This window comes from Glycomyces tarimensis, from assembly GCF_054776215.1.
Map to the genome: position 1 here is coordinate 3,519 of NZ_BAAHCB010000010.1, position 45,588 is coordinate 49,106.

At 68.8% G+C, this 45,588-nt stretch carries 38 protein-coding genes; 14 read left to right on the plus strand and 24 right to left on the minus strand.

Features of this window, described 5'->3' with window-relative positions; translation table 11 throughout:
• Positions 1-47: 47 nt before the first annotated feature.
• From ACYVK3_RS10020 to ACYVK3_RS10035, 4 genes are read left to right on the plus strand one after another with little or no spacing between them, the layout of a single operon-like run.
• Positions 48-743 carry an AzlC family ABC transporter permease gene (locus tag ACYVK3_RS10020; protein ID WP_460497164.1) on the plus strand — a complete coding sequence of 232 codons (696 nt, stop codon included), beginning with the start codon at positions 48-50 and terminating at the stop codon, positions 741-743.
• Complete coding sequence (locus ACYVK3_RS10025; protein WP_460497165.1) at positions 740-1,051, plus strand: AzlD domain-containing protein; 312 nt, start codon at positions 740-742, stop codon at positions 1,049-1,051. Before ACYVK3_RS10020 ends, ACYVK3_RS10025 begins: the two co-directional genes overlap by 4 nt.
• Positions 1,052-1,092: 41 nt before the next feature.
• A complete protein-coding gene (locus tag ACYVK3_RS10030) occupies positions 1,093-1,782 on the plus strand; it encodes an AzlC family ABC transporter permease (RefSeq protein ID WP_460497166.1) in 690 nt (229 codons plus the stop codon).
• Positions 1,779-2,087, plus strand: coding sequence for an AzlD domain-containing protein (locus tag ACYVK3_RS10035; RefSeq protein WP_460497167.1), 309 nt, complete (start codon positions 1,779-1,781; stop codon positions 2,085-2,087). Before ACYVK3_RS10030 ends, ACYVK3_RS10035 begins: the two co-directional genes overlap by 4 nt.
• 104 nt (positions 2,088-2,191) lie before the next feature.
• Here ACYVK3_RS10035 and ACYVK3_RS10040 read toward each other — a convergent pair whose 3' ends face one another.
• The 4 genes from ACYVK3_RS10040 to ACYVK3_RS10055 form a co-directional block, all read right to left on the minus strand.
• The gene (locus ACYVK3_RS10040; protein ID WP_460497168.1) at positions 2,192-3,289 is read right to left on the minus strand and encodes an LPXTG cell wall anchor domain-containing protein; all 1,098 of its coding nucleotides are present in this window, start codon (positions 3,287-3,289) and stop codon (positions 2,192-2,194) included.
• 167 nt (positions 3,290-3,456) lie between these two features.
• Positions 3,457-4,731 (minus strand): RNA polymerase sigma factor, encoded by a 1,275-nt coding sequence (locus ACYVK3_RS10045; RefSeq protein WP_460497169.1) that lies wholly within the window; start codon positions 4,729-4,731, stop codon positions 3,457-3,459.
• A 29-nt stretch (positions 4,732-4,760) separates the two neighbouring features.
• Positions 4,761-5,129: a YciI family protein gene (locus ACYVK3_RS10050; RefSeq protein ID WP_460497170.1), complete on the minus strand. Its 369-nt coding sequence runs from the start codon at positions 5,127-5,129 to the stop codon at positions 4,761-4,763.
• A 144-nt stretch (positions 5,130-5,273) separates the two neighbouring features.
• A complete protein-coding gene (locus ACYVK3_RS10055; RefSeq protein ID WP_460497171.1) occupies positions 5,274-6,254 on the minus strand; it encodes a substrate-binding domain-containing protein in 981 nt (326 codons plus the stop codon).
• 393 nt (positions 6,255-6,647) lie between these two features.
• Between ACYVK3_RS10055 and ACYVK3_RS10060 the strand changes: the two genes are divergently transcribed.
• The 3 genes from ACYVK3_RS10060 (at position 6,648) to ACYVK3_RS10070 (ending at position 11,053) form a co-directional block, all read left to right on the plus strand.
• On the plus strand, positions 6,648-7,592 hold the full coding sequence (locus ACYVK3_RS10060; RefSeq protein ID WP_460497172.1) for an MBL fold metallo-hydrolase: 945 nt from the start codon (positions 6,648-6,650) through the stop codon (positions 7,590-7,592).
• Positions 7,593-7,677: 85 nt separating this feature from the next.
• Entirely contained in the window at positions 7,678-9,666 is a 1,989-nt protein-coding gene (locus ACYVK3_RS10065; RefSeq protein ID WP_460497173.1) for a vWA domain-containing protein, read from the plus strand.
• Between the two features lie 64 nt (positions 9,667-9,730).
• Entirely contained in the window at positions 9,731-11,053 is a 1,323-nt protein-coding gene (locus ACYVK3_RS10070; protein ID WP_460497174.1) for an extracellular solute-binding protein, read from the plus strand.
• Between the two features lie 11 nt (positions 11,054-11,064).
• Here the strand turns inward: ACYVK3_RS10070 and ACYVK3_RS10075 are convergent, their stop codons facing one another.
• Complete coding sequence (locus ACYVK3_RS10075) at positions 11,065-12,045, minus strand: aldo/keto reductase (RefSeq protein WP_460497175.1); 981 nt, start codon at positions 12,043-12,045, stop codon at positions 11,065-11,067.
• A gap of 95 nt (positions 12,046-12,140) precedes the next feature.
• Complete coding sequence (locus ACYVK3_RS10080) at positions 12,141-12,647, minus strand: MarR family winged helix-turn-helix transcriptional regulator (RefSeq protein ID WP_460497176.1); 507 nt, start codon at positions 12,645-12,647, stop codon at positions 12,141-12,143.
• Positions 12,648-12,778: 131 nt separating this feature from the next.
• On the opposite strand from ACYVK3_RS10080, the gene ACYVK3_RS10085 reads away from it, so the two are divergent.
• Positions 12,779-13,687, plus strand: a complete 909-nt coding sequence (locus ACYVK3_RS10085) for an EamA/DMT transporter family protein (RefSeq protein WP_460497177.1) — start codon at positions 12,779-12,781, stop codon at positions 13,685-13,687.
• Between the two features lie 72 nt (positions 13,688-13,759).
• Here ACYVK3_RS10085 and ACYVK3_RS10090 read toward each other — a convergent pair whose 3' ends face one another.
• From ACYVK3_RS10090 to ACYVK3_RS10130, 9 genes are all read right to left on the minus strand, one after another.
• A complete protein-coding gene (locus ACYVK3_RS10090) occupies positions 13,760-14,569 on the minus strand; it encodes an ABC transporter permease (protein ID WP_460497178.1) in 810 nt (269 codons plus the stop codon).
• Complete coding sequence (locus ACYVK3_RS10095) at positions 14,566-15,546, minus strand: DrrA family ABC transporter ATP-binding protein (RefSeq protein ID WP_460497179.1); 981 nt, start codon at positions 15,544-15,546, stop codon at positions 14,566-14,568. Before ACYVK3_RS10095 ends, ACYVK3_RS10090 begins: the two co-directional genes overlap by 4 nt.
• A 174-nt stretch (positions 15,547-15,720) precedes the next feature.
• A complete protein-coding gene (gene hrpA, locus ACYVK3_RS10100) occupies positions 15,721-19,614 on the minus strand; it encodes an ATP-dependent RNA helicase HrpA (protein ID WP_460497180.1) in 3,894 nt (1,297 codons plus the stop codon).
• A 66-nt stretch (positions 19,615-19,680) separates the two neighbouring features.
• Positions 19,681-20,232, minus strand: coding sequence for a hypothetical protein (locus ACYVK3_RS10105; protein WP_460497181.1), 552 nt, complete (start codon positions 20,230-20,232; stop codon positions 19,681-19,683).
• 46 nt (positions 20,233-20,278) lie between these two features.
• Positions 20,279-21,874: an ABC-F family ATP-binding cassette domain-containing protein gene (locus ACYVK3_RS10110; RefSeq protein WP_460497182.1), complete on the minus strand. Its 1,596-nt coding sequence runs from the start codon at positions 21,872-21,874 to the stop codon at positions 20,279-20,281.
• A gap of 257 nt (positions 21,875-22,131) precedes the next feature.
• Positions 22,132-22,929 carry a lytic polysaccharide monooxygenase auxiliary activity family 9 protein gene (locus tag ACYVK3_RS10115; RefSeq protein ID WP_460497183.1) on the minus strand — a complete coding sequence of 266 codons (798 nt, stop codon included), beginning with the start codon at positions 22,927-22,929 and terminating at the stop codon, positions 22,132-22,134.
• Between the two features lie 199 nt (positions 22,930-23,128).
• Positions 23,129-24,643 (minus strand): sodium-dependent transporter, encoded by a 1,515-nt coding sequence (locus ACYVK3_RS10120; protein ID WP_460497184.1) that lies wholly within the window; start codon positions 24,641-24,643, stop codon positions 23,129-23,131.
• Between the two features lie 66 nt (positions 24,644-24,709).
• Positions 24,710-24,826, minus strand: coding sequence for a methionine/alanine import family NSS transporter small subunit (locus ACYVK3_RS10125; protein WP_460497185.1), 117 nt, complete (start codon positions 24,824-24,826; stop codon positions 24,710-24,712).
• On the minus strand, positions 24,823-26,373 hold the full coding sequence (locus tag ACYVK3_RS10130) for a sodium-dependent transporter (RefSeq protein WP_460497186.1): 1,551 nt from the start codon (positions 26,371-26,373) through the stop codon (positions 24,823-24,825). Before ACYVK3_RS10130 ends, ACYVK3_RS10125 begins: the two co-directional genes overlap by 4 nt.
• A gap of 339 nt (positions 26,374-26,712) precedes the next feature.
• On the opposite strand from ACYVK3_RS10130, the gene ACYVK3_RS10135 reads away from it, so the two are divergent.
• A complete protein-coding gene (locus ACYVK3_RS10135) occupies positions 26,713-28,953 on the plus strand; it encodes a HelD family protein (protein WP_460497187.1) in 2,241 nt (746 codons plus the stop codon).
• A gap of 61 nt (positions 28,954-29,014) precedes the next feature.
• A complete protein-coding gene (locus tag ACYVK3_RS10140; RefSeq protein WP_460497188.1) occupies positions 29,015-30,814 on the plus strand; it encodes a Stk1 family PASTA domain-containing Ser/Thr kinase in 1,800 nt (599 codons plus the stop codon).
• Between the two features lie 11 nt (positions 30,815-30,825).
• Here ACYVK3_RS10140 and pyrE read toward each other — a convergent pair whose 3' ends face one another.
• From pyrE to ACYVK3_RS10165, 5 genes are all read right to left on the minus strand, one after another.
• Positions 30,826-31,368: an orotate phosphoribosyltransferase gene (pyrE, locus tag ACYVK3_RS10145; RefSeq protein WP_460497189.1), complete on the minus strand. Its 543-nt coding sequence runs from the start codon at positions 31,366-31,368 to the stop codon at positions 30,826-30,828.
• A 130-nt stretch (positions 31,369-31,498) separates the two neighbouring features.
• On the minus strand, positions 31,499-33,124 hold the full coding sequence (locus ACYVK3_RS10150; protein ID WP_460497190.1) for a serine/threonine protein kinase: 1,626 nt from the start codon (positions 33,122-33,124) through the stop codon (positions 31,499-31,501).
• 245 nt (positions 33,125-33,369) lie between these two features.
• Entirely contained in the window at positions 33,370-33,810 is a 441-nt protein-coding gene (locus ACYVK3_RS10155; protein ID WP_460497191.1) for a hypothetical protein, read from the minus strand.
• Positions 33,811-33,924: 114 nt separating this feature from the next.
• Positions 33,925-34,389, minus strand: coding sequence for an RpiB/LacA/LacB family sugar-phosphate isomerase (locus ACYVK3_RS10160; RefSeq protein ID WP_460497192.1), 465 nt, complete (start codon positions 34,387-34,389; stop codon positions 33,925-33,927).
• 11 nt (positions 34,390-34,400) lie between these two features.
• Positions 34,401-35,606, minus strand: a complete 1,206-nt coding sequence (locus ACYVK3_RS10165) for a DUF1015 domain-containing protein (RefSeq protein WP_460497193.1) — start codon at positions 35,604-35,606, stop codon at positions 34,401-34,403.
• 540 nt (positions 35,607-36,146) lie between these two features.
• Between ACYVK3_RS10165 and pepN the strand changes: the two genes are divergently transcribed.
• Together pepN and ACYVK3_RS10175 are read left to right on the plus strand one after the other, a co-directional pair.
• Entirely contained in the window at positions 36,147-38,726 is a 2,580-nt protein-coding gene (gene pepN, locus ACYVK3_RS10170; RefSeq protein ID WP_460497194.1) for a M1 family aminopeptidase, read from the plus strand.
• 128 nt (positions 38,727-38,854) lie between these two features.
• Positions 38,855-39,778: a hypothetical protein gene (locus tag ACYVK3_RS10175; protein ID WP_460497195.1), complete on the plus strand. Its 924-nt coding sequence runs from the start codon at positions 38,855-38,857 to the stop codon at positions 39,776-39,778.
• Positions 39,779-39,835: 57 nt separating this feature from the next.
• Here ACYVK3_RS10175 and ACYVK3_RS10180 read toward each other — a convergent pair whose 3' ends face one another.
• The 3 genes from ACYVK3_RS10180 to ACYVK3_RS10190 all read right to left on the minus strand — a co-directional run bounded on the left by ACYVK3_RS10180 (position 39,836) and on the right by ACYVK3_RS10190 (position 41,251).
• The gene (locus ACYVK3_RS10180) at positions 39,836-40,270 is read right to left on the minus strand and encodes a DUF5130 family protein (protein ID WP_460497196.1); all 435 of its coding nucleotides are present in this window, start codon (positions 40,268-40,270) and stop codon (positions 39,836-39,838) included.
• Positions 40,257-40,538 carry an aa3-type cytochrome oxidase subunit CtaJ gene (gene ctaJ / locus ACYVK3_RS10185; protein ID WP_460497197.1) on the minus strand — a complete coding sequence of 94 codons (282 nt, stop codon included), beginning with the start codon at positions 40,536-40,538 and terminating at the stop codon, positions 40,257-40,259. Before ctaJ ends, ACYVK3_RS10180 begins: the two co-directional genes overlap by 14 nt.
• 203 nt (positions 40,539-40,741) lie before the next feature.
• Positions 40,742-41,251, minus strand: a complete 510-nt coding sequence (locus tag ACYVK3_RS10190; protein ID WP_460497226.1) for an HNH endonuclease — start codon at positions 41,249-41,251, stop codon at positions 40,742-40,744.
• Between the two features lie 305 nt (positions 41,252-41,556).
• On the opposite strand from ACYVK3_RS10190, the gene ACYVK3_RS10195 reads away from it, so the two are divergent.
• Together ACYVK3_RS10195 and ACYVK3_RS10200 are read left to right on the plus strand one after the other, a co-directional pair.
• Complete coding sequence (locus tag ACYVK3_RS10195; RefSeq protein WP_460497198.1) at positions 41,557-42,552, plus strand: mechanosensitive ion channel family protein; 996 nt, start codon at positions 41,557-41,559, stop codon at positions 42,550-42,552.
• Positions 42,553-42,634: 82 nt separating this feature from the next.
• Positions 42,635-43,066, plus strand: a complete 432-nt coding sequence (locus ACYVK3_RS10200; RefSeq protein WP_460497199.1) for a globin — start codon at positions 42,635-42,637, stop codon at positions 43,064-43,066.
• 176 nt (positions 43,067-43,242) lie between these two features.
• Here the strand turns inward: ACYVK3_RS10200 and ACYVK3_RS10205 are convergent, their stop codons facing one another.
• The gene (locus ACYVK3_RS10205) at positions 43,243-45,066 is read right to left on the minus strand and encodes a tetratricopeptide repeat protein (RefSeq protein ID WP_460497200.1); all 1,824 of its coding nucleotides are present in this window, start codon (positions 45,064-45,066) and stop codon (positions 43,243-43,245) included.
• Positions 45,067-45,588 lie beyond the last annotated feature (522 nt).

Sequence of the window (45,588 nt, forward strand, 5' to 3'; positions counted from 1 at the left end):
GCCCTGAACGTTTGGTCGGGCAGTTTCGAGCGAGGCATACTCGTCCGGTGCTCACGACCCTCCTCCGGCGCATCGGTCCGGACCTCCTGCGCGACGTCGGCGCCCTCGCCGCCGGCATCTTCATAGCCGGCGCCTCCTTCGGCGCCATCGCTTCCGCCCAAGGCGTCCCGTGGTGGCAGTCGAGCGCCATGTCGGTGTTCGTCTTCGCCGGGGCCTCGCAGTTCGCCACGATGGGCATCATGACCACCGGCGGCGGCCTCCTCGCCGGGGTCGCGGCCGGGCTCGTGCTCAATATGCGGCACGTCCCCTACGGCATGGCCGTCGGCGGCATCTACTGGACCAGCCTGCGCTCGAAGCTGCTGGGCACGCACGTGCTGATCGATCAGACCACCGCCTTCGCGCTCGCCGCCGGGCACGACCGGCGCCGCGCGAAGACCGCGTTCTGGACCGTCGGCGCCGCGCTGTTCCTCAGCTGGAACATCGGGACTATCGTCGGGGCGCTGGCCGGGCAGTTCATCGCCGACCCCGAGACGCTCGGGCTCGACGCGGCCCTCCCGGCGATCCTGCTGGCGCTCGTCATCCCGGCGCTGCGCGACAAGGAGACGCTGCTGGCCGGCCTCGTCGGATCGGTGATCGCGCTCGCCTCCAGCTTCGTCCTGCCCGCGGGCGTCCCGGTGCTGCTGGCGCTCATGGGGCTGGTCGTCATGTGGCGCCGGCCCTCACGCGAGGAGGCGGCGGCATGATGATGCTCGTGGGGATCATCGCCTTGGCGGTGGGCACGTACCTCATCCGGCTCTCCGGTCCCCTGCTGCGAAACCGCATCACACTCTCGGACCACACCGAGAAGGTCGTCAAGGCCGGCGCGACCGTGGTGCTGCTGGCGCTCACGGTCACCTCGACATTCCTGATCGACGGCGCCTTCGCCGGCTGGGCGCTCCCCGCCGGGGTGCTGGTCGGCGGCGTCCTGGCGTGGAGGAAGGCGCCGTTGGCGATCGTCGTGGTCGCCGCCGCGGCGACCACCGCGCTGCTGCGGCTCGCCGGGATCGCCTGAACGCAGGTGTAGCGGCGGCCGTTTCGGGCAACACTGCCGCGGTGTCGTCCAGATTCGCGAAGCTCGTCGGCCCGGGACTGCTGCGTGACACGGCGGCATACAGCGTCGGCATCGGCGTAGCCGGTGCCGCCTTCGCCGCACTCTCCACCGCTCACGGCGTTCCATGGGCGATCACCATGGGCATGTCGGTCTTCGTCTACGCCGGGGCCGCGCAGTTCGCCGCGCTGGGCGTCGCCACCGCCGGAGGCGGCGCGCTGGCCGTCATCGCGACCGGGCTCATCCTCAATCTCCGGCACATCCCCTATGGGATGGCGGTCGGTCACCTGTACTGGGACCGCTGGTGGACCCGCCTCCTCGGGACGCAGAACCTGCTCGACACGACCGCGGCCTTCGCGCTGGCGGTGGGCGACGACCTTCGGCGGGCCAAGATCGTCTACTGGACCACCGGCGCCGGGAACGCCATCGCGTGGGTGATCGGCAATGTCGCCGGCATCCTCGCGGGGCGCAGCATCGGCGATCCCGAAGCGCTCGGTATGGACGCGGCGCTGCCCGCGATCATCTTGGCGTTGGTGCTGCCGAGCCTGCGTCATTCCCGAACACTGCTGGCCTCGCTCACCGGTGCGGCGATCGCGCTGGCGACAAGCCCGTTCCTGCCTGCCGGGCTGCCGGTGATGCTGGCGCTGCTCGGGCTGGTCGTCGCGTGGCCCGAACCGGAGGAGGTGAGACGGTGACCTGGTTCGAGGTGGCCGTGCTGGCGGTCGGCACGTTTCTGATCCGGCTCTCGGGGCCCATGCTGCGCAACCGCATCACCCTGAACGAGCAGACCGAGGAGTTCCTCAAACGCGCCGCGACCGTCGTGCTCGTGGCGCTGGTCGCGACGACGACGATCGTGGTGAACGGCGGCTGGGGCGGGTGGGCGCTCGCCGCCGGGGTGGCGGTCGGCGGCGTGCTCGCGTGGTGGAAGGCGCCGCTGGCGGCGGTGGTCGTGGCGGCGGCGGCCACGACGGCGCTGCTGCGGCTCGTCGGCGTCGCCTGAGCGGCGGTGTTGTGTTCGAAGGACGTGAAAGGGGCCGCGCAGTCGAGCTGCGCGGCCCCTCATTTCAGATCAGCCGATAGCCGTGTCCCACAGACGGGATCGGTCTACCAGTCGGCGGCCGCACGACGGCGACGCGCGATGAAGAACAGCACGGCAGCCGCGAGAACCAACGCGGAGGCGGCACCGATCATGATCGTCATGGACGAACCGGTGGTCGGCAGCTGAGGAGCAGCGGACGGAGTCTCGGACTCGACCGGGGCCTCTTCGCAACCCTCAGGCTTGGTCCAGGGGACCTCGCCCTCGTAGAAGTTCTTGTCGTCCTCGATCAGGTAGGCCACGGTGAGCTCGTCGCCGGTGGCCACGAAGGTCACCGTTTCGGTCTCGCCGGGAGCCAGGGTCACGACGACCTCGTCACCCTCGGACGGGGTCAGCGTGTAGGTGGTCTCAACGCCGTCCTCGGGGATGGACAACTCGAACTCGAGACCTTCACAGGTGTCGTAGATGACGCCCCACTCGCAGTTTCCGCCGCCGTCCCAGGTGTAAGTCTCGAACTCTTCGCCGTCGACGTACACGGTGACGGACAAGCCGGCCTCAGCGTCTTCCACTGCGAAGTACTCGGTGTAGGCGTTGTCCTCACCGGCCTCCGGGGCCACGGTGACAGGCTCGCCGGTGCTCGGCTCGAGGGTGAACTCGGCCAGCGCATCGGGGTTGTGGTTGGCGACGACGACGTTCAGGCCGAAGCAATCGCTCCAAGCGGTCGCGCCGGCCTCCGGCGTAGGAGTCTGGCCGGGCGCACAGTCGGTCGGAGCGGAGACCGTAGCGGTTCCCTTGTCCTTCTTACCGTTGGGCCACTCGGCCCAGATCTCGAGCGTCACCTGCGTGACGTCGGCGCCGAACGTCTGCGTGCCGGTGAGCAGCGTGCCGCTGTTCAGCGGAGGGAGCGGAGTGCCCTCCGCGATGTCACCGACGATTTCGGCGTCGGGGGTGGAGATGATGTCGAAGATGACACCGGGGCCCATGTGCGACTGTTCGAACCAGTCCTGCACTTCCCAGTTCGCGACCCAGCCGTCGTCGGCGCAATCTGAAGAGCCTTCGATCTCGACGTGGTGGGCTTGGGCGGCCGAAGCGAAAGTGACTGCACCGGCGAGCCCGAGGGCGACGCTCCCGGTCAGTCCCAGCACCCGCTTGAGGGTACGGTTCATGATTCTCCTAAATGGTGGTATTGCTCAAAATGGGGGATTGGAGGGGCCTTGCGCGATCGGGGGCAGAGAACCGATCCGCTCAGGCACCGTACCAATCAAACACGCGGCAACCCGAAGGAAGGTCGCATAACGGTTTGATAACGGCGCAAGCTTGAAGCTCAAGGGTCTCAGGGAGCACTTCTGAGACCGGCCGCGCGCTGCCGCAACTGCTCTTTTTCGCGCGCATTGTCGGTCAGCTCAGCGGCGTGTTCGAACTCACTGCACGCCTCCTCGAACCGGCCCATGCGCTCGAGCATCTCACCGCGCACGGCAGGCACGAACTGGTAATCCTTCAGCGCGGGAAGGTCGGCGATCTCCTCGACCAAGGCCAGCCCGCGCTCGGGTCCGAACGCCATGCCGAAGGCCATCGCGCGGTTGAGCGCCACCACCGGGGACGGCTGCACGGTCAGCAGCCGCGAGTACAAGCCCGCGATGCGCACCCAGTCGGTGTCCTCGGGCCGAGTGGCACGCGCGTGAGAGGCGGCGATCGCGGCCTGGAGGACGTAGGGCCCCGCGTCCTCGCCCCACGCGCTGGCGCGGTGCAGCGTGGCCTGCCCGCGCCGGATGAGCAGCCGGTCCCATTTGGACCGGTCCTGCTCGGGCAGCGGCACCGGGTCGCCGTTCGCGTCGGTGCGGGCCCGCGAGCGGGACGCCTGGAAGTCGAGCAGCGCGGCGAGGCCCAAGACCTCGGGCTGGTCGGGCAGCAGCACCGTGAGGCGCTGCGCGAGCCGCATCGCGTCCTCGCACAGCTGCGGACGCATGAGGTCGTCGCCGCCGGTCGCGGTGTACCCCTCGTTGAAGATCAGGTAGACCACCTCGAGCACCGCATCCAGCCGCTCGCCGAACTCGTCGGCCGACGGCGCCTCGAACGTCACGCCCGCCTGCTCGAGTTTCCGCTTGGCGCGCACGATGCGCTGGGCGACGGTGGGCTCGGTGGTGAGATAGGCGCGCGCGATCTCACCGGTGGTGAGGCCCGCGGCGACCTTGAGGGTCAGGGCGGCGCGCGCTTCCAGGGAGAGCACGGGGTGGCAGGCGCAGAAGACGACGCGCAGCAGTTCGTCGCCGATGTCGTCGTCGAGTTCGGCGTCGGCCTCGGCGATGGGGTCCTCGGACTGGCCGGAGACCTCCAGTTGGCGGGCGATGTGCTCGTACTTGCCCTTGAGGTTCTGGTCGCGGCGAATGCGGTCGACCGCGCGCCGCTTGGCGGTGACCATGAGCCAGGCGGCGGGCCGGTCGGGCACGCCTTCCTGGGGCCACTGCTCGAGGGCCGCGACGACGGCGTCGGTCGCGAGGTCCTCGGCGAGGCCGACGTCGTTCACGGTCCGGGCAAGCACGGCGATGATCTTGGCGGACTCCATCCGCCATACCGTCTCCACCGCTTCGTGAACTCCGTCGGCCTTCACACCGCCAAGCTAAGCACATCGGCGCGGGATCAGTCCTCGCCGTCTTCGATCTTGCGGACCTCGTGGACGACGTCGAAGCCCGGGAAGTACTTCTGGTGCAGCTCGACCGACTGCCGGGCGTACTCGACGGCCTCGGCCTCGGACCGGACCTGGAGGACGAAGAATCCTCCGACCCACTCCTTCGATTCGGCGAACGGGCCGTCGATGACCTTGATCTTGCCGTCGTGCAGGTCGACCCGCTTGGCCTGCTCCATGCGGGACAGGCCGGCGGCGTCGACGAGGACGCCGTCAGCGGCGAGCTTGGCGACGAAGTTCCCCATCGCCTCGTGGAGCTCCTTGGGGACGGTCTCGGGGTCGGGCTCCGGTCGGTCGTGGACGACGTTGATGAGGTAGCGCATGGCCTTGCTCCTTCTTTGCTGTATTCGGCCCTCAAGGCGGTGCTTGCGAGCCTTGCCTTGGCCTTGATACCTCTGCGTCGATCGGGGCGACGCCGATTCGACACCTTCACCGAGAAAAATCTGGGGAATCTCCGAAGGCGGTTCCTAGGCCTCGTCCACGTCCTCCATGGTGAGGTAATCGCTCTCGATGAGCACTTCCTCCCAGTTCGACTGGTCGACGGCCACCGGTTCCAGGAGATAGGCGGGAACGAACTTGAAGCCGTTGTTGTAAGTGCCGAGGTCGTTGACCTCCGGCGAGCCGCCGTCCATGATCGCGGTGACCATGTTGAGGGCGACGTCGGCGAGGTTGCGGGTGTCCTTGAAGACCGTCTGGGTCTGCCCGGTCTCATCCCGGATGGCCTTGACGGAGGCCGCCTCGGCGTCCTGGCCGGTGACGATCGGGAAGTCGTCCGAGCCGGGAGTGTAGTCGGCGTCGACGAGGGCCTCGACGATGCCGCGGCTGATGCCGTCGTACGGCGACAGGACGGCGTGAAGCTCCACCTCGTCGTCGGAGTAGTAGTCGTCGAGCAGCTTGGCCATGCGCTCCTTGGCGATCTCGCCGTCCCAGCCGGCGGTGGAGGTCTCCTGCTGCTCGGTCTGCTCGGAGACGATCTGCACCCGACCCTCGTAGGTGTAGCGCTCCAGGGTGTCGAGGCCGCCCAGGAAGAAGTACTCGGAGTTGCTGTCCGCGGGGTCGCCGGAGAACAACTCGACGTTGAACGGCCCGGCGTCCGGATCGTCCTCGAGGCCGAGCCGGCTGATGATGTGCTCCGCCTGGAGCACGCCGACCTGGTAGTTGTCGAAGGAGGCGTAGTAGTCCACGTCAGGGGTCTGGAGGATGAGCCGGTCGTAGGCGATGATCGTGACGCCGTTGTCCTTCGCATCGGCGAGCACCGCCCCGAGGGAGCGGTTGTCGACCGCGGAGATGATGAGGAACTCGACGCCGGCGTCGATCATTCCCTGGATCTGGTCGACCTGGGTCTCGGCCTCGTTCTCGGCGTACTCGAGGAGGGTGCGGTAGCCGAGATCCTCGAAATGGTCCCTGAGGTACTCGCCCTCGATCACCCAACGCTCGGACGTGGTCATGGGCATCGAGATCCCGGTGAAACCGGTGCGTTCGACAGACTCCTCGCCCGCCGAGCATCCGGCCACTGATACGGCTGCGACACCTGCCGATCCATACAGCAGGCGGCGGCGACTGAGGTGCATGGGAGATGGACTCCTTCGTACAGAAAGGGGCGACAATTCACCTGGAAACTTACACGAGCCGAATTAACTGGAAGTGACACATTCCGTGATCAAATCGTTGCCGTATAGCGGGCGTAAGCAATACAACCCGGACAGCGACGAAAGGACGACATGCGGCGCTCCAACCGACCGTAGAGCGTCATGGAAGCGCGTTCAACTCCGCCCCCTGTGATTCGTATCCGACAGCGCTCTCGGCGAAGGGGCGAGAGGCGAGCGAATACCATTGCGCGCATGGGTGATCACTGGGTGGAGTTGGCCGACCGGGTGTGGGCGCGACGCTGCGAGGAGCTGGACCTGTCGCTCGGGCTCGTCGTCGGCGACGACTACTGCCTGGTGGTCGACACCGGCGTCGACGCCGATCACGGCTACGACTTCGCCACCGCGATCCGCGAGCTCACGCCCCTGCCGTGGCAGATCGCCTACACCCACGACCACTTCGACCACTGGTTCGGGACCTCCGCATTCGGCGAGTCCGCGATCTGGGCCGTCGCCGACGGCGCCCATTACCTCTCCACGGGCGACGAACAGCGCAAACGCTGGGCCTCGAAGTACCGGCTCCAGCAACGCGAGGAGGCGGCGCGGCGCATCGGGCGCTCCCGGCTCGTGCCGCCGAACTGCCGGGTGAGCGGCGCCCTCGGCCTGAACCTGGGCGGGCGGACCGTGGTGCTGCGGCAGGTCGGCCTCGCGCACAGCGACAACGACATGGTCGTCGAGGTACCCGACGCAGGAGTGCTCTTCGCCGGCGACCTGCTGGAGAACGGTGCCCCACCGTCGTACGACGCCGCCTTCCCGTACCACTGGCCGCAGGCGGTGGAGTACCTCCTGAGCTGGAAGCCGACGACCGTCGTCCCAGGGCACGGCGAACCGGCCGACTACTGGTGGGCCAGGAGCCAGGCGCGGGACCTCACCGAGGTCGCGAGGCTGTGCGGCGAGGTGGCGCAAGGGCTGGTGGCGGACGACGAGGCCGCCGAGCACTCGCCGTTCGGCCCCGAGACCATGCGCACCGCGATCGAGCGCAGCCGGGTGCTCGCGCCGCCGCCTCCCCCGCCGCCGGTCCCCGAGCCGCCCGCCGCGCAGGCGTCCAGGATGGGAGACCCGGCGTTCGACGTGGCCCCGTGGGCGCCGATCTACATCTACGACGCCATCGACTACACGGTGGACGACGACGGCCAATAGCCGATATGGACTTCCGCGCCGCTTGCGGGCTTCCGGCATACTGAGACCAGTCAATGTCGACGTGAAGGCCCCGACTGGAGCACCAGTGCCCGCAAATGCGAAGGACGACGAGACATCCGCAGCTGACGATCCCGAACCGAACCGACGCCGGCGCACCCCCGCCCTGCTCATCACCTTCAGCAGCGCGGCACTCACGATCTTGGCCAACATCGTCAACTACCTGGGCATCCTCGCCGAAGGCCGCACCCGCAGCGAACTGGAGACCTTCCACTGGCTCGCCTTCGGACTGTCGTTCCTCGCCGCCGTCTCGGGCGGCGTGCTCGTCTTCGGGATCTGGCTGAACCGCGAACACCACGCCAAGGCTCCCGGTGAGGAGACGAAACCGCGCCGCTGGCTGCGCCCCACCGTCATCGCTACCACCGCGGTCGGCATCCTGGCGCTGGTGGTCGCCCTGTTCCAGCCCCAGATCCGCAACATCTTCGATCCGCCCTGCGGCGACCCCATCGAGCTCACCGTGGCCGTCCCCCAGGAGGGCGCCGCCGGCTTCGCCGAGGCGGTGGAGGCCTTCGCGTCGGATCAACGGGGCGACCACGACTGCCGCAGCGTCGACGCCACCGCCCTCCCGGTCTCATGGGCGCAGGCGCAGCAGGCGTTCGAGGACGACTGGGGCGCCGCGACGATGCGCGAACTCGGCGCACGCCCCGACGTGTGGATCGCGGAGTCGGCCGCGCAGATCGAATCCGCCAAGGCGCTCACGGGCGGGGGCCGCTCGCCGTTGACCGGGGAACGGGTCCCGATCGGCTCGACTCCCCTGGTCTTGGCGGTTCCCGAAGCCCATCAGGATCTCGGGGCGACCGCCGAAGACGTCTTCACGTCGCTCGCGGCCCCGGAAGGGCCGAGCGTGGTGCGCGCCGACCCGGAGTTGTCGTTCGCCGCGCTCTACCACCTCCAGTGGCTCTACGGCCTCGACATGAGCCCCAGCGCGGCCGAACGGTCCATCGCCGACGGCCTGGAGTCACACGGGGTCGGCAAGCTCGACGAGACCGAGCTGCTGTGCCTGCTCCACAATGGTGACGCGTCGGCGACGGGCGTGCTCACCACCGAGCGCGCCATGGCCGTCTACAACAACGGCGACATGGGCGCGGACTGCCCGCAGACCGACCGGCCCGAGACGCCGCTGCGGGCGATGTATCCGGCCGGGGCCGCGAGTCTGGACTACACCGCCGTCGATCTCGGCTGGCCCGATCCCGAGGGAGCCGACGACGCCGTCGAGGCCGACCGTGACCGGGCGTCGGCGGACCTCATCGGCTGGCTGACCGAGCCGGCCGGCGCCGCCGCGCTGGCCGAGATCGGCGTGCGCACCGAGGGACGGGCCACGCTCTTGGCCGCCGATCCGGGCGTCGACATCACGGCGACGCCGAGCACCTACCTGCCGCAGGCGAGTCGTATCGCGGAGCTCGAGGCCGCGTTCGGCGACGCGCGCATGCCGGCGCGAGTGCTGCTGGCGGTCGACAACTCCGGATCGATGGACGAGGCGTCCGGCACCGGCGACCAGACCCTCGCCGATCTCGCGCGGGCGGGCGCGGAGGAGGCGCTCGGCGCGTTCGGCCGTGCCGACGAGTTCGGACTGTGGGTCTTCCCCGACGGCGAGCGCCTGGAGCCGGTCGAGCTGGTGCCGATCGGTCCCGCCGACCCCGAGCACCACCGGCAGGCGGTCGAACTGCTCGAAGCCCGGGCGCCCGAGGGCGACACGCCGCTTTACCATACGATCGCTTCGGGTGTGTCCGCATTGGAGGGACTCGACGACGGTGCGGCGCAGTCGGTCATGGTCGTCCTCACCGACGGCGAGAACGACGACGCCGTGCACCGGATCGGCCTCGACGAGCTGACCGAACAGGTCACCGCGACCGACGTGCAGTTGTACGTCATCACCGTCGCGGGCGCGTCATGCGAGTCGACCGGGCTGGGCGAACTCGCCACCGCCTCGCGAGGCCGCTGCGAGAGCGTGCAGGCCCGGTCGATCGAGTCGGCCTTCGCCGAGGTGTTCGATCAGATCTGGGGCGGGAATGACTGAGTCGGCCGACAGGTTCAAGCGCCTTGCCCGGAGCGGCCGGCGTCGTCGCGATGTGTTGAGCGCGATGGGCGCCGCCTTGGTGGGCGGCGTGGCCGGCGGCTTCCTGTGGCGGCACCTGATCGACGGGCGGCCGGACATGGAGGTGCTGCCGCGAGGCGAGCGGCTGGTGATCCTGAGCGGCCTCGACGTGAGCTTCGGCGCGCAACGCGCCTCGCTGGTGCGGCAGTGGAACCAGCTGCACCCCGATCAACCCGCCACGGTGCTCGAACTGCCGCCCAACGCGGACGTCGAATACAACGCGATGCACGCCCGGCTCCAGGCGAAGGACGAGGGCATCGACCTCGTCAACCTCGACATCCCGTGGATCGCCGGCTTCGCCGAGCAGGGGCACCTCCGGAAACTGAGCGAGCTGGCCGACGACGACTTCCTGCCGGCGCCGTACGCCGCGGGCAGGTTCGACGGCGACGTCTACGCGCTGCCGTTCAACACCGATGTCGGACTGCTCTACTACCGCAAGGACGTGGTGCGCGGCGATCCGCCGACCGACAGCTGGGAGCAGTACGTCCAGACCGCCGAGTCGCTGCTGCGCGACGAGGCGGTGCGCGAGCGCGCGCCCGAGCTGCGGGCCGGGATCGCGATGCAGCTGGGGCCGTACGAGGGCTTCACCGTCAATGTCTGGGAGGTCCTGCTGTCGAACGGCGCCGAACCGGTCCGCGAGGACTTGATCCAGGTCGCCGACGACCACGCCACGATCGCCGCGCTCAGCCGCTTGAACGGGCTGATCGAGGGCGGCACGATCCTGCCCGACTCGCTGGAGCACGACGAGGAGGGCTCGCTGGAGGCGTTCAAGGAGGGCCGCACGATCTTCCTGCGGCATTGGCCGAACGCCTATTTCCAGCTCTTGACATGCGAGGCGATCGACTTCGAGGTGGGCGTGGCCCCCCTGCCCGGCTCGGGGCTCCTCGGGGGCCAGAGTCTGGCGGTGACCGCCTACTCGCGCTACCCGGTGGCCGCGCAGCGCCTCGCGGAGTTCCTGACGAACGGCCGCAGCCAGCAGCTCTTGTTCGAGCGCGGCGGCTTCGGAGCCACCCGCGAGGAGCCGTACGAGGACGCCTACATTCGCGGAGCCACGCCCGGGGCCTCGGCCGACCAGGCGGCCGTCGAGGTCCCGTGCGTCGAACCGGGCGCCGCACGGGGCTTCCCGGTGGCGGGCGTGCGGGCCCTGGAGCACGGGCTCGAGCAGGCCGGGCAGCGCCCGGGAGTGGACCGCTACAACCGCTTCAGCGAGGTGTTCCGCGACCACGTCCACACCGCCTTCTCCAGCGGTGAGGACGTGGATCCCGATCGCCTTCAGCAGGAGCTGGAGGCGGCCGTCGAGGGGCGGTGACCGGCGATCGCCTACGAGAATCCGGCGATCTCGTGCGGAACGTACATCTCCTCCAGCAGCATGACCTCTTCGTCGGTCAGGTCGATGTCGAGCGCGGCGAGCGCGTCGGTCAGGTGGCCGGGCTTGGTGACGCCGACGATCGGGGCGGTCACCGCGGGGTTGCGCAGCAGCCACGCCAGTGCGACCTGGGCGCGCGGTACGCCGCGTGCCTCGGCGACGCGGCCGAGACGTTCGATGACCTGCCGGTCGGCCTCCTCGGAGCCGCCGTAGAGCCGGTCGCCGAAGGCGTCGTCGGCGGAGCGTTCGGTGGCGATCTCCGGATCGCGGGCCAGCAGGCCCCGCGCGAGCGGGCTCCACGGGATCGATCCCACCCCTTGGTCGAGGCACAGCGGGAGCATCTCGCGCTCCTCTTCGCGGTTGATGAGGTTGTAGTGGTTCTGCATGGTCGCGAAGCGGGTCCAGCCGTTGAGGTCCGCGGTGAACAGGGCCTTGGCGAACTGCCAGGCGTACATCGAGGAGGCCCCGATGTACCGGGCCTTCCCGGCCTTGACCACGTCGTGGAGGGCCTCCATGGTCTCCTCGATCGGCGTGGCCCCGTCCCAGCGGTGGATCTGGTAGAGATCGACGTAGTCCGTGCCGAGCCTGCGGAGGCTGGCGTCGATCTCGGTCATGATGGCCTTGCGGGAGAGCCCGGCGCCGTTGGGGCCCGGACGCATGGTGCCGAAGACCTTGGTGGCGATGACGACCTCGTCGCGGCGGGCCATGTCGGCCAGGGCGCCGCCGACGATCTCCTCACTGGATCCGTCGCTATAGACGTTGGCGGTGTCGAAGAAGTTGATCCCGGCGTCGAGCGCGGCGCGGATGACGTCGCGGGCGGCGGCCTCACCGAGCGTCCACGAGTGGGTTCCGCGGTCGGGTTCCCCGAAGCTCATGCAGCCGATGCACAACCGTGAAACCTGGGTTCCCGTGGTGCCGAGACGGGTGTATCGCATGGTGTCGCCTCCATCGGTTCCGCGGACGCCGCTTCGCGGCGTCCGCATCGTTGATCGGGCGGGCCGGCGGGTGAAGCCGCCCGCGGACGCTTGGACTACCCGAACGGCTGGTCCTCGAACGTCGTGTGCAGTTTGCGCAGGAGCGCACCGAACTGCCGGCGTTCTCCGGCGTCAAGGGCCGAGAGCAGTTCCTCCTGGACCTCCAGGCCTTCGCGGACGGCGGTCTCGATGGCGCTCTTGCCTTCGGCGGTCATGCGGACCTTGAGGCCGCGGCGGTCGTCCGGGTCCGGGAGCCGCTCGATGAATCCGGCGCTCTCGAGCTTGTCGAGGCGTCCGGTGAGGCCGCCGGAGGAGAGCATGAGGGTGGCGCTGATCTGCTTGGGCGAGAGGACGAACGGCGCTCCGGAGCGGCGAATGCTGGCCAGGACGTCGAACTCGCCGCGCCCGATGCCGTGCGCGACGTAGACGCCGTGGAGCCTCGCGCCGACCTTCTGGGAGATGCGGTGGATGCGCCCGAAGACGGCCATGGGATCGAGCTCGAGCTCGGGCATCTCGCGGTGCCACTGCTCGACGATGCGGTCGACCGCGTCTGGTTCAGCCATGCGGACATTCTCGCCCACCAGAGGGGACGCCGCGGAAGTACCTCACGGTGATCCAACTCAAGTCCAAGTATCTTGACTTAAAGCATCTTGATACTAAGCTACTTGTATACAAGCTACTTGGAGGCGACCCCATGACCGCCCGCGCCCGCGACATCGCCATCACCGCCCTCGCACCCGCCATGTGGGGCACCACCTACCTGGTGACCACCGAGTTCCTGCCGCCCGACCGACCCATGCTCACCGCGCTCCTCCGGGCGCTCCCGGCCGGACTGCTGCTCATACTCATCGCGCGAAGGCTGCCGAGCGGCGAATGGTGGTGGAAGGCGAGCGTCATCGGCGCGCTCAATATCGCCGCGTTCTTCGCCCTGCTGTTCCTGGCCGCCTACCGGCTCCCCGGAGGCGTGGCGGCGGTGGCCGGCGCGGTCGGGCCGCTCGCGACGGCCGCGGCGACAATCCTCGTGCTGCACCAGCGGGTGCGGCTGCGCACCTGGCTGCTGGGCCTGGCCGGGGTCGCGGGCGTGGCGCTGGTGGTGCTCACCGCCGAGGCGCGGCTGGACCTGATCGGTGGGGCCGCCGCGGTGGGCGGGGCGGCGTCGATGGCCACCGCAACGGTGCTCACCAAGCGGTGGGGACTGCCGAAGGGCGCCGGGCCGGCGGCGCTCGCCGGATGGCAGCTGACGGCCGGGGGCGTCCTGCTCATCCCCGTGGCCTTCCTCCTCGAAGGCGGCCCGCCGCACTTCACGACGGTCAACATCGCCGGCTACGCCTACCTGGGGCTGGTGAACACGGCGCTGGGCTACTGGCTGTGGTTCCGTGGCATCGGCAGGCTATCGGTGGTGCCGCTGAGCTTCCTGGGCCTGTTCTCGCCGCTCACGGCGGCGTTCCTCGGCTGGCTGGTGCTGGGCGAGTCCTTCACGGCCTGGCAGGTCACCGGCTTCGCCGTGGCGCTGGCGGCGACACTGGCGAGCCAGCTCCCCGCCAGACCGAAGGCGGCCCCGCCGACAGAGCCGGCCGGCATCCCCGAGCTCGCCCGAGCGTGAACCAGAGCCGTTCGCGGCCCAAGCGGCCGCGAACGGCTCATGCGAAGCAGCCGACACGCTCGCGCGTCGGTGTCAGATCATCTTCTTCTTGTAGGCGCGCATGGCCAGTGGGGCCGTCACCAGGAAGAGCGCCGCCGCCCAGACCGTCGTCCACATCAGCGGCTCGGCCACGGGGCCTTCCGCGAGCAGGCCGCGCATGGTGCGGGCCAGGTGGCTCACCGGGTTGACCTCGGCCCAGGTTTCGAGCGGCCCCGGAAGAGTCTCGACGCGCACGAACGCGTCCGAGGTGAAGGTCAGCGGCATGACCACCACGAACGCGTAGATCTGCACCTTCTCTTCGGAGTCGGCGAGGACGCCCACCAGCACCGAGAACCACGAGATCGCCAGCGCGAACATCACCAGCACCGCAGTGGCCAGCAGCGCACCGCTGAGGCTGCGCAGCTCGAAGCCCATGAGCACGCCGAGGCCCAGCATGATCGCGACCGACCACACCTGCTTGAACATGTCGGCGAAGATCTTGCCGGCCAGCGGCGCCGAGCGCGCGATCGGCAGCGACCGGAATCGGTCGTAGACGCCCTTGCGCAGGTCGGCGTTGATGCCGGTGCCGGTGTACATGGTCAGGAAGATCGCGTTCTGCGCGATCAGGCCGCCGAGCACGTACTGGAGGTACTCGCTGGTCGAGCCGGCCATCTGCCCACCGAAGACGTAGACGAACAGCAGCAGGAACATCACCGGCGACAGCGACAGGTCCACCAGTTCGAACGGATTGTGCTTGATGCGGACCATCTGCCGCCAAGCCATCGACATGATCTGGCCGAGGGTCGCGCCCGGCCCGGGCCGCCCCGCCACTTCCGCCGGGGCGTCGAGTGTCGCGGTCGTCATTGCGCCGTCTCCTCTTCGGGCTCGTTCTCGTTCTCGTCGTCGGTCCGGTGCCCGGTCAGCGTCAGGAACACTTCGTCCAGGCTCGACAGGCCGAGATGGAAGTCGCTGAGCGCGATGCCCCGCGATTGCAGCGCCGCGGCGATGACCGGCATGATCCGGTCGTCGTTGACGCCGACGGTGACCGCCGTGCCCTCGACGACCGGCTCCAGGTCGGCGTAGCTCTCGGCGATGAGCGCCCGCACGGTCGCCGAGTGCGCGGGGTCCTCGGGCTGGATCCGCAGTGTCTGGCCGCCGATCTTGGCCTTGAGCTGGTTCGGCGTGCCGGTGGCGATGACTTTGCCGCGGTCGATGACCGCGATGTCGTCGGCCAGCTGGTCGGCCTCCTCCAGGTACTGGGTGGTCAGCAGGACCGTGGTCCCGCCGCCGACCAGGTTCCGCACGATCTCCCACAGTTCGCCGCGCGCCCGCGGGTCGAGCCCGGTGGTGGGCTCGTCGAGGAAGAGGATCGGCGGCTCTCCGACGAGACTGGCCGCGAGGTCGAGGCGCCGCCGCATGCCGCCGGAGTAGGTCTTGACGGCGCGGTCGGCGGCGTCGTCGAGGTGGAACTGGACGAGCAGTTCGCGGGCCCGACGGCGGGCCTCGGCGCGCGGTCTGCCGAGGAGCCGGCCGATGAACAGCAGGTTCTCCTCGCCGGTGAGCAGCTCGTCGACCCCCGCGAACTGTCCGGTCAAGCCGATGAGGGAGCGTACGCGTGCGGCGTCGCGCACGATGTCGAAGCCGCCGACGCGGGCGTTTCCGGCGGTGGGCGCGGAGAGGGTGGCGAGCATCCGCACCACCGTGGTCTTCCCGGCCCCGTTCGGGCCGAGGACGCCGAGCACCGAGCCGGTGCGGGCGGTGAGGTCGATGCTGTCGACGGCGACGAGCGCGCCGAAACGCTTCGTCAGTCCCTCGGTTTCAATGGCGTTGTCGTGCGACACGTCGTCCTCCTTGCTGGATACGTCCGCAGTGCCGGTCAGAACTCGGTGAACCTGGTTTCCGGGAGCCGGGACGGCTCTCGAGTCGATCATGCCCCGCCGGTCTGACACTCGCGAACGAGTTTTCGGGGAGACGGCGCTTCGAACCCCGAAATCGCGGCTTTCGCCCTCTGCAGGCTAGAGGGTCTGGAGGAGCTTGCGGACGCGCTTCTCGCTGACCTGGTATCGGGTGCCGAGCTGCTGGGCGAAGAAGCTGATGCGCAGTTCCTCGATCATCCAGCGCAGTTCCTGGCCCTCGGCGGTGCGCATCGCCGTCGGGCGGGCGCGCGCGAGGGCGTCGCGCTCGGCCTGGAGCGCCCGCACGATGTCCATTTTGGCCTTGTCGCCGGCGACGTCGTCCCGGACCCGCCTCGCGCGGTAGACGACGCCCTTGACGTATCGGGTCAGGTCGTCCAGGCGCCACCATCCGGTGGCGCCCACGAAACCTTCGGCGCCGACCAGGTCGTCGAGCTGGGCGCGCATGTCGCTCATCGCGGGCAGCATCGAGAAGTCGAACTTGCCTTCCAGGAGCCTGGACGCCTCGCGGGCCTCGGTCAGGGTCGCGGCGACCTTCCGCGCCACGGCCGGGGACTCGCCGGCGACCGCGGGGCGGGCCCTGGAGAGCAGCCGCTCGAATCCGGCGCGATCCCACGCCGGTCCCCCGCCCTCGATGAGGACCTTGTCGAGCACGACCCGGACGCAGTCGTCCAGCAGCGCCCCGACGCTCGGGTACGGGCCGGTGGCGAGGACCAGCAGTTCGTTGCGGGTCAGCGCCTCCTTGACGTGCGGATCGGGGGCGCCCAGCTTGAGCAGGCGGCGGGTGCCGGCCCACATGTTCGCCGACTGCGCGCCGGGGTCGGCGAAGGCCTTGACGCCGGCGCTCGCGCCCTCGTCGAACAGGGCCGGGTAGGCCTTGGCGACGTAGCCCTTGCGAGGGGTCTCCTGGACCTTCGGCAGCGCGTCGAAGTCCCAGGCGGTCAGGCCGGTGCGTTCGAGGTCCGGCGCGGCCTCGGCCGCCGCGGCCTGGACCTTGGGCGCGAGCTGCCGCTGGAGCGCGCCGAGCTCCTTGCCCTCGGCCAGGACCGAGCCGTCCTCGTCCTTGACCTGGAAGGTGATGAGCAGGTGGCCGGGGATCTTGGTGAGGTCGAAGGCGTCCTCGGGGACGTTGACGCCCGTCATGACGCGGAGCGTCTCGGCCAGCGCGGCGGTCATCGGGCGGCCCTCGGCCGGCTCCATGCGGGCGACGGCGGCCCGGGCGAAGTCGGGGGCGGGCACGAAGTTGCGGCGCAGGCTCTTGGGCAGGCTCTTGATGAGCGATTCGGCGAAGTCGGCGCGCAGGCCGGGGACCTGCCAGGTGAAGGCGTCCTGGTCGAGCTGCTGGAGCGCGGCGAGGGGCACCTCGACGGTGACGCCGTCGTTCGCCGAGCCGGGCTCGAACTCGTAGTCGAGTCCGAGGTCGACGCCTTCGGAGGTCCACACCTCGGGGTAGGCGTCCGCTCGGACCTCCTCGGCGCGGTCGCCGAGGAGGAGGGCTTCGTCGAAGTCGAGCTGGTGCTTGTCCTGCTGCCGCTTCCACCACGAGTCGAAGTGGCGGCCGGAGACGATGTCGGCGGGGATGCGCTCGTCGTAGAACTCGAACAGGGTCTGCTCGTCGGCGAGCAGACCGCGCTGCCGCACGCGGTTCTCCAGGTCCTCGACCTCGCCGATCTTGTCGCGGTTGCGCTGGAAGAACGGGTGGTGGGTCTCCCATTCGCCCTCGACGAGGGCGTGTCGGATGAACAGTTCGCGGCTGGTGGCCGGGTCCAGCGATCCGAAGTTGACCTGGCGGCGCGGCACGATCGGCACGCCGTAGAGGGTGACGCGCTCGAACGCGAGGACCGCGCCGGACTTCTTGGACCAGTGCGGCTCGGAGTAGGTGCGCTTGACGAGGTGGGCGGCGAGCGGCTCGACCCATTCGGGCTCGATCTTGGCGCAGATGCGGCCCCACAGGCGGCTGGTCTCGACCAGTTCGCCGGCGACGACCCAGCGCGGCTGCTTTTTGAACAGACCCGATCCGGGGAAGATCGCGAATTTGGCGCCTCGGCCGCCGAGGTACTCGCGCTTGTCGGCCTCTTTGACGCCGATGTGCGAGAGGAGCCCGGCGAGCAGCGCGGTGTGGATGCGCCGGGTGTCGGGGGCGGGCGTGGTCGGCGCGGTGGGCATCTTGAGGCTCTTGAGGACGCTCGTGATCTGGCGGACGAGGTCCTGCCATTCGCGGATGCGCAGGTAGTGCAGGTACTCCTGTTTGCACATCCGCCGGAAGGCACTCGAGGATCGCGAGCGGCGCTCACCTTCGAGGTATTTCCAGAGGTTGAGGAACGCGGAGAAGTCCGACTCGGGATCGTTGAAGCGGGCGTGCGCCTGGTCGGACTGGGCCTTCTTGTCGGCCGGGCGCTCCCGCGGGTCCTGGATCGACAGGGCGGCGGCGATGACGGCGACCTCGTAGACGCAGCCTTCGGTCTGGGCCTGGAGGATCATCCGGGCCAGGCGCGGGTCGATCGGCAGGCGGGCGAGGTCGCGGCCGGTCTTCGTGAGCCGCTGGACGGCGCCGCGCTCGGACTCGATGGCGCCGAGCTCGACCAGCAGGTCGAGGCCGTCCTTGATGTTGCGTGCGTCGGGGGCGTCGACGAACGGGAATTCCTCGACCTTGCCGAGCTTGGCGGCGGTCATCTGGAGGATCACGCTGGCGAGGTTGGTGCGCAGGATCTCGGGGTCGGTGAACTCCGGGCGGGCGAGGTAGTCCTCTTCGGAGTACAGGCGGATGCAGACGCCCTCGGCGACGCGGCCGCAGCGGCCGGCGCGCTGGTTGGCGCTCGCCTGGCTGACCGGCTCGATCGGCAGGCGCTGGACCTTGGTGCGGGCCGAGTAGCGGGAGATGCGGGCGTAGCCGGCGTCGATGACGTAGCGGATGCCCGGCACGGTCAGGGAGGTCTCGGCGACGTTGGTCGACAGGACGATGCGCCTGCCGGTGTGCGAGGAGAACACGCGGTGCTGCTCGGCCGCCGAGAGCCTCGCGTAGAGCGGGACGATCTCGGTGTGGCGGAGCTTCGCCTTCTCCAAGGCGTCGGCGGTGTCGCGGATCTCCTGCTCACCGGAGAGGAACACGAGGATGTCGCCGTCGCCTTCGCGGCCGAGCTCGTTCACGGCGTCGAGGATGCCGTCGATCTGGTCGCGCTGCTCGTCCTCGTCCACGAGCGGGCGGTAGCGGATCTCGACCGGGTAGGTGCGTCCGGAGACCTCGAGGATCGGCGCCCGCTGCCCTCGGCCGTCGCGGAAGTGCTCGGCGAAGCGCTCGGGGTCGATGGTCGCGGAGGTGACGATGACCTTGAGATCGGGCCGCTTGGGGAGGATCTGCCGGAGGCACCCGAGGATGAAGTCGATGTTGAGGCTGCGCTCGTGGGCCTCGTCGATGATGATCGTGTCGTAGGCGCTGAGCAGCCGGTCGTGCTGGATCTCGGTGAGCAGGATGCCGTCGGTCATCAGCTTGACGTAGCTGGAGTCGGAGACCTGGTCGGTGAACCGCACCTTCCAGCCGACCGCCTCCCCCAGCGGCGAGCCGAGCTCGTCGGCGATGCGCTCAGCGACGGCGCGGGCGGCGATCCGGCGGGGCTGGGTGTGCCCGATCATGCCCCGAACGCCGCGGCCCAACTCGAGGCAGATCTTCGGGATCTGCGTGGTCTTGCCCGAGCCGGTCTCGCCGGCGATGATGACGACCTGATGGTCCCGGATGGCCTCGGCGATGTCGTCCTTGCGCTGCGAGACGGGCAGCTCTTCGGGGTAGACGATCTTCGGCACGTTCGCGGCGCGGGCGGCCAGGCGCGTTTCACGGGCCTCGATGTCGGCTTCAAGGGCGTCGAAGGCGGCCTTGCGGGCCGGACCTTCGAGCTCGCGGGCCTCGCGGAGGCGCCTGCGCAGCGCACGCTGATCGGCCGTGCGCAGGGCGAAGACGCGTTCGCGCAGGCTGGTGCGGGATTTCGAGGTGCTGCTGGGCATGACGATCGTCAAGGATACGCGACCGCCATGCCTTCAGGCCACGGGTTTTCCCGTGGCTCCGGTCGGCTACTGCGGCTCCAGGTCGCCGCACAGGATGCGGTCGGAACCTGCCTCTTGGAGCAGCTCGTTCGAACCGCTGGCGTGGACGACGATGCTCAGGGCACGGTCATCGACGGCCAGGTCCGATCCGTCGGTCATCGCGCCGTGCCCGTCCTCGTTGGTGATCACGTACGTGTGGAAGTGGGTCGGTCCGCTCGGCTCGAGTTCGGAATCAGGACTGGACGACCAGTGCTCTCCTCCGGGCGGATCGGCGTCGCAGGTGCCGGCGTGGACGTGCGCGGGATACTCGGTATTGGGTTGCAGACCTTCGACGATCAGCTCCACGGTCGTGCCCTCGCCGACCGTGCCCTGATCGGTCGTGACGTCCGCGTCGCCGCCCGCGTCAGGGAGTACGTCGGCCCACTCGGCGAGGACTTGGAGGTCGGCGTACCGGACCTGCCCCGTGGCGTCTTCGTCGGCGTCGGGCTCTTCATCGGGGTCGTCTCCGCACGCGGCGGTCAGTCCGAGGAGGACGACGGTGGCGGCGGCGGCCAGCGGCCTGCGCGTTCGTGAATCCATGGTGGCTCCGATCATGGGCGGTCGAGTACCCAGTATCGGCCCGGCCTCACCCGTCCGCGGGTATCCCGCGGGCCGTGTCGTCCACAATCCCCTCGCCGCGTTCGAGGCGGATGCGGCGGCTCAGACCGATCGCGTCGAGGAAGGCCTCGTCGTGGCTGACGACGATCAGCGCGCCGCGGTAGGCGGTGAGGGCCTGCTGGAGCTGCCTGATCGAGGTCATGTCGAGGTTGTTCGTCGGCTCGTCGAGCAGCAGCAGGTGCGGCGCGGGCCGCGCGGACAGGACCGTGGCCAGCGCGACGCGCAGCCGCTCGCCGCCCGAGAGCGTGCCGACCGGGTGGAAGACCGCGTCGCCGCGCAGGAGGAACCGGGCCAGGCGGGTCCGCAGGAGCGACTGTTCGGCCTCGGGCGCGTGGCGGCGGACGTTGTCGAGCACGGAGGCCTCGTCGTCGAGGAACTCCAGGCGCTGGGTGAGGAAGCCGTGCGGGACGCGCGCGGCTTCGGCGATCGCACGCAGGAGGGTGGTCTTGCCCGAACCGTTGTCGCCGGTCAGTCCGATCCGCTCGGGTCCGCGGAGGTGCAGGTCGACGCCGTCGCCGTAGAGGTCGGCGGCCCGCAGGCCCTCGATGTGGACGATCTCCCGGTGGGCGCTCACCGAGGTCTCCGGCAGGTCGATGCTGATGCTCGCGTCCTGGCGGACCTCCGACCGGGCGACCTCGAACTCCTCCTTGGCATCGGCCACGTCGTCGGCCATCGCGGTCTTGACGCGCCCGGCGGTCGCCTCACCCTGGTGCTTCTTGGCGTTGCGGACGATCGCGGGCGCGTTGGCGAACTTCTTCTTTCCGGCCTTCTCGCGCCTGGCGAGCTTGGTCTGCATCTCGATGAACTCGCGCTTCTGCCGGTCGAGTTCGGCCTTGGCCTCGCGCACGGCCCGCTCGGCGGCCTCCTGCTCGATCGCGATGGCCCGCTCGTAGGCGGCGTAGTCGCCCTCGAAGGTGCGCACGCGTCCGGCGTAGAGCTCGGCGACGGCGTCGACCTGGTCGAGCAGGGCCCGGTCGTGGCTGACGATCAGGAGCGTACCCGGGAAGCGGCGTATGGCCTCGTACAGGCGGGCGCGGGCCGCGCCGTCGAGGTTGTTCGACGGCTCGTCGAGCAGCAGCACGTCGGGCCTGGCCATGAGGCGCCCGGCGAGGCCGACCAGCATGGACTCGCCGCCGGAGAGCGTCCCGACGGTGCGTTCGAGTCCGATGTGGTCGAGTCCGAGCTCGTCGAGGGTGACGCGGGCGCGGTCGAGGAAGTCCCAGTCCTCGCCGATGACGCCGAAGTGGGCCTCGTCGACGTCGCCGGACTCGATGGCCTCCAGGGCCTGGCGCTTGCCGGTGATGCCGAGCAGGTCGGAGACGGTGTCGCCCAGGCGCAGCGGCAGGTCCTGGGGCATGTAGGCGACGAGACCCGCGACGGCGATGGCGCCCGCGTCCGGCCGCAGGCGCCCGTCGATGAGGCGCAGCAGCGTGGACTTGCCGGTGCCGTTGTCGCCGACCAGGGCGGTGTGGCCGTCGGAGAAGACGGCGTCGAGGCCGTCGAAGAGGCGGTCGCCGTCCGGCCAGGAGAATCGCAGCTTGTTGACGGTGATGTGGCTTGACATGCGCGGCATCCTTCTCAGGTTCGATGCGGAACGGAATCGAATGAGATGACACCGCGCCCGTTCGGTCCTGAGTGGAGACGGCGCTCGATCGTCGGGAATGTGGCCCCCTGCATCGCAGACGCTCGACATGTGCACAGAGACATGTGAAGCGCGGTGTCTGCGATTACAGCTTCAATGGAGGTCCTGACGTCGACTGCAAGGCCGCGTCGATGGTAGCGGTTCGGATGGCCGCCGTCAAGCGGCCATCCGAACTCGCATCAGCAGTTCCTGACGGACCTCCACACGCCCCACTCGCCGGTGGTGCCGGGCTCCTCGCCCCGCGTCCACCATTCGGCGCGGTACTCCACGCCGCCGTGGGTCACCTGGTCGCCGCCGCTGTAGGCGGTCGAGGGGTTCCAGGCCGGAGCGGTGCAGTCGCCCGTGGGCGGCGGATCGTCGTCACCGCCGCCGCCACCGTTACCGCCGCCGAAGTTGACGTCGATGCACGAGTAGAAGGCGTTGGCGGTGTCGGCGATGGTCCACACGGCCAGGATGAGGTGGCGCCCGGACTTGTTGGGCAGGTTGACGCTGTGCGTCACGGACCAGTCGGGGCGGGCCCCGTTGTCGTAGTCGGTGTAGAACGGCGCGGGCTCCAGGGCTGCGCGGGTCAGGGTCTGGGACGGGTTCCAGCCGTCGCGGGTGATGAAGTACTCCCACTTGTCGGTGGCGTGCGCGGCCGTGAGCGTCCACGTGAACGTGCGCGAGCCGGGCGAGACGGTGGTGGCGGGCCAGTTGCCGCCGCGCGGGTCGTCGAGTTCGGAGAACCTGCCGTTGCCGCCGGCGCAGATCGAGCCGTCGGCGGGCCCGGCGCCGGGGAAGCCCTTGGGGCCCTCGACGCTGTGCGGCTCCCATTGGATCGCTCCGCAGTTGGAGACGGCGCCGCTGTTGCAAAGCGCGCTGCGGCTGGGCGGATCGGAGGTGTAGCCGTGGCCCCAGGCCGGGCCCGCCATCGTCACGGACAGGATTGCCGCGGTGGCGATGCCGAGCACGGCCAGCAGGCGTTTCATTCGGCGCATCAGTCGCTCCTCTCAGGGGGAATTGGAGGCGGTGGCCTGGAATCTTATTGGGCCACCTTGTTAACTAAAAACTAACCTAACAGTTCTTGAACACGCAGCACAAGGGGTCAGATCCATCAATTCATGTCAATACACAGAAAACCGGCCGCACCTGTGGCGGGTGCGGCCGGTGAGGCTCGGGTGGAAGCGGGGAGCGAGTTCAGTCCCGATCGAGCGCGGCCTCCTCGCGCCGCTCGGACGGGAGCGGGCGGCGGCGCATGACCACGCCCATGACGAGGCCGAACACGACCGCCGTGCCTCCGACGATCCAGTTGATGACGATGAGCGGATCGACCGTCCCGTCGTCGCCGTACAGGCCGCGGCCCTGGTCGATGAGGTTCGAGACGACCGTCCACACGAGCGCCAGGACCGTCAGGCCGAGACAGGCGTACCAGAGCCGGCCGAGCTTGAACACCGACGTGCGGTTCGCGTCCGCCGCCAGCGCGGACACGCGCCCCGTGGCGAACGCGGTGACGATCGTCGCCAGCCCGGCCAGGATGAGGCCGTAACCGGAGACCGCGAAGTCGACCGCGTCGAGCATGTACGAGCCGTTGGCGGTGGGGTAGATCAGGATCGAGAACAGCGCCATGGGAACGCCGATGAACGCCACGGTCTTGCGGCGGGTCCAGCCGAACCGGTCCTCGATGGACGAGAACGGCACGATCACCATCGACACGATCGAGGTGATGCCGGCGACCACGAGACTGGAGAAGAACAGGACGCCGATGAGGGCGCCACCGGGCATCTCGTTGAGGATGGTCGGGAAGGTCACGAACGCGACGCCGCCGCCGACGTCGACCAGATCGCCGATCGGGACGCCGGTCTGGGCGGCCATGAATCCGAGCACCGAGAACACGCCGATGCCGGCCAGCAGCTCGAACGAGGAGTTCGCGAAGCCGACGGTGAACGCGGTGGTCGACAGGTCCGAGGTGCGGCGCAGGTAGGAGGCGTAGGCGATCATGGTGCCGACGCCGATCGAGAGCGAGAAGAACACCTGGCCGTAGGCGGCGATCCAGATTTCGTAGTCGCCGAGCGTGTCCCATCGGGGCGTGAAGAAGGCGTCGAGGCCGTCGGCCGCGCCCTCGAGGGTGAGCGCGCGGACGACGATGGCGCCGAACAGGACCAGCAGCAGCGGGATGCAGATCCGGTTGGCCAGCTCGACGCCCTTGCGAATGCCGCCGGACATGATGAGCAGCACCAGGACCCACACGACGACCAGCGCGAGAAGGATGTTCGGCCGGTAGTGCCCGAAGTCGAGCGGGTCCTCGGAGGCGCCGAGGAACTGGCCGCCGAAGAAGGCCGCGGCGTCCTCGCCCCACGCACGGGTGAACGAGAACCAGACGTAGCTCAGGGCCCAGGCGATGATGAGGGCGTAGAAGGTCGCCAGGAAGAAGGCCACGGCCGCCTGCCACCAGCCGATGCCCTCGCTCGGCTTGGACAGCCGGCGGAAGGCCACGGCCGGTCCGCCGCGGTACTTGCGTCCGATGGAGTATTCGAGCAGCAGCAGCGGGAGCCCCGCGGTGAGGATGGCGAACAGGTAGGGCAGCAGGAACGCGCCGCCGCCGAACTGGTAGGCCTCGCCCGGGAAGCGCCAGATGTTGCCCAGCCCGACGGCCGATCCGGCCGCGGCCAGGATGAAGCCGGCGCGCGTTCCCCAGGTCTCTCGTGTCTTCATGCGGGTTCCTCGAATTCGATAGACGAAGCAGAAGGGACCGATCCGAAGATCGGCCCCCTCCTGCGGTCAGTCCTCCGAGTCGGGCTGCTCGGGGTGGGTCATGAGGGTGATCGCCGAGACGACCAGTCCTCCGAAGATGACGACGATGGCGATGATCATCATCGCGACGGCGCTTCCACTCATCGGGTGTCCTCCTTCCCGCCGGTCAGCGTGGCCTCGGCCCCGACCTCGTCCTCGTCGACGAGTTCGGGGACGTTCTTGCGGCGCAGGATGAGCGCCATGATGATGCCGAAGGCCAGGGCGCCGACCGCCACGGACCATCCGAAGGCCTGGTACTCGTTGTAGGCCGCGAGCGGGTCGTCAGGGCCGGCGGTGACCAGGTCACGGATGTTGAAGTAGACGATGAACGCGAGCGCGATCGGCGTGATGACGCCGAGGCAGACGAGCCAGACCGGGCCGATCTTGAACGTCGAGGTGGCGTTCGCGTTCTCGCGCAGCTCCTTCCACTTCCAGGCCAGCCAGATGACGGCGACGATGCTGACCGGGGCGGCCACGGCGATGCCGAACTGGTTGATGAAGTGGTCGGAGATGTCGAGCAGCATCAGGCCGTTGACCGTGGGCAGCAGCAGGATCGAGGCGAGGGCCATGGTGCCGCCGACGATGATCGTGGACCACAGGCGGCTGATGCCGAAGCGGTCCTCGACGGCCGCGACCGGCACCTGGACGATGCTGATGAGCGAGGTCCAGCCGGCGATCACCAGCGAGGCGAAGAACAGGAACCCGAACAGCCCCGGAGTGATCGGCAAGGTGTTGATGATGGTCGGGAAGGCGATGAACGCCAGGCCCACGCCCGAGTGGGTCTGGTCGGCGATCGCGACGCCCGATTCGACGGCCATGAAGCCGAGGACCGAGAAGACGCCGATGCCGGCCAGGATCTCGAACGAGGAGTTCGCGAAGCCGACGGTGAACGCCGAGGTGGTGATGTCGGACCTGCGCTTGAGGTACGAGGCGTAGGTGATCATGATGCCGAAGCCGATCGACAGCGAGAAGAAGATCTGGCCGTAGGCGGCGAGCCAGACTCTCGGTTCCTGGATGGCCTCCCAGTCGGGCGTGAAGAAGGCGGACAGGCCTTCCGTGGCGCCGTCGAGGGTCAGGGCTTGGACCACGAGGATGCCGAACATGAGCAGCAGCAGGGGGATGAAGATCTTGCTGGCGACCTCGATGCCCTTGCGGACGCCGGCACCGATGATGAAGAGCGTCGCCGCCCAGACGATGATCATGGCGATGCCGATATTGGGCAGCCACGTGCCGAAGTCGTAGATGTCACCGGCCTGCAGGAAGTCGCCGGTCAGATAGGTGGCGGGGTCGTCGCCCCACTGCTGGTTGAGCGCGAAGTAGCCGTACCAGGCGGCCCAGGCGATGACGGCCGCGTAGTAGATCGCGATCACGATCGAGATGGCGACCTGCCACCAGCCGATGGCCTCGGCGTTCTTGTTCAGGCGCCGGAACGCCACGGGCGCGGAGCCCTTGTAGCGGCGGCCGAGCGTGAACTCCATGATGAGCAGCGGGATGCCCGCCGTCAGCAGGGCCACGAGGTAGGGCACCATGAAGGCGCCGCCACCACTCTCGAAGGCCACTCCGGGGAAGCGCCAGATGTTGCCGAGTCCGACCGCCGAGCCGATGGCGGCCAGGATGAACCCGACTCTGGTCCCCCAATTCTCTCTTATCATTATGCATCTCTCCAGTCACGCACTGTGAAGGCACTCACACTTGGCTTTACCGTAGCGATCTTGTTCGGGCACAGTCAAGCCAGTGTTACGAGCGCGTTATGAATGTCCACATTCCAGACAAAGCCCACGATATGGGAACCCTCCGCCGGGCGGCAGTGCGGCCCACGCTTTTGTCCACCCCATCGAGCATCGGGACCTCAGCGTAACGAATGTCCAGATCGTAAGAAGACGATCGTGGTTCCTAGCGCTATCCTTTCTCTTTGGTGCGTGCGAGCCGCCATTCGGCACAGCCGTCGCCACCGTCGATACCCGAAAACTCTGCGCATGTTACGCGTACCCATGCATCCGGTTTTTCACCCGAGGAGTCCTGTGTCCGCTGCCATCATTCCTGCGCTCGTATCGGAGCAAACGCGTCTCGACCGGCTGTACGCCCGACTCGACGAGCTCCGGGACCGTGCGGAAGGCCGCCTCGACGACTCGCGGCGCAAGCACGTCGAGAACGAGCAGGAGCTGTCGCAGCGGGACGCCGAGACGCACTTCCACCGCCGGCGCATCGCCCAGCTCGACGCCGTCGAGGAGGGCCTGTGCTTCGGCAGGCTCGACTACATCGACGACGACCACCCCATGTACCTCGGGCGCATCGGGCTCCACGACGAGAACGGCGAGCAGCTCCAGGTCGACTGGCGCTCGGAGGCCGGCCGGCGCTTCTACCTCGCCACCGCCGCCTCGCCCTCGGGCGTGCGCCGCCGCCGCCACCTCCACACCAAGGGCCGGCGCCTCGCCTCGCTCAACGACGAGATCCTCGACCTCGACGCCGCCGACGGCTCGGAGTCCACCATCGGCTCCGAAGGCGCCCTCATGGCCGCGCTGAGCGCGGCCCGCACCGGCCGCATGCGCGACATCGTCGCCACCATCCAGGCCGAGCAGGACCGCATCATCCGCGCACCGCTCGAGGGCATCATGATCGTCGACGGCGCGCCCGGCACCGGCAAGACCGCCGTCGCCCTCCACCGGGCCGCCTACCTCCTCTACGAGCACCGCGAGCAGCTCCAGCGCCGCGGCGTGCTCATCATCGGGCCCGGCAAGCAGTTCCTGCGCTACATCTCCGAGGTCCTCCCCGGTCTGGCCGAGACCGACGTGCTGCTGCGCACCCCCGCGCAGTTGTTCCCCGGCATCGACCCCGAGCGGCCCGAATCCGAGGCCGTCGCCGCCGTCAAGGGCCGCGCCGTCATGGCCGGCGTCATCGCCAGCGCCGTCGCCGACCGCCAGGTCGTGCCCAGGGAGGCACAGCCGGTGGAATACGAGGGACACACCCTGTGGCTGCGCCCCGAGAAGATCACCGGCGCCCGCGACGCCGCCCGCGAGACCGGGCTGCCCCACAACGAGGCCCGCGAGACCTTCCACAAACGCGTCATCGCCGACCTGGCCACGCAGTACGCCGACATCATCGGCGAAGATCCGCTCGGCGGGGAGAACCTGCTCGGCCTCGAGGACCGCGCCACGTTCGCCGCCGAGATCGCCACCAACCCGGTCATTCGCGGCCAGATCGAGCACCTGTGGCCCAGGCTGACGCCCACCGAGCTGCTCGAGGACCTCTTCGCCTCCCCCGCACTGCTCGCCTCGGCCGCGGCCGCCCTCACCAAGGAGGAGCGCCGCCTGCTCCAGCGCGAGCCCGGCGGCTGGAGCGAGGCGGACATCGCGCTGCTCGACGAGGCCGCCGAGCACCTCGGCGAGGTCGAACGCGACCGGGGCGACCTGCTCGACGCCGAGCAGATCGCCTACGCCGAGGACGTCCTGTCCATCGCCTCCGGTTCGGCCTCCTTCGACTTCGAGGACGAGGAGTCCGAGATCCTCCAGGCCACCGACGTGATCGACGCGGCTTGGCTCGGCGAGCGGCAAGTCGACCAGAAGTTCGTCTCGGTGGCCGAGCGGGCCGCCGCCGACCGGCGCTGGATCTTCGGGCACGTCATCGTCGACGAGGCCCAGGAGCTCTCGCCGATGGTGTGGCGCGCGCTCCTGCGACGCTGCGTCGCCCGGTCCTTCACCGTCGCCGGCGACCTGGCGCAGTCCGGGAACGCCGCCGCCCCCGCCAGTTGGGCCGAGGTCTTCGACTCCTCCGAGCTGGCCTGGCGCGCCGAGCAGCTCACCGTCTCCTACCGCACCCCGGCCGAGATCATGGCCGTCGCGCTGCGGGTGCTCGACGCCATCGACGCCGAGGCCCCGCGACCGCGCTCGGTGCGCGCCTCCGGGCACGAACCGTGGCTCGAGATCGCGTCCGAGCACCTCACGGAACGGGTCGCCGCGCTCGCCACGGGCGAGGCGCGGGCCGTCGAGGACGGCAGTGTCGCCATCATCACCACGCCCGAGCTGGCCGCCGAGCTCTCGTGGATCGACACCGCCTCGGTCCTGACCGTGAAACAGGCCAAGGGCCTGGAGTTCGACAGCGTGATCGTCGTCGATCCCGACGCGATCGCCGCCTCGAATATGAGGAACCTCTACGTTGCGCTCACGCGCGCCACGAAGCGCCTGGGCGTCGTCGCCCCCGACAAACCCGCCTTTCCCGGCGCAGAGGTCCTTTAGTCGTCGCTCCCGCCTTTTACACTGGTCTTTCCACGAGTGATCACACAGAAGGCGGTGCGGGTTGACGACCACCACTGGGGACCTGACCGGTGCGCTGATCGACGGGCGCTACCGGCTCCAGCGGCTGATCGCGAACGGCGGCATGGCGTCGGTCTACGAAGCGCACGACGATCGGCTCGACCGTCCCGTCGCCGTGAAGATGATCACGGCCACCGGCATCGCCGGCTTCGACCTCGACGCGTTCACGCACGAGGCGCGCACCATCGCCCGCCTGTCGCATCCGAACATCGTCGCGGTCTTCGACCAGGGCATCCACGACGGGCTTCCCTACATCGTCATGGAGTACGTGCCGGGCACCACCCTGCGGGACCTGCTCAACCGGCGCCGGCGCCTGCGCATCGAAGAGGCCGCGGAACTGGGCGGCCAGATCCTCGACGGCCTCCAGGCCGCTCACGACGCCGGGCTCGTCCACCGCGACATCAAGCCCGAGAACATCCTGCTCAAGAACGGCGGCCGCGGCGACCGCGTCAAGGTCGTCGACTTCGGGCTCGCCGAGGCCGTCCACGGCGAGAACCGCCGCGGCGGACCGCTGCTGGCCACCGCCGCCTACGTCGCCCCCGAACTGGTGCGAGGCGAGCCCGCGAGCCCCGCCAGCGACGTCTACTCCACCGCGATCCTGCTCTACGAGCTGCTCACCGGCGAGGTCCCCTTCGACGGACCCGACCCGGCCGAGGTCGCCCAGCGGCACCTCACCGAGGAGGTCCCCTCCCCCAGGCTCATCGCCCAAGATGTCCCCGACGGCCTGGCGCAACTGGTCATGCTCGCGGCCAGCCGCGACCCGTCCGCGCGCCCGGTCGACGCCGGGGCCTTCGCGCGCCGACTCGGCGCCGTCGACGCGCGCGCCGACGCCACCGCCGCCGGACAACTCCCGCGCCCCACCAGGGCGGTCCAGACCACGATGGTGGTGCCCTCGGCGAAGCCGCGGCGGTCGTGGAAGGCGCTCATCACACTCATCGCGATCGTCGCCATGCTCGCGGGCGTGGCGGTCGCCGGATGGTGGATCGGCGTCGGCCGCTACACCTCGGCGCCGTCGCTGCTCGACCAGGACGCCTCGTCCGTGGCCGCCTTCGCCGAGGAGCGGGGCTTCACGGTCGAGTTCACCGACGGCCGGTACAGCGAGAGCGTCCCCGAAGAACAGGTGCTCGCCCAAGACCCCGGCGTGGGCGAGCGCATCCGCTCGGGCGGCACCATCACCGTCACGCTCTCGCTCGGGCCCGAGCGGTACACGGTCCCCGAGCTCGCCGGCGTCGACGAAGACGAGGCACACGCCGAGCTCGAGGCGTTCGCGGAGGTGACGGTCGAACGCGACTACAGCACCGAGCACGACAGCGGCGAGGTCATCGGCACCTCCCCGGCGGCCGGAACGGAGATCAAGGCCGGCGGCGTGGTGACCCTCATCGTCTCCGACGGCGCGCCGCCGCTGACCGTGCCGGATCTGGTCGGCCTCGACGAGGACCAGGCCGAGGAACGCATCGAGGCCGAAGGGCTCGACGTCGGCGACGTGACCGAGCGCTACAGCGACACCATCCCCGAGGGCGCGGTCATCGAGCACTCGCCCGGCTCGGGCGAGCCCGCCGCGCCGGACCAGGAGATCGATCTGGTCGTCTCCGGGGGCCGCGAGCCCGTCGAGGTCCCCGACGTGGTCGGCATGAACCTCGACGACGCCCGCGAGCAGCTCGAATCGCTCGGTTTCGTGGTCAAGACCGGTCAGATCTGGTTCACCGGCACGGTCTTCGACCAGTCGAAGGATCCCGGCGACGAGATCCCCAAGGGCTCCGAGATCTGGCTCTGGGCCCGCTGACGCCGGGCCGCTTACGCGGTCGGCTCTCCGGCGGCCTTGAGCTCGGTCATCGTGAACAGGGACTTCAGCTCGATCCCGCCGTCAGCGAGGTGCTTCGCCCCGCCGGCCTCGCGGTCGATCACGCACACGGCCTGCTCGACCGTCGCGCCGCGCTGACGCAGCTCCTCCACCGCTTCGAGCACCGCCCCGCCGGAGGTCACGACGTCCTCCACGATGAACAGCCGCCGCCCTTCGACCTCGCCGCCCTCGGCGAGCCGGCACGTGCCGTACGTCTTGGCCTGCTTGCGGACGAACAGCGCCGGCAGACCGGTCACCTGCGAGAGCATCACGGCCAGCGGAATGCCGCCGGTCTCCAGCCCCGCCAGCGCGTCCACCCCGTGGGCGGGGACGAACGGCGTCAGGGCCTCGGCGACGCGCCGCAGCATCACCGGATCGGACTCGAACAGGTACTTGTCGAAGTACTCGTGCGCCACCACCCCGGACCGGAGCGTGAACTCACCGGTCAGGTGGGATCGGCGGTAGATGTCGCGAGCGAGCTCGGTGTCGGTGGTCATGGGCCACAGCCTGCCATGTGCGGAGGTCAGGGCTTCGGCGGCCGGTGTTCGGGGTCGAGGAGATCACGGTCCGCGAGCCACCGGCGCACCGGTGTTTCCCGAGCGTAGCGGCCCGGGCCGTGGTGCCGCGTCAACCGAACAACCCGGTGAACCAGTCGATCGGGTTGAAGTCGAAGTCCAGCCACTCCCACCGCAACTGGTCGAGGTAGCTCATGCCGACCACGAACAGGAACACGCCCGTCAACAGGTGCGTGAGTCTGGCGGTGCGGCGCTTGGCCCCGAGCATGCGGCCCCAGAACATGCCGCCGAGGACGCGGATCAGGAAGAACAGGCCCACGGCGACGCCGAGGACCAGCAGGTAGCTGATCACCTGGGTGCGAATGTTGTCGGTACCCTGCTGGATCGCCAGCATCAGCCACATGATCAGCGAGAACAGCCCGCCGATGATGCTCAGCTCGAAGCCCTTGGACAGGCTCCCGGGCGGACCGAGCAGCGGGTGCAGCGGCTCGTCGCGCCCGTGGCGCTCGTCGACGCCGTCCTCGGGCGGGTCGTTCGCCAGACGCAGACGCGGGAGCTGACCCTTGTTGTTCGCCCGGCCGTGCAGGTAGTCGCCGCTGCCCTGGTCGGGCACGCGGACGCGCCCGGCGATCCGCTGCTCCGGCGCGGGCGGGGACGCACCGACGTCGGCGGACTCCATGACGCGGGTGCCGCCCGCGTCGGCGGCCGAAGGCGCGTGGACGGCCGTGGCCATCGGCGCGGCGACCGGACCGCCGAGGACCCTCGTGGCGGCCGTGCCGTTCACCCCGTGACCGTTCGGACCGCCCCAATCGACGCCGAGGTCGGGCACGTTGGACTGGCGGACGACGGTGGTCAGCTCGGCGATCCAGCGCGAGAGCTCTTCGGTGCGGGGCCGGTTCTCCGGGTTGTCGTCCAGCGGGGCGGTGAGCAGCTCGCGCAGGCGCGGGTTCGACTCGAGGATCGGGTGGCGGCGCAGCCGCGCCCACGGCACCGAGTTCGTGTGTCCCGGCGAGTCGGTCCGGGCGCTGGCGCCGGTGACGAGGAAGAACGCGATGGAACCGAAGCCGTGGACGTCGTAGGCCGGGCCGACACGGCCCTCGTGGGCCTCCGGGCCGGCCGTCTCGCGCGTGTAGGCGATGGTCGTCAGGTGGGCCGGCGTGTAGTAGCGGGCACCGGTGAAGTCGATGACCTTCGCATTGCCGTCCGGGCCGATGATGACGTTGGCCGGTTTGAGGTCCATGTGCAGGACCGGATGCGCGCCGGTCGGCGGGTGATGCATGGCGAGCATGACGTTGACGACCGCTTGGAGGGTGCGGGCGGCGTCGACGCGGCCGAGGCGCTGGGTCAGCAGCTGGCGCAGGTCGTGGCCCGGCAGGTATTCGAGGACCTGGAACGGGACGGGCTCGCCGCTGGGCGGCTGGCTCACGTGGTGCGGCATGCGCCCGTAGAAGGCGTCGATGCGCCGGCAGATGGCGCCGACGCCTCGGCTGTGGAGGTCCATCAGGACCGCGTCGCCCTTGTCCCAGGACCGGAACTGCTGCTCGCGCGGCTCGGCGGGGTTGAGGCGGAAGACCTTGACGGTCAGCGGCGCGGAGGAGATGCCTGCGGACATGCGGACGGCCTGGTAGACGTCGGCCTGGCCGCCCGAGCCGAGCATGCCGGTGAGCCGGTAGCTCTGCTCTGACCCCGGCAGGGGGTCGGCCGGGCCGCAGACGAGGTCGACGGTGGCGTTCGTCATGGGGCGCGGTTCCTTCACGAATGGGTGGTGATCGCACTAGCCTAACGCCAGCGCCCCACCCCGCGCGGTCCACGCGGTGCGCGTTGTTCGCATCGTCTCAAAGGGCAACCCGGCGGCGTGTCGCCTCGTCACCGAGGGTCAACGCGCGTTTCGGCGTGCGCTGCGGGCACCGCGGCGGCGTCGCCGACGGTTACCGTTCCGGAACCGTCTCGCGTCGCTCTCGTGCCCTTTGGGACGGCTGGTTCCTACCTGCCGCCCCATGGGGAGGCGGCCGGTGGCGGCGAGGTGGGCGGCATGCCGCCGGAGGACGGTTGCGCGCCGAACGCCGGTCCCGAGGGTTGGCCGTAGGAGCTGGCCGGCGGCGCGGGCGCGCGCTCGGCAGTGATCGGCTCGAAGCCGCTGCCCGGACGCGGTGAGGCCTGCGGTTGCTCGCCGACTCGGTCGAAGCCGCCGGCGGACGGGGGCGGGGCGGAGGCGCCGCCGCGGTGCAGCGACCACAGCGCCGGCGAGAACGCGATGGCGAGGACGCCGAAGCCGATGACCCAGGTGCCGACGAAGTGCTCTTCGCGAGCGGTGCCTTCGAGGTCGAGGTAGGTCATCAAGAACGTGAAGGCCATGAAGAGCAGGGTCGCCAGCAGGCTGAGCACCTGGAGAATCTGAAGCAGTACGCGAAATCCCTTGGACATGTGTTGACGCTACCAACACGTGTCCATGAGCTCCAGATTCGAGCACTTGAATTCGAGTCGTTGTCGCGAACGGTGAAGGCCCGGAAGGGACTCCGGGCCTTCACCGTTCGTCGTCTAGAGCTCCGGCAACTCGCGGGTCCGCTCGTACTCCGCGAGCTGGTCGATGCGGCGCTGGTGGCGCTCGGCGCCCGAGAAGTCCTCCTCGACGAACGCGTCGACGAAACTCGTGGCGTCCTCGATGCTGTGCATCCGACCGCCGATGGCGATGACGTTCGCGTCGTTGTGCTGGCGCCCGAGCTTGGCGGTCTCGACGCTCCAGGCGAGTGCGGCACGGCAGCCTTCGACCTTGTTGGCCGCGATCTGCTCGCCGTTGCCAGAGCCGCCGACGACGACTCCGAGGCTGCCGGGGTCGGCCACGACCTTGGCGGCGGCGTTCAGGCAGTACGGCGGGTAGTCGTCCTCGGCGTCGTAGGCGAACGGGCCGACGTCGACCACGTCGAAGCCGCGGCCACTCAGATGCTTCACCAGGTGGTCCTTGAGTTCGAGACCGGCGTGGTCGGAACCGAGATAGATGCGCACGGATACCTACCCTATCGCTTCGGGAGCTCGGAGATGGTGAGGCCGGCGCGGGCCTTGGGCACGAACCACGTCGACTTGCGGGGCATCTTGAGCCGCTGGAGGTTCACGTCGATGAAGTCGTCCACGGTGACCGGCGCGATGAGGATCGCCAGGTCGGCTTTGCCGGCGTCGACCTGCTCGGCCAGCCAGGAGGCCGGGTAGTCGCCGCCCACGTAGGTGATGCGCTTGTCGCCGGCGTCCCAGCCGAGGAGGCCGCCGAAGACCTCCTGCTCGACGCGGGTGTGGTCGAGCCGGTCGATGACGGTGCCCTCAACGTCCCCGAAGGAGACCTCCCAGGTGCGGCCGGAGCCGTAGAGCACCACGGTGCCGCCTTCGGCGGGGGTCTGGGGCGGGCCGTCGACCTCGGTCACGGTCGCGCCGATCTGAGCGATCTGCTGCACCAGCTGCGCGGCCGAGCCGGGCAGTCCCGCCACGAGGCGGTGGTAGGGGCGGATCGTGACCGACTGCGGGGTGGTCACGACCGCGAGGAAGCGGTCGAGCCCGCCGACCTGCGCGGCCAGGGAGCGGTGGTTGCCGTCGGCGACGATGAGGTCGCCGTCGCCGGCGAGGTCGGTGAGGGCGACGCCGGCGTCGCCGCCGATCGCCCAGATCTCGTGGGTCCTGCCGGACTCGTCGACGTCGGAGGCGACCGGATCGCCCGCCCGCGCGATCGCGTCGGCGATGGCGGCGTGGAGGTCCTCGCCGCGGCCCGACTGCAACAGCAGGACGGGGCTGAGGAGGTGGCGCAGCTGCTGGTTGAGCTCGTTGCGCTGCTTGACCTTCTCGATGAAGACGTCCTCATTGCGGATGACCTTGCCCGGCTCCTCGGCAGAGGAGGAGATCTCGGAGGTGTCGACCATGCAGAACACGCCGTAGGCGACCGGTTCGGCACCGCCGGAGATGCGGTAGGCGACCGCGACGTCGCCGAAGGAGGCGAAGCGTCCGGCCTCCTTGAGGGCGGCGAGGCGCTCGGCCGCGTACGGCAGAGCCTGCTCGAAGCTCAGCCCCGAAGACACCGCCTCGGGCGTGTGGGCGGGCATCTCGACGCCCAGGACACTCGCCGGGTTGGCCTCGATGATGCGGGTGATCTCGGTTTCGTCGGGGAACTCGTCGTAGTTCTTCGCACCGGTCTGACCAGTGGAAAGCCACGCCTGCTGGATCGGGTGTGCTGCACTCACGCCGTCAGCGTAATCGAGCTGCCGGCTCCGGCCGCAGCCGCCGAGCGGACTCCCGGGATGTGACACACCGTTGCGGACGACCGGGCTTCGCGCCGCGGCCCGCCTCGGCCTCGAATCGGTGTGCGCCCCTGATCATTGGCAAAAGCACATGCCTGTTCGAGTCGTAGGGCCGGACCGAAGGCGCCTTGTGCAATGCGGAACGTTCGTCTCGAGCGGCGTGACTGTAATCTCGGAAATCCGACCGCCGCACCCTTCCGAGGCCCTTGCTCGGAATTCCCCGCAAGAATGCGAAGCATCGCATGCGTCGGCGATTCCATAGGCGTATAACTCTTCGGCATGCTCAGCCTGCCACGCGGGTCGAGCGGGCTTGAACGCCTCGTATACCGGCGTCGCACCGCGCGCTGTCGAAGGATCCCGCGCATTCGGTGAATGACACTCCCGACGACTCACGGCCCTGATATGACCTCGCCTCCCCGCATGGCCGGCAAGTAGCATCACTGCAGAAGTAGACCGCATTCATCCTCGCGCGGATATCGAGCGATGAACGGTTCCACCCGCATAGAGACCGGAGGCATTGTGGCGGCAACGCACACGCTCACGCGAGACGAGGCCCGGCGACGAGCCGAGCTGCTGACCGTCGACTCCTACCACGTGGAGCTCGACCTGACCGGCCACGCCGAAGGCGACACCTTCTCCTCCCGTACATCGGTGACCTTCTCCTGCTCCGAACCGGGCGCGGAGACCTTCATCGAGATCGCCGCCGAACGCATCGAAGACGCCTACCTCAACGGCGAGCCGGTCGACATCAGCGCCTTCGACTCGAAGGACGGCCTGAAGATCGCGAACCTGGCCGCCGACAACACCCTCGTGGTGAACGCGATCTGCGCCTACTCGACCGACGGTCAGGGCCTCCACCGCATGACCGACCCGGTCGACGAGGAGACGTACCTGTACTCGCAGTTCGAGGTGGCCGACGCCCAGCGCGTCTACGCCTGCTTCGACCAGCCCGACCTGAAAGCGGCCTTCACCTTCCAGGCCCGCACCCCCGAGCACTGGAAGGTGATCTCGAACATGCCGGCGGCCGCCGAGACGGTCGTCGACGAGCTGCGCCTCAAGGTCACGCTGTTCGAGACCTCGCCGCGCATGAGCCCGTACATCACGGCGATCTGCGCCGGTCCCTACGTCGGGATCCACGAGACGCACGACGGCATCGACCTGGGCATCTACTGCCGACAGTCCATGAAGGAGTATCTCGACCCGGAAGGGGTCTTCGAGATCACCCGCCAAGGCTTCGACCACTTCCACGAGCACTTCGGCGTGCGCTACCCGCTGCCGAAGTACGACCAGGTCTTCGCCCCCGAGTACAACTTCGGCGCGATGGAGAACTTCGGCTGCATCACGATCGCCGAGGCCTCGTTCCTGTTCCGCAGCCAGGTCACCGACTTCGAGCTCGAACAGCGCGCCAACGTGATCCTCCACGAGATGGCGCACATGTGGTTCGGCGACCTGGTCACCATGCGCTGGTGGGACGACCTGTGGCTCAACGAGTCCTTCGCCGAATGGGCCAGCCACTGGGCCAACGTCGAGGCCACCCGATTCAACGGCGCGTGGACGACGTTCCTCTCGGCCCGCAAGAACTGGGGCTACGGCCAGGACCAGCAGCCGACGACGCACCCGGTGTACACCGACATGGACGACACCGACGCGGTCCAGGCGAACTTCGACGGCATCACCTACGCCAAGGGCGCCTCGATCCTCAAGCAGTTGGTCGCCTACGTCGGCATCGACCCGTTCCTGGAGGGCCTGCGCAGCTACTTCCAGAAGCACCAGTTCGGCAACGCGATCTTCTCCGACCTGCTCACCGAGCTGGAGGCCGCCTGCGGCAAGCCGCTCGCCGACTTCGCCGACACCTGGCTGCGCACCGCCGGCGTCTCCACGCTGCGCCCGGAGATCGATGTCGACGCGAGCGGCGTCTACCGGCGCGTCGCGGTCCTCCAGGAGGTCCCGGACGAGCACCCGACCACGCGCACCCACCGCATCGCCGTGGGCCTGTACGACCTCGACGGGGCATCGCTGGTGCGCCGCGACCGCATCGAGGCCGACGTCACCGGCGAGTCCACCGAGATCGCCGAGCTCGCCGGGGTCCGCCGGCCGGATCTGCTGCTGCTCAACGACGACGACCTGACCTACGCGAAGATCCGCCTGGACCCGCGGAGCCTGGCGACCACCGTCGAGCACACCTCGGCGCTGGACGACTCCCTGCCGCGCGCGCTGATCTGGTCGGCAGCCTGGGACATGCTCCGCGACGCCGAGCTGCCCGCCCGCCGGTACGTCGCACAGGGCGCGACCAGCCTGCCGTCCGAGACCGACATCAACATCGTCACCGTCGCCCAGCGGCAGGTCGCCGCCTCGCTGGCCTACGCCGACCCGGCCGTCCGCGCCGAACTGCGCGAGCGGTGGGCGCAGGCCGCCCGCCAGGCGATGGAATCCGCCGACACCGGCAGCGACATGCAGCGTTCCTGGGCCAAGGCGTACGCCTCGGCCTCGCGCTCCGAAGCCGACCTGGCCCGCATCCGCGGATGGCTGGCGGGAGAGGACGTGCCCGAGGGCCTGGCCGTCGACGCGGACCTGCGCTGGGCGCTGCTGACCGGCCTGGTCGCCTGCGGCGCGGTCGACGAATCCGCGATCGACCGCGAGCTCGAGCGCGACGACACCGCGGACGGCAAACGCCTGTCGTTCATCGCCCGCGCCGCGGTGCCGACCGAGGCCGCCAAGGAGCGCGCCTGGGAGCGGATCGCCGACCCGAGTACCGAGAACTACATCCGGCGCTCCTCGATGATGGGCTTCTCCCCGCTCGACCAGGCCGACCTGGTGCGCCCCTATCTGGGCCGCTACCTGGAGGCCGTGCCGGTGCTGTGGGAGAAGCTCGGCGCACAGCAGGCCGTGGAGTTCTCGAAGATGGCCTTCCCGTCCAACCTGATCGAGACCGAGACGCTCGAGGTGCTCGACGCCTGGCTCGCCGAGGACCGGCCCGCGCCGGTCAAGCGCGGGGTCGCCGAGGGGCGTGCCGACGTGGCGCGCGCGCTCGCCGGCCGCGCCTGCGACAGGAACGCCGTCTGACGACGCAGTACATCACCCCTCGGGGCTCCGGGATGCCGCTCCCGGAGCCCCGAGGGTTTTTGGGGCCATTGGTAAGCTCTGGCGAACCCGCCCCTCGGCTCCGTTCAGTCCAAAAGGAGAAAGCAGTCTTGTCTGCGCTTTTGCCGGTGGTCACCGTCAGCGCCACCCTGGTCGCGTTGTTCGGGATCGTCCTTCCGCTGCTGCTACTCGGTCCCGTCGTGGCTTCGCGCACCCGGCCGCAGCCGCAGCAGCTCCTGTTCGCGGTCGTACTGCTCATCCCCGCCGTCACGATCAGCGCGGTCTTCCTGTCGTGGTGGGCCGTCTCCTGGCTTGAGCGGACCGCAGCGCCGGCGCCGACGCTCGTCGGGATCTCGCTCGTCGTGGCGGGCACGGTCGGGCTCATGGCGCCGCTGCGCATGCCCGGCGCCGGCGGCCCGTTCTGGCTCAAGCCGCTGCTCGGCTTCAGCTCGGGCGTCCTCGTGCCGGTCGCGGTCATGGAGAGCATCCTGCTCGGTCTGCACGAGGTCGCCGCCGCGGCGATCGGCGTGGTCGTGCTGGGCGCGCTCGTCGCGGTGTTCCGCCTGGTCGCGAAGCCGCTGGCCGAGCGCCGCCTGGCCAAGCAGGTCCGCTCCTCGATCGAGCGGTTCCAGGGGCAGCTGGTCGACGTCACCGACGAGGCGTGGCGCCTCGTCAGCGCCCGGGGGGACGCGAACCGCCTGCTGCTCCAGTACGACGGCGAGCAGGAGGGCCGCAAGCTCGGGGCCGCGCTGCTGCTGAAGCGGGACATGGACTGGGTGCCGGTGGCCAAGGAGAACGAGGCGGCGGTCTTCGAGCTCGCCCGCGGCCTCAACGGCCAGCCGACCGAGGCGGTGCTGGCGCAGAAGCAGCTGGGGACGCCGGCGACGTTGACGATGCGGATTCCGGGAACGACCGTGCTCTCCATCAGGGAGAGCGTCCCCGACTCCCTGTCGTGGGTCGAGTTCATCGACAAGCTGGAGATGACCGACGCCGAGGGACTGCTCGACCGCCAGATGCCCCAAGAGCGCCGCTGAGGCGAGGACGACGAAGGCGGGCCCGGAATCCTGATTCCGGGCCCGCCTTGGCGTTGTCTAAGCGTTCGCGGCCGTCTCGGCCAGCATCCGCAGACCGGTGATGACGCCGCCGGCGAGCTGCCCGGCGCCGAAGGCGGCCTCCATGGAGAAGACCACCAGGGCCGCCGAGCGGTCCGGGATCTTCTCCTGGGCGAGTTTGCCGGTCACGATCTCCAGCTGCCGCTGCTCGGGCGCGACCGCGATGAGGACCGAGCGGTCCGGGTCCGCCAGTCGGTCGTGCAGGTTCTCGGCCGCGCCCCGCACCGGGTCGTGCAACGGTCCCACGTAGACGCTGTAATGCAGGCCGCCGCCTTCGCGCTCGGCCGCGCTCAGCGCCTGGTCGAGGTGCAGCAGCTGCTTGACGTCGAACGGGCCGTCGAGGACGGCGGGATGGAGGTGCTCGAGGCTCTGATCGGTCACGGTCCTGACCTCGACGCTGCTACCACTGGCCATGTGCGCCTCCTTTGGGTCCGCTGGCGATAGGCTCGCCGCTGGAGTCCGGCGAGTCGCCGGACTCGATCTCGGCCGCCGCGCCCGGGTGGGACCGCGGGCCGATGTCGCCGTCGCGGGCGACGAACCAGACCGGCTTGAAGTCGTACGGCTCGCCGGGGCGGTAGCGGGACTGCGGGCGCGGATGGCGCAGGAAGATCGCGGCGTAGACCGCGACCACAACCAGGATCGGGGCGCCGAAGAGAATCAGCAGCTCCTGGAAGACCGTCATGTTGCTCCCCAAAATCAGGTACAGGGTGACCTCGGCCCTCAGACTAATCCAGATACGGCTCGGGCATCACCGCAGGTGGTAACGAGGTGCGACCTGTCGCACCGCGGCACTGCCGCGAGCGCGGGGCCGTTGGGCGAACGCGTAAGGCCCGCCGGCGGGTTTCGCGGCGCCGCCGGCGAGCCTGCCGATGTCCTGTTGCGGGGTCAGCGTCTCAGGGCGCGTTCGCGCTCGTGGTGGCGGCGGGGCAGCCACGCCTCCCAGGCGGGGTCGGGGCGGCGCTGGCCGCGGAAGCCGCGCAGCTGCCAGCCCGAAGGGGGCCTCGGGGCGCGAGGGAGCCGCCAGCCGAGCTCGGCCAGGGTCTTGTCGCTCTTGCGGTGATTGCAGGGGGCGCAGGCGGCGACGACGTTGTCCCACGTGTGGGTGCCGCCTCTCGAACGGGGGACGACGTGGTCGATCGTCTCTGCCGACGAGCCGCAGTACACGCAGCGCCACTCGTCGCGGACGAACACGCCGCGCCGCGACGGGCTCGCGCCGACCTGTCTGGGGATGGCGACGTAGCGGTTCAGCCGGACGACGGCGGGGACCGGGATGTTCATCGTCTCACTGCGAAGAAAACCGTCACCCGGGGTGACGGTCTCGGCCTTGCGAGTGAGGAGCAGCACTGCCGCTCGTTTCACTGGCACCACGCACAGCGGTTCGTAACTCTGGTTCAGGACGAGGGCGGAACCGAGCGTGACCGCATTGTGGTTGAAGAGATGCGCATGAGCACTTGGGGAAGGGTCATCGCTGTCCAGCGTGCTCCTATGTCGAGGACCTATCACGGTGTCATACCTCCAAGCCATCAGTCCCGTCAAGTTTGACCTAAATCTCAAGAAATTGCACCCCAGATCTCTGGGATCTTTGGTGACGAGCGAATATCGTCTGGTCGAACAGCCGCCCACGACGGATCCGAAGGGCCCGAGCGACACGGCGGGGGCCCCTGCAGGTGTCGCGGCGTCCGAGGTGCAGAAGGATGAACTTGGAACTGCTTGCCGCCACCGGAGACTCCCCCTGCGAGACGGGGCTCAACTCGTGCTCGCTGCTGTGGCGGGTCACCGAGAGCGAGGGCTTCGCCGTCGACGGCGGGGCCGTGCTCGACAAGATCGTCCACGTCCTGCTGATCGTCCTCGCGGCGCTCGTGCTGCGCTGGATCGTCAATCGGACCATTGCCAGGATCATCAAGCAGGTCACGTCGGTCCGCGGACCGCAGCCGATCTCCGATCTGGCCGAGCGGCTGGCCTCAGGGTCCTCACGGCGCGAAGGGATCGTCGGCGACCGCTCCAGGCAGCGCGCCGAGACCTTGACCGGAGTGCTCCAGCACGTCAGCGGCATCGTGATCTGGTCGATCGCGTTCATGCTGATCCTGAGCGCCTTCAGCGTCAATCTGGCGCCGATCCTCGCCAGCGCCGGCATCGCGGGCATCGCGATCGGCTTCGGCGCGCAGAACCTCGTGCAGGACTACCTCGCCGGGATATTCATCCTGCTCGAGGACCAGTACGGCGTCGGGGACATCGTAGACGTCGGCGACGCGATCGGCGAGATCGTCGACATGGGGCTGCGCGTGACCACGATCCGATCGCTCGACGGGACACTGTGGTACGTGCGCAACGGCCAGATCCTGCGGGTCGGCAACATGAGCCAGAGCTGGGCGTACGTCATCATCGAGACGCCGCTGCCGCCGAACACGGACCTGGAGCTCGTCGGCGAGAAGATCACCGCGATCGCCGAGGAGTTCGCCGAGGACGACGAGTGGCGGGCGCACGTGCTCGCGGAGCCCGAGTACGTCGGGGTCACGGAGATGACCATCGACGAGATCAAGGTGCGCCTGGGCGTGCGGACCACCAGCGACGAGCAGTGGGCCGCCGGGCGGGAGCTGCGCCGGCGCATCTCGGAGGCGCTGCGGGAGGCGGGGATCACCACCTCGGGGTCACGGGTGTACGTTCCACGCGGCAGTGGCGACGGCGCGCAGGCCTAGTTTGCGGTGATTTGCGGCGCACCTGGTGTGACTCGCATCGTGTTGGGTTCCCAGGGGCTCCCGAGGTCGGCAAGATGGGTATATGTCGACCTCCAACAGCCCGCGTGGCGTCGTGGCGCTCACACCGACCGGCCAGCCCGCGCCCACCCAGTCCTTCTATGAGGCGGTGGGCGGCGCCGAGACGTTCGAGCGGTTGACCGACGCCTTCTACGAGCAGGTCGCCGACGACGCGATCCTGCGCCCGCTCTATCCCGAGGAGGACCTCGCCCCGGCCGCCCGCCGTCTCCAGATGTTCCTCGAGCAGTACTGGGGCGGCCCGAAGACCTACTCCGAGGAGCGCGGTCATCCGCGCCTTCGGATGCGCCATGCGCCCTATGTGATCGGCGAGGCCGAGCGCGACGCCTGGCTGCGGTGCATGCGCCGCGCCATGGACGAGGTCGCGCTCGCTCCCGAGTACGACCAGGTCATGTGGGAGTACATGGAGCGCGCGGCGGACTTCATGCGGAACGCGTGAAGCAGGTAATACTGCATGCGGAACGCGTGAAGCAGGCAGTACTGCCTGCGGAACCGCTGACGACGAACGAGACCGGGGCCGGGATGCCAAAGCATCCCGGCCCCGGATCGCTATCCGGATCTTCCCACGGCTGCTGTAGTACCGGGGCCCATTCGTTCCCCCGCGACGGCACTCGCTCAAGTTACGAGAGGTTCGTCGTCCTCAAATCGCTGTATACGGGCGAGAACTCCCTCTGCGGCCACCGCAGCGCCTACGCTAGAAAAAATCGAGACCGCCTTGCGCCAATAGTCAAGAGCAGCTTCCTGGTCCTGACTTTGAAGAGCTGCATCTCCCAATGATGTCAGCGCATTCGCACGCCCGCTCTCATTGCCGATTCCCTCGCAGATGTCAAGAGCCGCCTGAAATCGCCCGGCCGCGACATCGGAGCTGCCGTTTGATAGCGCGATTCGACCAAGTCCCAGCATCGCGTTTACTCGCCCAATCTGATCGCCGCATTCCTCCGAGACATCAACCGCATCCTGAAAGCATTTGATCGCCTTGTCCTCGTGACCATGTGCCATCGCCATGCGACCAAGACCAAGCAATGCAGTAGCGTGCCCGATTTTGTCGCCGATATCCTTACAGATATCGACAGCGGCCAGAAAATTGCTCATCGCGTCGTCTACCTTGTCGAGCAGCAGCGCAGCACTCCCCGACCCTACCAGTACGGCCGCATGTCCACGGAGATTTCCGATCGAGCTGTATAGCGCTGCGGCCGATTTGTAGCGATTGGCGGCTGTTTCTATCTCATCGCGCGCCAATGCCACATCGCCGAGTCCGGCTTGCGCGGTCGCATAGCCGACCTTGTTGCCCGCCTTCTGGCAGATCGTGGCGGAGAAACTGTAACACGTGAAGGCCTCACTGTATCGACTGATCTGCATTGCGCGAAAAGCCGCAGCTTCGGCGAGAATGGCATTACGGTGGCTGGAACCAGCAAGTACGCAATCACTGATATTGCCGAGCTCGATGCTGATCCAACGAAGATCATCGTCTGAATAGCTGTTGAGTCTGCGCAGGTAGTAATCCAGCAGTCGGTTCTGGATGACATTGTAATCATTCTCGACCTTGGCTTGGTGGACGGCATAGGCGCGGAGACTGTCGTGCGCGGTATAGGAGCGCAGATGGGAATCTGAATTCTCCGAGTGGAAGTGCCGTCGGGCGAAGCCGGCGTGGATGAGATCATCCATGAGCCGCCGCACCTTGGCCAAGTCATATCCCATGACGGCGGCCAAGCTCGCGGCGGTTGCGAATTGTCCGGGGTGCGCACCGAATGCCCTCACCGCATAGCGCTGCTCTGCATCGAGGTGATGATACGAGCCATCGAGCCGATCGAAGAGCTGTTGCTGGACATCGGCATTTGGGTCCAACGGTGTGGCATCGAGGTCCGTGACGATCTCGCTGAGGCTGCGCTCGCCAGCCAGCACTTGAAAGGCATGAAACTCGATCAATACAGGAATATGGAGATCGGCCTCGACGAGTGCTTGCACCTTTTCACGCGGATGATCCGATCCGGCAATCTGGCGGAATAGAGATCGAGCTTCATCTGAGTCCAAGACGTTGAGGATCAACGGCGCGATGCTGGTATCGAGGTCAATACTGTTGCGACTCGTGATTATGGTTGCACATCCGTTTTGGCCGCGCACCAGAAGATCCGCTACTTGGCTAATGTGGCCAACATTGTCCCAAACCATCAACAATTGACGCTGAGCAATGATTTCACGCCAGGCGCTGAGCCGCGCGTCCGCACTGAGTCGCTCTACGTCTGTGGCAGAAAGTTGACCAGAGACAGTCGGCAGGATCTGCAGTAGTGCCTGGTCGGCGGTTTGCGGAGCTCTATCGTTGGCATAAGACTGGAAGTCATAGAAGACCCGGCCATCGGGATGGCAGTCGCCATACCTGTCTGCGTACGCCAGGGCTAGCCGAGTTTTACCGATACCACCGAACCCACCAATCGACTGCACCCTCGCCACTCCGTTGCTCCCAGCGAGCGCCCGACGGAGTCTGGCTATATCAGCCTCGCGACCTACGAAGTCACTACCGCTCGTCCCAGGATTCCAATAGTCCCGCCATGGACCCGGATCGTTATGTTGGGCCTGAATCACCGCGTGCACATTCGATCCCTGCACGACTGTAGTCACCGGCCCGAACTGGTTTTCGAAGTGAACACCTGCGCCCCCGTGGGGCAGGATATTGCTCGAGTCCACGAGAGGGTGCCCTTCTGCCTGCAGAGGTGAATCACTCTACTATACGAGAGCATCGAGTTCCGCGACCGCTCACGGAATCGACGTCACGGCGCTGGACCGACAGTGGTAATGGGACCGGGCGAAGCGCTCGACGGCTCGCGGGCTTGCTCGGCACGGCCGGCTACGGCGCTCGATGCCTCGTCGAGGTTCGCCACTCGGGTCCCCTCACATCGGGGAGTCCACAGTGTGATGGACACGTCCCCCTGGACAAGACTCAAGCGCCCGCAAGGGGTCGGGGGG

Bases quoted from the DNA above. Each gene is read 5' to 3' on its own strand.
- ACYVK3_RS10025 (WP_460497165.1), top strand. From the start codon at position 740: ATGATGATGCTCGTGGGGATCATCGCCTTGGCGGTGGGCACGTACCTC.
- ACYVK3_RS10040 (WP_460497168.1), bottom strand. From the start codon at position 3,289: ATGAACCGTACCCTCAAGCGGGTGCTGGGACTGACCGGGAGCGTCGCC.
- ACYVK3_RS10050 (WP_460497170.1), bottom strand. From the start codon at position 5,129: ATGCGCTACCTCATCAACGTCGTCCACGACCGACCGGAGCCCGACCCC.
- ACYVK3_RS10055 (WP_460497171.1), bottom strand. From the start codon at position 6,254: ATGACCACGTCCGAGCGTTGGGTGATCGAGGGCGAGTACCTCAGGGAC.
- ACYVK3_RS10060 (WP_460497172.1), top strand. From the start codon at position 6,648: ATGGGTGATCACTGGGTGGAGTTGGCCGACCGGGTGTGGGCGCGACGC.
- ACYVK3_RS10070 (WP_460497174.1), top strand. From the start codon at position 9,731: ATGGGCGCCGCCTTGGTGGGCGGCGTGGCCGGCGGCTTCCTGTGGCGG.
- ACYVK3_RS10075 (WP_460497175.1), bottom strand. From the start codon at position 12,045: ATGCGATACACCCGTCTCGGCACCACGGGAACCCAGGTTTCACGGTTG.
- ACYVK3_RS10080 (WP_460497176.1), bottom strand. From the start codon at position 12,647: ATGGCTGAACCAGACGCGGTCGACCGCATCGTCGAGCAGTGGCACCGC.
- ACYVK3_RS10085 (WP_460497177.1), top strand. From the start codon at position 12,779: ATGACCGCCCGCGCCCGCGACATCGCCATCACCGCCCTCGCACCCGCC.
- ACYVK3_RS10090 (WP_460497178.1), bottom strand. From the start codon at position 14,569: ATGACGACCGCGACACTCGACGCCCCGGCGGAAGTGGCGGGGCGGCCC.
- hrpA (WP_460497180.1), bottom strand. From the start codon at position 19,614: ATGCCCAGCAGCACCTCGAAATCCCGCACCAGCCTGCGCGAACGCGTC.
- ACYVK3_RS10105 (WP_460497181.1), bottom strand. From the start codon at position 20,232: ATGGATTCACGAACGCGCAGGCCGCTGGCCGCCGCCGCCACCGTCGTC.
- ACYVK3_RS10110 (WP_460497182.1), bottom strand. From the start codon at position 21,874: ATGTCAAGCCACATCACCGTCAACAAGCTGCGATTCTCCTGGCCGGAC.
- ACYVK3_RS10115 (WP_460497183.1), bottom strand. From the start codon at position 22,929: ATGCGCCGAATGAAACGCCTGCTGGCCGTGCTCGGCATCGCCACCGCG.
- ACYVK3_RS10120 (WP_460497184.1), bottom strand. From the start codon at position 24,643: ATGAAGACACGAGAGACCTGGGGAACGCGCGCCGGCTTCATCCTGGCC.
- ACYVK3_RS10125 (WP_460497185.1), bottom strand. From the start codon at position 24,826: ATGAGTGGAAGCGCCGTCGCGATGATGATCATCGCCATCGTCGTCATC.
- ACYVK3_RS10130 (WP_460497186.1), bottom strand. From the start codon at position 26,373: ATGATAAGAGAGAATTGGGGGACCAGAGTCGGGTTCATCCTGGCCGCC.
- ACYVK3_RS10135 (WP_460497187.1), top strand. From the start codon at position 26,713: ATGCATCCGGTTTTTCACCCGAGGAGTCCTGTGTCCGCTGCCATCATT.
- pyrE (WP_460497189.1), bottom strand. From the start codon at position 31,368: ATGACCACCGACACCGAGCTCGCTCGCGACATCTACCGCCGATCCCAC.
- ACYVK3_RS10150 (WP_460497190.1), bottom strand. From the start codon at position 33,124: ATGACGAACGCCACCGTCGACCTCGTCTGCGGCCCGGCCGACCCCCTG.
- ACYVK3_RS10155 (WP_460497191.1), bottom strand. From the start codon at position 33,810: ATGTCCAAGGGATTTCGCGTACTGCTTCAGATTCTCCAGGTGCTCAGC.
- pepN (WP_460497194.1), top strand. From the start codon at position 36,147: ATGAACGGTTCCACCCGCATAGAGACCGGAGGCATTGTGGCGGCAACG.
- ACYVK3_RS10180 (WP_460497196.1), bottom strand. From the start codon at position 40,270: ATGGCCAGTGGTAGCAGCGTCGAGGTCAGGACCGTGACCGATCAGAGC.
- ctaJ (WP_460497197.1), bottom strand. From the start codon at position 40,538: ATGACGGTCTTCCAGGAGCTGCTGATTCTCTTCGGCGCCCCGATCCTG.
- ACYVK3_RS10200 (WP_460497199.1), top strand. From the start codon at position 42,635: ATGTCGACCTCCAACAGCCCGCGTGGCGTCGTGGCGCTCACACCGACC.